Consider the following 57,671-nt stretch of genomic DNA (forward strand, 5'->3'; position numbering starts at 1 on the left):
TCGTCTTTTCCTTCAGCAGCATCACCCGTTACACTAGCTTGACTTGGTGTGTAACCAGTAATTTTGGGAGAATTAATAACTGGGTTAGCGTTATCGGCTGGCTTCCAGTCACCCCAAGTAATTGAACCAGTTTTTTCGTTCTTAGTCCCCGTTCTAGTAAATGGAACGGTAACAACTTGATCCTTTGCCATGGTCTTCCCATTAGCATCAACATAGTGAACGGTCACGGTCCCTTTACCACTATTATCAGTTACTGTTGTTAGGGTGTCACTGTAGATAACGGTATGAACATCATCTTTACCTTCAGTGGCATGACCAGTAACCGTTGGCTGATCAGGAGTCATATTAGGAACCTCTGGTGAAGTGATTACTTGATTAGCATTGCCAACTGGTTCCCAGTCGCCCCAAGTGATGTTACCAGTCTCATTATCTCTAGTACCAGTTCTAGTAAATGGAACGCTGACTTGCTTATCTGGTGAAACAGTGTTGCCGTTAGCATCCTTGTAGTGAACGGTAATGGTACCTTGACCACTATTATCAGTCACTTGACTGGTAGCGGGGCCATAAGGGACCTTAGTGTCTGAACCGGGATCCGTAATTGGGTATGGATAGGTCCCATCTGGACCTGGTTTTAATGGTTGACTTGGATCATGGGGGTCCATTGGAATCATGCCAGGAATATTGGGTAATTGAGGTTGTTGTGCTTTAGTAGGATCGTCTGGTTGCGTTTCGTATGGAACATCATGGGATCCGTTGTCAATTGGATTGCCATTGGAATCAACTGGAACTAATTTTCCCAGTTGAGCAACTTGATAATCGATCTTACGAGTTTGTGGAACATAAATTGGGGTAAGAACCACAACTCCATATCCAGGAATATCCCATGAATACTGTTTAGTTGTTGGGTCATAGTTATAACTAGCATCAATATGGTAGGTCGTCTGACCATCACTACCAGGAACGAGGTTTCCGTCTTTATCCGTTAATTGAACACTCATTCCACCATGATCATCAGTTTCAGTATAGGTTACCTCGTAACCTTGTTTCAGATGTGAAACCCACTTAGTCCCAACTACACCAAAACTTGAAATGGTTCCTGTAGCATTTGATGGCTCGGTAGAAATGTAATAAGTGGTGGGAATTTCTGGTGGCATGCCGGTAATATCATATGACTGACCCGCCATTCCAGTGAACTGATGGGTAGCCATGACTTCGCCAGTGTCCTTATTTGTCCACGTAACTGTCGAAGTAACTTTATCTGGAGTATAGGAATTCATAGCTCCAAGATTGGCATCCACTCCGGCTGGGTTATTATAGAACCAGTTTTTTCTGAAAACATACTGTTCAGGATTATCGCCTTCAAATCCCATCGAACTATAGTTATTGCTCCATCTTTTATACTGTATTCCATTAATATAATCGGAGTTATCTACTTCGCCGTCTTGATTAAGAACATAGGTTTTAAGAAGGTTCCCGTCAGCATCAATTTCATTTACATAGACAACTCCGTCACCAGTACGATCAGTTGACCAAACAATCCACTTTACTTTGTTAGTATTGGCAGCATTTTTCACAGTGACAAAACCATACGTAAAGTGATCGGAGTTTGGATCAACCCAAGGAACACCATAAGACTTGTAGTCTGGATCACTAACAGTGATCTTAAATGGTTCAGCAGCAAGATCAGTAGTGGCATTCTTTAGCTGATTCTGGGGATCATTGGTGGCTAAGGCTGCCGCAGTTTGCTTCATGGCTGCTGCTTGATCATCAGTCTTTTGGTTGGCAGCTACCACAGCGTCTTGCTTATTTGCTGTGTTATCACTTGTAGCTGCCTCCTGGTCAGACTTTTGATCAGCTGATGGGTCTTTTAAGGCATCAGCTTCCTTGTTTGCCACATCATCATTTTTAGTGGCATCAGCTTTTTTATCAGAAGACTGGTCCTGTGATACATCATTCTTCTGACTTGAAGCATCGTCACTCTTATTGGCGTCTTGGTCAGTTGCTTGGTCTTTTGCTGAATCGGCCTTTTGATTGGTAGTGTTGTCATTTTTAGTGGCATCAGCATCAGCGTCAGCTTGCTTATCTGATGTGGTGTCATTGTTTTTTGTTATGTTTTGATCAGAGTTTGTTGAATCGGTTTTTTGACTGGTTGCGTCATCACTTTTAGTGGTGCTTTGATCGGTTGTCTGATTTTGTGATGAATCGGTTTGCTTAGCTGAAGTGTCATCATTCTTAGTTGTGTCTTGAGCAGCAGTAACATTTTGGTTACTTGCTGTGTCATCACTCTTGGTGACGTTCTGTTCAGCTGCCGGATCATTGGTAGTCTGATTTTGCGGTACTGTTACTTGCTTATCAGACGAATCACTATTTTGTGAATTCATCTGAGCGTTGCTAGTAACGTCCGCTTTCACATTATGTTGGTTAGACATAAGGATTCCGCCTGAAATCCCAGCTGAAAACATCGTGACTGTAATTGCACTGAACAGCCATCGTTTACCAGCTTTATACATCTTATAATGTGTTTTGCTATCACGATTGAACATATAAGTAAAAACCTGCCCTTCTAATTTCAAATTAATCTATACTTACCGGCTAACTAAGCCTGAAGCAATTATTGCACAAATCGAAATTGAATTGAACACAATTGTATTTTATACAATGTGTGTAAAATACTGTCATAATAAGCTTTTATTTAGTTTAAAGTCATGTGTCTGGTCCCAAATAATACTCATTATGTGTAAATAATCACCAAAAAATGTAATATTTTTGTAACATTAATACTATATATTTAAAAGCAGTAGCAAAACTCACTTTCAATCTAAGAAGTAAGTTAAAAAGTACATAAGTACTTTTGTTTCATGGAAATCACAACTAGCACCCACGTAACTAGTAGATCAGCTAATCAAATTAATTCCATTAGAACAAGTATGTGAAACCTTTAAAAAAATTTAATTTGTTATGTACGATCGAGTCCAAAAATAAGAATACTTCTTGTGATGTACATAAAAACTGATTTATAAAGTTTACATCGGTACTCATGCAGGAAACTATAAAGGATATCATATTATAATTGCTATAATACAATTCACATTCAATGGTCGCTTAATGTGTAAAAAGCCTTAATTATCCAAAAGAGTTAAAACAACTCTCGCTAGTGAGTAACTCTCTTAGAATGATTTATATCAAAATTCTGGAGAAAAATATGGCAACCAATGTAACCAAGGACTTAATCGCAAACGAATTTCTAATTCAAGCTAGTCACAAAAGCATCTTTGATATCAACGTGAAATCACTAACAGACTCGGCTGGCGTATCAAGAAAGTCCTTTTATAATAATTTCGAAAGCATTGATGATTTAATCACTTACATTCAAACCACATTATGCAATCAAATTGACGAAGAATTTAATAAGGAAAGTGATCCAGACGACACCTACGTCAATAATTTGATTAATTGCCTACCGGAGCTTGTGTATAAGTATCGCGATCAGATTCGTGTCCTACTCAAACCAAGCCTCAAGGGGATTTTCATGGCTTTTTTACTGAAAAAGTATAAAAGTAACATTATGAACAACTCACCCAACTTTCACGTTAAACAAAAGATTCCCAAAAATATGATTATGAATCTGCAGGCTCAGGCCTTTTTCTTTATTTTGGAGATGTGGATTACCAGTCCAGTCCCAGAGGCACCCCAATCTTTTGAAAAGAAACTTCGCGAGTATTTTCAAGACAACTGATATTATCAACTCACGACACAAAAATACCGTGTCGTTATTAGATTAATAACGACACGGTATTTTATTTTGAACTATTTAATTAATTTACCGGACACAATCAACCGTTTGGTTTCACCCGGATTCCCAGAAGCACACGTGACTAGCGTGATTTCTTTTTGGTTGCCATTATCATTAATCACCGAGATGTCATCTTCAGAGACAATCTTCTTGCTGGTAATCTTGTAGGTATACTTCTTACTAGGATTGGAAAGGTAGATTTTCTGTCCGACCTTTGCTTTTGATAGCGGCGAAAACAACACGTTTGGGTCCTTCATGTGATGACCCGCCAGGACGTAGTTTTTCTCCCCCATCTTTTCGTCCATCTTCATCGTTCCGGCTCCAATCGTTAGATCATCGTCGTTTAGCCCCTTAAAGATGGGTAAATCAATGTTTAAGTCTGGAATCTTGATGCGGCCAATTGCGGGCGACTGCTTGGCCTTTTGACTCTTCATAATGGCGTTCTCGTCGACCGCCTTCACGTTACTAAAATCATAATCGCCCTTACGTTGATTACCACGCTTAGCCTCCTGCTTGGTGATACTGTTAGCCTTCTGTCCGCCTTGGTATCCAACCCACCATGAAGTAATCTGAGAATTAAAGACCAGACCAAGCCCGACAACGACCAGGACCACAATTAGAAGGTTCAAAAAAAATTTTTTCATTTTCCTACCGCCATTTCGTAAACGTACTCCACTACTACATACGCTTATTCTACCTTATTTCTATTTAAAATCTAAAGTTTCGAACTGGCTTTGATAATTCTTATAATATTCTCGGTGGTACGTTCGATGTTTTCGGGTCCCTTTTTAAGGGCCTCTTCCATTGACGTCACTCCGCCTAAGATGTCAATCACCGACGACACTCCAGCATCGTACAGGTCACTAATTCCTTCACCGATGTGACCCGTCTCAACGAAGACCGGTTTATGGTATTTCTTGGCTAATTTGGCGACCCCAAAGGGTACCTTACCGAACTTGGTCTGGGCGTCAATGCTGCCCTCACCAGTGATAACACAGTCGGCGTGCTTAATCTTTTCTTCTAGTCCGACCGTCTGTTCCACAATCTCAATGCCAGGTCGCAATTTGGCTTTTAAAAAGACCATCAGTCCGGCACCAACACCACCAGCGGCACCGCTGCCAGGAACGCTGGTAACGTCCATCCCTAATTTATCGTTAATCACGTGCGCATAACTTCTTAAATTATTGTCCAGTTGCACGACCTGACTGGAATTGGCACCTTTTTGGGGACCGAACACCGGCGCCGCACCGTTCTTTCCAACCAGTGGGTTAGTTACGTCTGATGCCACCACAAACTCGGTCTCGGCGATCCGATGATCGAGTCCCGCCACCGAAATGTCGGAGATGCGACCGATTGAGGATCCGTTTGGAATAATGACCTTTCCGTTTTCGTCCATGAACTTAACTCCAAGGGCCGTTGCCATCCCGGCTCCACCGTCAACAGTCGCACTGCCACCGATTCCGATGATGATTTTTTGGGCGCCAAAATCCAAGGCGGCTCTAATCAACTCACCAGTCCCAAGCGTGGTCGTGACCATCGGATTACGACGGTTTTCAGGAATTAACTCCAGTCCACTGGCCTTCGCCATCTCGATGACCGCGGTCTTGCCGTCACCGAGCATTCCAAAGAATGAATCCACCTTCTGACCAGGAATCGGACCATCAACCGTGACGTCAATCTTCCTTCCGTGAGTGGCATCAACCAGCGTGTCAACGGTCCCTTCGCCACCATCAGCCATTGGAACTTTATCGATGTGGGCCGACGGATCAACGTTGATAATGCCCGCCGCCATCGCGCCTGCCACTTGTTTGGCTGACATACTGTCCTTAAATGAATCTGGCGCTAAAACAAACCGTAAACTCATGCTCTTCCTCCTTTCGAACTTGTTCATCCATTAAACCGATTATAACGCACAAAAAAAGCACTTCATATACAATGAAGCGCTTTTCTGAGCTCATAATTTACTTGGTAGCTGGGACCACCGGTGCCTGGTAGATCGGATATTTCTTAATTTCCACGTAACGAGCACAAACCGGTGTGTTGTACAAGTTCACGCCGTCCTTTTGAAACATCTCGAGTTTGGCGATGCGGGCCATGGCATTCTTGACCACTTCTTCACCCAGAGTACTTGAAGCGTAACTCAACTTAATGGTCTTGACCTTGTTTTGATCTGATTTAAAAACTAATTCTAAATTCCTCATGTTCATCCTCCTAATTATTCAGCATCCAAAGTATCAGTGGAACTCAACGTTGCCTTTTTAAATGAGTCACCGGATAATTCCGCTAAAATCACACCGAACTGCTTGATTTGGTCCTCTGAAACGTTTTGCACCAGGTTGTTAAAGGTGTGTTTGGCGTCAGCGTGACCCTCTCCTGCAAGTGTGTATGTTGCACTAGTCTTCATCCAATTTCTTTTCATTTTTTTCATCCTCTTCAGTTTATTTTGTTAAGGCAGTTGGCCAACCCCTTACACCTACTAGAAACGAATCAACTAGTCAATGTGTTACCTAGATTGACTTTTTTGATAATGTGCCTGCGCCACTGGTAGAGGGTCTTCCGTGAAACGTGAAGTTCTTTCGCAATTGCCGTCATCGACTGGCCGCGATACCGTCGTATCACCAGCTGGCGCTCCCTTTCGTTCAATCGGTTCAGGACTTCTTCAAACATGATGCGCGTTTCGACATCTTCGCCGCCATCGGAAATAACATCCAGGTCGGTACTATTTTCAACGTCAATTCTGGAGCTCTGCCTAGTTTCCTTCTTTAATAAATCCAAGATGTGCCAGTAAACTCCCTGATAGATAAAGTTTAACCGACTTTTTTCGTCGGTCGGATCACCCGGATAGCGCTGATACGCACTCACAAATGCCAGTCGTCCTTCTGACACCAAGTCTTGATATTGGTCGTGAAATGGTCTGATTCCTAAACGCTTCAGTACGCCAAAAATCACAACCTCGTGGTCGCCTGCCATTAAGAAACGAAACGCTGCTTGCTCGTTATTCATAAAATTGAATCTCCCTATAGTAGTTTGATCCAAAGGCCTTTGTATCAGGAACTAGCATAAGGTGGGATGAGAATCAGCGCCATCCCGGCAAATGGCGGAATTTTGCCGTCAAAAAAGACGCTAGCTAGGCTAACGTCAAGACATCAAATTTAAAGGTGGAATCCATTTTCCAACTCATAGAGATTAATTTAAAAAAGAGCCATTAATAACTGGCAGAACGCTGCCAAAATCAGCGCTAGTAAAATCGCAAAACTACTCTTGACGGAAAGAATGAACGTCCGTTTTTTGTCCTGAACATGGACAAACTTACGCACATGCTGATAAATTACAGGAATCGTGAACAATACCAGTAACGTACTAACCGGAAGTAGCCGCAACCAGACGGTTACAATCACCATGACATAGGTCACAACATAATTACCAGTAAAAACCACTAACGACCACTTTTTCCCGATGAAAGATGCTAGGGTATGACGGTTTAACTGGATGTCTTCTTTTACGTCACAGAGGTTATTGGCAAGCATGATACTAGCAAGCGGAAACAGAGCGAGTGTGGACACCAAAAGGCCATTTAAAAACAGTTGCCAACTAAATTGTGATACCGGCACGTTTACCATGATGACGGTGTAAGTAATCCCCACTCCCATCGTTAGCGAACATGCCATTTCACCAAAGGGCGTGTGAGAGATGGGCAGTGGTCCGCTAGCATACAAATAACTAATAATAAAGCCAATTACACCAATCACTAGTAACCACATCGTAGTCGCAATGAGCAAATAAATGCCCAAGATGGCCGTTAGAAACGCAAAGAGCATGGTCGTAATCACTGCCGCCTTAAATGAAATCTTGTTGACCCCTAGTGAATTAGTCTGCTCCCGAAACTTCTTGGCTGCTTTTTTCGAAGTCTTAAAGGCGGAGTGATAATCAGCCAGATTATCCAACGAGTTGGCCATCAACTGGATTAAAAGACACGCTAGTAACAAAATAATAGAATTAAAAACGTCGACTTCCCCGTAATCATAGCTGACAAACATTAATCCCAATAAAAAGGGAATCACGGTTGACACAAGTGAACTCGGTTCCGTTAGGGCAATTAATTTATGAATATTCATTTTAACCTCCGGCTGGATTCGTTAAAGAATCCCGCAAAAATTAATTGATTAAGAAAAGATGTAACATAGTGAATTTAGTAACAAATATTAACTATTTAATAAAAATAGCTTTTGCTTTGCCAAATCATCTTTTCTAATAAATACTATTATAATAGCACTTTGTAACCATATTTACATAAAACATTTCAGCTCCACTTCATGTTAATTTATAAACAATATGTTAGACTTTCACGGTCTAATCCTGCTATATTGAGTGGCACAGAAAGGAGGAATACCATGAAGCTAAACGAGCTAAGAGACGCCCAGTACGTGATCGATCTCGTCTTGATGTATCAGGATGCCTATATCAAGAAACAACAAAAAGAAAGCCTGTACTCATCGCTACCAGTATGCGAACTTAACGATCATGAAATCATCCGCTTAAATCCATACAACGTCACCCCAAACTTTAAAGACAAACGCTCAATTTGGGACTTTGTGCCAAATCACAGTCAACTAAACAAAACTGATGATAACTTCCAGGTCCAAACCGACCAAGTCAAAGACCGTGATGAGGCCAACCGACTAGGATTTATCCGCAACCAATTCTTCAAACAGAAGTGTTACAACGGGGTCAACACCATCGGTGACGAATTCTCAGGAAACATTACCACTGTCTCAGACGACGAGAGCCAGTTCCACGACCTAATCGACAACCCAATCATGTTAGTAGAGTATGCGCTCAGTTTTATCTCCGCGCTTAATCTTTCCAAACTTGAAAACGCCATTGACGACAACGTTGCCTATCACGTCGAACACTACGATTTAGGTCAGGTCTTTAACTTTGAGATTTTTGCCGATGACGACGATTTTAAAATCATTAGTTTTCAATAATTTAATTTTGTAATCACAATTTAATTTCCAGAGACTAGCGCCTACAGACGGGCACTAGTCTTTTTCTTACGGTTCATAGTACCTCATTATGAACTAAAAGTACGTTTAATTTTCTTTTAAAATAATGTATTATTTTTACATATGATCTCAATTAATAATTGGTTCCTGTTAGTATCTTAGATGAATAAATTATTGCGGAGTCTGGTAACTTTTAACAACGGGAGTTCGATTCTTCCCTCTGCACTTAACTACTTATTATGTTTAAATTTTAAAAGTTTAATTACGATCTTTAATATATATGATTTGTACATTCCTCTGGCGGGGCTTTTATAAATAGAAATCATACATAGGTAGTTAATTCCAAAGAGAACTAATCGGAAAGGGACCTTTGATTAATACTTACTTATTAATCAAACCAATTTTCTTATTTTTTCTCTTACCTTAGTCATGGTAGGTCAGCGATGGCTTCGATAATCTGGGTTCGATTCCCAGACTGACCATATTTAACAAAACAATTATCTTAAAAGGAGTATACTTAGAATGTTCTAAAAATTTAGGAGTAGGACCTTGCGCGTTAAGTGTCGGCGGAACGGAATGTGAACGCTGAACGAAAAACTAACAGTTTGCGGTGCTTGGTCCGCATTCGCCACTTTAATTTATGCCAATTTTGGTGGCAGCTCCACTAAGGAGATGTCAGTATGAAGAAAGAATTAGAACATTGGGGGATGCTCCCCCTAAGCACCAAGGGATTAACCTATCTAGCGGTTTTGATGGCCATCAAGATTGTACTAGGTAAGATTCAGTTTCAGACTAGTTATCTGGAGATTGGATTTGGCTTTATTGCCGCTGTATTTATCGCATGGTGGTTTGGCCCGTTCTGGGCCTCCATCTCGGCAGTGATTTTAGATATTCTGCAATCATTTATTAATGGGTACGGCTTTTTCATTGGTTACACTTTTACCGCCGTGTTAGCCGCCCTGATATATAGTTTTGCTTTTTATCACCACCAAAAAATTGGTTGGGTGCGCTTGACGATCACGATGGTAATTATCACGTTAGTGATTAACGTCTTTTTCAACACCCTTTGGATCTCAATCATGTCCAACACCTCGTTTTTCTATTACCTGCCAATCCGGATTGTCAAAAACATCATCGCAACCCCGATTCAGATCGTAATCCTGTACGTGTTAATGAATAATAGAGTCATTCAGCATATGAAACCAAACGTTTTTAAAAGTAAATAATTAATTGGTTAATAAGGACCCTCAAAGTTAAAAATTTTGGGAGTCCTTTTTAGATTCTAAAAAAGCCACTATCAAATGATAGTGGCTTAAAATTTATCTATTTTTATTTAACGCGGTGTTTTAAATCACGAAGAGCCAAAGCTAAAGCAGAACCAATGAAGCCTAGTCCAATGAGTTCTAAGAAAGTAGAAGTCTTTTGTCCGGTTTGTGGCAAAACGTGCTTGTTTTTCTTAACGATCTTTTGGTTGGATTGATTAGTTGCTTGAGAAGCTTGCTCACCTTGGGGCTTCATAGTCATTTGATGACCAGCATTAGTACTTGAAGTCTGGTTCTGATGACTTGTTGAAGTAGAAGTGGTGGATTGCTTGCCACTGTTATTAGGTTCATTAGTGTTATTCATTGGTTGATTAGGAGCAGTCGGTCGCTGACCTTCGTTGCCAGGAACTGATGGGGTTTGATCCGAAGGCTTTGAAACGTTGTCATCATGATTGTCTGGAGTTACTGATGATCCACCGTTATCTGACGGTTGATTTGGAGTAACTTGACTACCACCGTTCTCATTTCCACCTTGGTTGTCTGGTGTACTTGGGTTTTCACCATTGCCACTGTTGTTTCCACCATTATTATCAGGATTTTCTGGATTAGATGGTTGGTTACCACTACCGTTGTCTCCGGGTTGGTCAGGGTTGGTAGCGTTCTTAGCCAAAACCGTTACAGGTACGTAGAACGTCTTGCCGTTTGAGGCAGAAATCGCTACTTGATACTGACCTGGCACTTGGTTATTAACTTTCGAAGTATCAATCTTAGTAATTGTTGCCGGGGTTCCATCTTCATTCGTGGCAGTGGCACCATAAGCTGCGGCGTCGGTTGGAACGTTGTCACCAGCATAGATGGTAATTCCATGAGCGGTAATGTTGGCCTGGTTAGCTAAAACCGTCACTGGAACAAAGAAAGTTTTGCCATTGGAAGCACTGATGGCAACCTGATATTGTCCAGGAACCTGATTGTTAACTTTCGAAGTATCAATCTTGGTAATCTTTGCGGATGTACCGTCTTCGTTAGTTGCACTGGCACCATAAGCAGCTGGGTCGGTTGGGACGTTATCGCCAGCATAGATGGAAATACCGTGGGCAGTGATGTTAGCTTGATTTACTAAAACCGTTACGGGAACAAAGAAGGTTTTGCCGTTAGATGCAGAAATTGCAACTTGATACTGTCCGGGCACTTGATTATTAACTTTGGAAGTATCGATTTTAGTAATGGTAGCTTTGGTGCCATCTTCATTGGTGGCGCTTGCACCATAAGCAGCTGGGTCGGTTGGGACGTTATCGCCAGCATAGATGGAAATACCATGGGCAGTGATGTTAGCTTGATTTGCTAAAACAGTGACCGGAACAAAGAATGTCTTGCCGTTTGAAGCAGAAATCGCTACTTGATATTGACCTGGTACTTGGTTATTAACTTTCGAAGTATTAATCTTAGTAATCGTTGCCTTTGTCCCATCTTCGTTAGTTGCACTGGCACCATAAGCCGCTGCATCGGTTGGAACGTCGTCACCGGCATAAATTGAAATTCCATGAGCAATGATGTTAGCTTGGTTTGCTAAGACAGTGACCGTAACCGTCATGCTTTGACCATTGGAGGCCGTGATGGTTACTGGGTATTTCCCAGGAACTTGATTATTAACTTTGGAAGTATCGATTTTAGTAATCGTTGCCTTAGTGCCGTCTTCATTGGTAGCACCAGCGTTATAAGCCGCAGCATCAGTTGGAACAGCGTCACCAGCGTAAATCGTAGTTCCTTGAGCATGAATTGAAGATTCATCTTTAACTGAATTACCCCAAATCCATGTTCCGGGATGAGCTTCACCGTTGGTTAATTCATCTGATGACAAGGCGTTCTGACCGGGAATTACGTGGCCATTGGCGTCGACTTGAACCCAACCAGCGTATTGACTAGGAACAGCTGGCAAATGGGAATCCAACAAACCAGTTTCATCGCCCAACTTGAGCTCACTTAAACTTTTATCGTTTGCCAGCATGTCAGTCGTGTTAGTGGTCTGGGTATCAAAGTTAGAAAGGTCCAAACTTTTAAGGTTAGAGCAGTTGGCAAACATGTTACTCATCGATGTCACGTTACTAGTGTCCCAATTGTGAAGGTCTAATTGGGTTAGAGCATCATCATACTGAAACATAAAGTCCATGTTTTTCACGTTACTGGTATCCCACTTGGTAATTCCACTTAGGTCCGTGATGCTTTGATCACCGTTAAACATGTAACTCATGTCAGTTGCTTTACTAGTATTTAAGTTTGAAAGACCTTTAATGTTGAAGCCGTCAGTTAAAACACCGGTTCCGCAGAACATATAGGACATGTTAGTAACATTTTGCGTATTAAAATTACTTACATCCAAATTTTCTAGTCGATAATTTGATTGGAACATACTCTGCATATTTTGAGCACTACTGGTATTTAACTTGTCTAGACCAACAATCTCAATTAATGATTGGTCATTATTAAACATGTTCATAAAATTCGTAACGTGTGAAGTATCAATACCACCAAGATTGACGTACTGAAGTTGACTACCATATAGATTGTCTGTATGTGCATCAGTAAAGAGAAGTGCTCCAATGTTGGTCACCTTACTGGTATCTAGTCCAGTTAAATCAATTGATTTCAAAGAGTGATTGTCCAAAAACATGTTACTCATATTCGTACAATTCGACATATCAAGATTAAAGAGATTTTTATAATCTTGAACACTACTCCATCTGGCAAAGAGACCGTTGGTATCATCAACAATTACCTTGGAATTAAAGACAACGTGTTGAACGTTATAGTAGTTATTACTCAACCAATTATCATAGGAAAATTCATTACCTAAGTCTCCACCGTCATTAAATGAGAGTGTTCTAGTTTGGGCATCATAAACATACTTAGCAGAACCCCAGGTTCCCTGTTGCGTCTGGTCAGCTAATTGAACGTTTTTGACTGGTTGAGCGTTAAATTGAACAGCTTGGTTATTTTGAACGTTGTTAGCAACTGAATTAGCTTGATCATCAATCTTTTCAACTGGTTTTGGTTCTGGATTCGTTGGAGCAACTGCCGCTTTATTTTGGTCCACCTGTGGTTGGTCGGACTTTACCGGGTTAGTTTGCTTCTTCACACCCTGGTTATCAGCGTTTTGATTGGTAGCTTTTTGACCAGTTACTTGTGATTTGTCAGGCTGAGCGTTTGAAGCATCAGTCGTTTGATTATTAATTTGGGCCTGGTTCTGTTTAGCAGGCTGAACAGTTGATTGACCATCATTTTGCTGGTCATTTGGTTGAGCGACTGCTGATTGATCGTTACCATTTTGGTCTTGCACTGATGGAGTAACGGTGTCATTTTGAGTCGTTTGTGATTCTGCTTGCGCATTAGTTGCTGCAGGTTGACTTGATTGGTCATCTGGCTGCTGCTCGTTAGCAGTCGGTGCTTTATCAACCTGAGTTTGATTATTAGTTGTCGTTGGGTCAGCTTTAGTAGCATTTACAGGAACTGCGCTACCTGCTGCTTGTGCATCGGTTTTCACATTATTTGTAGCCGGTTGAGCGGTGGTATCAGCACTTACTCCGACGGCTAAACCAGACACGGTAGCAAAGGTCACCAGCCCAGCGACCATCCACCGCTTTCCAGCTTTATACATTTTGAAATGTTTCTTTGGATTACTTAACATAAAAACTCCTCCCACTCCATTTAAAAACACGCTTTGTGAAGTAATAATAATTACAATCACGGCCGTTAAGGTCCATTGCCAATCAAGTAATTAATTAATACTTCACAAGAATAACGTGGTTTGAACAAAATTCACGAAGTATTTTATGAACAATTTATTAAAAATTAAAATAATAGACGGAACAATTCGTAGAGTGGCAATAATTTGAGTACATTATCACAATTTAGATGGTTTTAAAATATATGTTACATAATATAATATTTGTAACTTTTAGTGTTGCTTGTAGGTAATTTGTGAAAAATAATTATGTGATTTCTATAATAATTTAATAATCATTATTCGATTATAATCGCCGTCTGGTGTGCAATTTCTCTGATTATAATTTTTATTCCATGATAAAAATTGATGTATCACAACATTATTAGCAATTCAAATATGAGAACAAAAACAAAAAGAGTTCACTATCATTTTTGGTAGTGAACCCTTTTGAAGTTGTTATAAACGATCCTAAGGACTGGTAAAATAAATATATACTATGTGATGGGTGATGTGAACGTGACTAAACCAATTATCAGAAATACCTACGATGCAATGATTATCTTGTTAGCAATAATTTCCATTGTGCTGACCGTTCTTCAGTTCTTAAATAAGCTTAATCTTGACGCTGAACCATACGTGGCTATTGACGATGCCATCTGGCTGATTTTCACCGTCGACTACTTCGGTGGTCTCTTGCTTGCCAAACCAAAATGGCGGTACATAAAAACTCATCTGTTTGATTTACTCGCAATCATTCCGTTTGGGTACGGCTTATCCTTCTTCAAAATCTCTCGGGTAACCCGATTAACCCGCATCTTCCGACTTTTCAGAGTCGCGGGTGTCCTTGGCAAATTCAAAGAACGAATCGAACGGTTTCTTAAAACCAACGGCTTTATTTATCTATTACTCATATGTACGATTATTATCTTGCTGTCAGCCAGCTTCTACTCCATCGTCGAAAACACGTCGCTCACTAACTCGATCTGGTGGGCAATTGCGACCACCACGACCGTTGGTTACGGTGATATTAGTCCTAAGACCGAGATTGGGAAGGGAATTGCCGTGGTTTTGATGTTAGTGGGCATTAGTTTTGTAGGGATGCTGACGAGTACCCTCACTACCTTCTTTTCCAAGGAAACAGACCACGGACCCGTTTCAGAAGCAGACGAGATTCGCAAATTCAAAAAGTTAATGGACGATGACATTATTACTAGAGAAGAGTTTGAACGGAAAAAACGAGAATTGTTGAGAAGGTAGCACATTTTTATCATCAAAAATAAATTAATTTATCATTATATACAATGAAATAGAAAAAGTGTTTTAAATACTTCCATACTAGTGTATTGTAATAAATGTAGTAAGGAGGTGATGACTATGGCCTCTAAAAACAACAAAAGACTTAGATTAACGGCATTTGAAATCAGCTTCAAATTGCTTTCTCTAAGTCTCACATTTGTTTTTAAATGGTAATTCATTTAGGGAGCGATTTGCGCTCGCTCCTTACTACATTTTTAGTATAACACACTATCATCAATTACATATGGGAGGTATGACATGAAAACGAGAGAATGGAAAATTGGAAAGCACATAACCATCACGATGACACCACATCGGCCAACGTATAAAGACTGGCTTGGATTAGTCTTAATCGCCTTCATCATCGCTTTGATTATTTGGTGGCTCGTTTAACTTCAACCTGAATATGATTAAACCAGCGCTTTACGCGCTGGTTTTTATTTATTGAAATAAAATCAACTCACGTAATTATCATTTTTTACTTAAAACAATTGTATTATAAAAGTCCTTATAGTATTATCAATTATGTAAAATAATTTATAAGCAGAAAGGACTTATTTTATGAGTAAATTTATTAAACATGATAATTGTAAGGTATCAAAAGATGATAGTCATCAGTCGCACGTGAATCCAGTAAGGCTACATAAACGTTGGCTAAGGATTACTACTAGAAGCGCTTTGGTAGCGTCGGGAGTGTTTGCAGTGGGAGTATTCAACAATGCTGCTAGTGCAAACGTCCAGACGCAACCCACTAGTCAACAACAAAATGGCACGTCTAATGCCGTCTCAACTGATCAAAACCAAGTCAACCATGACCAGACGACAGTAACCACTGACCAAAAGAACGTCGACTCCGACTCTCAAGCCATAAGTAATCAACAGGGGGTGGTGAATAAAGACCAAGCTGCCGTTGATCAGGCCCAAAAAGAAGCGGCCGATGCCACTCCCGAAAACATCAAAAAGACTCAGGACCAAATTAATCAGACCGATAACGACATTAAAAAGGACCAAAGTCAAGTTGATAACGATCAAAAAGCCGAAAATGACGCCCAGGCAACCGTGGAAAAAGATGAGAAGAACGCTGATAATACTCAGCAGGATCAAAACCAAGCCCAAAATGACGTTAACAACGACCAGAACCAGTTAAACCACGATACTGACGCACAAAATCAGGCGCAAAGTGCCGTTGACAACAACGAACATAGCACCAAGGACGCCCAACAAAAACAAGATCAGGCTAAGCAACAAAAAGCGGATACCCAGACCACGCTTGACAACCTAGACAAGTGGCAAGCCGCCACCAAGAAAAAGCATGACGAGGCCGAAAACAACGTTAAACACGACCAAGATGCCGTCAACAAAACGAACCAAGCAATTAGTAATGCGCAAGACGACATTAGTTCGTGGAACTCGACCCTTAGTGACGCGCAAAGTACCTTAAACGACGAGAAACAGTCCGAGAGTGCCTTTGAGCAAAGCATTCACATTCCCGCTGGCATGACCTTACAGGGTTTTCAGCAGTGGAAACAACAACATCCAAACGAAAACGCCTCCGACTGGTTCAACAAGTTTGATAATGCGACAATGGCTGCCAACCACTATCAACCGAGTGACATTGCGAAGCAGGATTATGTCCAGGTCGAGTCTAACAGTAACGGTCAGGAAACCCCGCAATTCACCAATAATCAAAAACTCGAAATGGCAGAATACGTCCAATGGCTCATTAATCAAATCCACAAACAGTTTGGTACCACGGACATTGAAATCGGTGGTTATAGTATGGACTACTTTATTGACAACTTGATGAACGCTTATAACCAAGATGATTGGAACATTAGTAACAAAAATGGTTATGACGTCAACGCCATCAACAACTTGGCAGCCAAGTATGGCCTAAAAACTTATCCCGGAGCGGACGGTTATGAAATCGTTACCCCTGGTTACATGACCTTTGACAACTACACCACCATGGATACCATCTACTCCAAACTTTACAGTATAATTATGAACTTGCTGTTTAATGACAGTCAGGAATCGGATGCCCATGAGATGAGTCTTTTAGGTCTCGACCCGCATACCGGAAACGTCAATAACGACAAGTACCTTGGCATCGGTGTTGATAACTACGGTCAAGTTCACTTGGTTTTGATTAGCCCAAGTCAAATTCAAGATCCGACTAAGTTTAGTGTAAATGATACGGGTATCGTGACCCCCGAAACACTGGAACGCCAAATCGATGACACGGACGAATTAATCTCGGACTGTAAAGGAGCAATAAAACGTAATCAACAAATTCTAGAAAACTTACAAAACAAATTGGGACGTCTGACCAATCAATTAGGTAACGATGAAAAGCAAGTTACTCAGTATGATCCAGATAAATGGTCCGCCAACATTCACAAGGCCAAGGCCGAAATCAACGACTTAAACAAGCAGATTGCTCAAAAGCAACAGACCATCGACCACAACAACGCTGCCCTTCCTGGCCTCCAGAACAAGTTGGCTCAGGCTAAACAACGGGTCGCAAACGACACCAACCAACTTAATAACGATCAAAACAAGTTACAAAAGGCAACGGCCGCAAACAAACAGGCTCAAAGCAATTTAGACAAGGCTACCCAAGACCTCATCAATAAACAAAAGGCTCTTGAACAAGCAGAAAAGCAACTGCAAGATGACCAAGCTAAGCTAGCTTCTTTACAAAAACAACTGATTAATTACCAAAATGAAGCCAATAACTTAGCGAACGCCAAGGCCAAACTAGCCAACGATAAGGCGAAGTTGGCCGACCTTGAAAAACAAGAGGCCGCCGACCAAGCCGCTTTGGACAAGGCAAAGAGTGATTTAGCAAAAGACCAAGTCGCACTGGCTCATGACGAGCAGGCTGCTAACCAAACTAGTGGTCAAAACACGACCAAAAAGGCGCACGCTCAAATCATCAACCACGCCATTGACTACGCGCAACAGACCACGAAACCACGGGCAGCTTACATCAACCACACGGAAACGGTTCGTCCTGAAAGCGTCCACACCAATGCGTCTGGCGTAACCCCGTTAACCGAAGTTAAGTACCGCATCAGTAATCAAGCTGGTTCTCGTTTAACCACCTTACCGCTTGTCTATCGTCAATCTGTCAAGATTGATAAGTTGACGAGTAAGAAGCAGGAAAATTCAAACGTGACCCTTCCACAAACCGGACAATCAAGTACCAGTTGGTTGTCAATCGTTGGACTTCTCACCGCTCTGATGGGCATCTTTGGATTTGCTGACAAGCGCCGTAAATACCTCAAATAATCTTTCACACATTGAAATACTAATAAACCCTAGTGATGATCACTAGGGTTTATTTTTTAATCGTGCTAATAGGATTTTATTTTAAATAATCGAAATTCATGAAAAATTTCTCCTTAAAGTCCGTATCTAATAATGAATGAACAAAAAAGGAGAAATATTATGGAACTAAATGAATTACCACTGAATCTATCTGAACCACTTAAGCGAAAGATGCGCAACGAATTTGCGGTCGACATCAACTCGATTTTACCGTCACAGGTGAACCGGAAACTGACCACCTACTCCATTAACTGGGACTCGGTTCTGTTGCTCATCAATTTAAAGGACGCTCACAACCAATTTGATTCTCTCGTCGTCGACCGTGTCTCAGGTTTTACCCTGGTGAAGCAAACCACTAACGTCTTAATGAAGGAGTTGTGGCAAAAGAACCACCTGTCCCTTGCGAAAATCAAAACGCTGGCGAGTCACTGTCAGATTAACAAGAATATCCCGTACGTCCGAAATGACGTCCAACTCCTGCGCTTAAAGTCCATTGACCACTGCAAGCGCAACACGTCGTGGATCGCCTATCACAACCTTAATCATGTGATTCGCAAGGGCGACGACCGCCTGGAACTGTACTTCAACGACATCGTCACTCCGATCTATCTGGACGGCTCTTTTCCTTTTATCAAGAAACAGGAGGAGTATTCATACAAAATCAGAAGTCTGGAGGAAAAAATATCCAGACTGGTAAATAACTTGTTTGGCTGTCAAGATAGTGGAAATTCTAACCATCACGGTCCGACTTCAGGTGGATGCGGATGGGAAGACTTAAGTAATCTATTGAAATAATTTAGTAGTCTTTAACGTATCGAAACTCACAATGATACTTGCGACCAGCTAACTTCTGTGCTAGTTGCTTATTGCGATAGAAATGACCACCCTCGTTCATGTTAACGATTGGGTTCACCCCGTTGTTCACGTACGTCAGCATGTCAACGTGGTAATCGTCGACTTTTTGCCGCCGTTCCTGAAGGTAAATCCCATCACCAGTTGATTGCGTCCAACCGTACAGATTAACGGTGGCCGCTCTTCCCTTTGGACCTGACTGCCAGGGAATGTAACTCATGTTGCGTAATAACGACCAATTTTCGGTCTTTTTGATGTAACTGTTACTTAGTTTAGTGCGATTGCCAATTTCCTTAAAATGGGGCTTATACTTGGTTTGATGGATCGTGACACGATATGTATCAGGTTTGGAGTTGACTCCATAAATAGTCGCTGAACTCGTCTTTTTCGTGTTGCGAATAATGCTGTATTGATTAGTTTTAGTTGAATACGAGTACCAGGTTCCGCGGAACTTCGCTGGAAAACTGGCCATGCTCATTCCTTTGCTAGTCTGCTTCTTGTGAGGATGATGCAAAGCAACAAAACTCGCACCAGCTAAGACAACCACTAACAGTACTAATGCTCCAGTAATGATGAAATACCTTTTCTTTTTCATGGACCCCTCCTGATTAAAGTAATGTTAATGAATAATCATTATAGTTTAAACATAGCGTACTGCGTGTGGAAGTGCCAGGTAAAATCACAAACTATAATAATGTTAACGACACATACTTTTAGAATCCTCCAAAAAAATCACATCACAGTGATTAGAACCCTCCTTAAATTTAGTTTTAACCATAAAAAAGCATCTCATAATTATTAGATTTTAATGTCTAACAATTGTGAGATGTTTTAAATTTATGGAATCATTTTCTGTCAACATCGTTTTTTAGAAGTGCTTCACGTAAATTATCATCTACAGCATAAATATATAGCCCATGAACCCCTCTAGTCATCAAAATGTTTAATGCATTTTTTAACATTTCTTCTGAAATATCTATCTTTTCAGAATGACCATCTGCGAATATATCTGTTCTCTGTTGAACTGCATTTCTATCTTTACTTTCCTTAGGATCAAAAATCACTTTACCATTTCTGTATTTTACAGATGGACCAATAATAACGCCAACGTAATTTAGATCAAATCCCTGAATAGTAAAAGTAGATCCAACTTCATACATACTTTCAGGAATTTCAAACCAAGGTTTTTGTTTCTCTTCTTTATTTTTTATTTTATTTGACTTCTTTTGTTTAGTAGTAAGTTGAAGATTCCACGGCATCGAAAAATTACCACCGTTATATGGAAAATGAACTCTCCAATAATCAGAATCAACTGGCGATTTTCCCTGTACAAATCTCCAATCAAAAGTAGCTACCATTCTCGATAAACCATTGTTTTTATGTTTATTTTTATCAACAATTTCTTTATACATTTTATCAGGATCATCAAATATCTTAAGATCATAATTTGAATCTTTAGGAACCTTATTAACTTTTTGTTTATAAATAAGATCATTGATCCAAGATAAAGTTTTAGGACTAGCTTTCATCCTCATTTGTTTAGAAAGATGGATATAATTTTTGTCCTTCTTTGCACTCTCTATCATCGAATCTATTTGATTAGAATTAACATAGCTTTGCCTTCTAATCATTTGGTCTTTATCAAAAACTAAGACAGTTACTTTTGAACGCTTCATGATATCTTTTAACTGATTACTTCCACTGTATCCCTGAGTTCCTTGAGTCCAAAGCAAATGACCTTCATCCACTAATGATACATCAACTTCTTCATCAGAAGTAGTTTTTCTAATATAAGAAGATGGATTTAGAACCTTAACCCTTCCTTCTTTATCCATCATTAATTTATGTGAAATTGCTTCATAAACTTTAAGTTGTTGAGGATTATTAACAAGCATAACTTCGCTTATACCATTAGTTTCATGATTATAAAATCGTTCATCCAACTGACTTACTAAATAAAAAATAGTACTTAATAGAACTGTCTTCCCAGCACCTGGATCTCCATCAACAAGAATTAATTTGTGCTCAGATGTTGGATTAATAAGATTGTCCTTAATTTTATCCATAATTAAATCTTTACATTCGTTTTGTTCATCATTCAATTTATGAAATGGAGATGATTTAAAAATAGCTGTCTTTTCAATTTCATCTTTTGTTGGAAATAAGTATGAATCCTTACTTCTTAATTCACTCCAAATTTCATCAAAAATCTTTGGCATTTCATCAGAAGTAAAATATTTACTCTGAGGATTTTCTCTACGATTATTAATAGTAGAAACAGCAGAAGAGCCAGTTAAATAAAGCATCATTTGATTTTCAATATCCATAGTCAACGATTTATTAAAATGCTTATGACCAATTACAAACATTTCTGATGTTTTGGAATTTGTTAATTCTTTAAAATCATTCCTATCCTCATTTAGGTGTTCTTTAGTACGTCTCTTAATATCATTTGTTTCTCCAACATACACTTTAAATTTAGGAGAATCAAAACTAAAATCACTATCTTTCAAGATATATACAGTTGGATAATCTAATATTAACTTGCGATTAAGCTTTTTATATCGTTTAGCTAGTTTATCTAATCCAGACTCATTATACAAAACATTTTCTATTAGTGGATGCTCTGTGATATGAACACTTCCTTGCTTTTATAGATTAATTTTAATTTATTAGAAATTTTTTTAATATTTTACGTATATAAATCAATTAATTCTAACATTAATTAGTTAACAGATTAACAAAAAATAAAGTCCATTCTTAAAAATTAAGAATGGACTTTATTAATATAAATAACTATCTTTTTAGCCTATATACTTCACTACCGTACGTTCTCATTTCATTACCAACATCATCAGTGTAATCTCTAATCAACTTTTTCGTGTCTTTTAGTTTATCATAATTGAAATAAACTTAAGGATTATTGCATCCAAGAGCTTGATACTAACTTCAAGGAATATATTATTTTACGGTTAAGTCAATAATCTATGCTAGTGAACAATATCAAATTTCTATCAACAAAGAAATTAAAGCATTATAAATAAAGCTTTATTATAATTATTTTAATGACTAATCAAGATCTATATAAAAATCAGAAAATGAATTATCCAATTTATCTTTATTAAGATGATCTTTAAAACTAAAATTTGTCAATTCATTTTCATTCATGTAAAAACTAACAACATTTTTGTAATTATTATCCAATACAATATTATACATAAAATATATTTTGGAAAAAAAGGATAATCAAACGATTTTATGGCTCTAATCACGCATAAAATAACATCAAAAACTTCTTGTTCATTTTTTTACGATCAATAAATAACTGTATAGTTGCATAGTTGTTATTTTTATTATTACTTTTTTCCTTCCAAACTTTAATTTGTAAATCAACATATTTAAAATTAAACTTATTAAAAAAGTCGTCTATCCACTCAGTTAACATTTCTTTTGAAAAATCTAATTGAGTGATTTCTTTAATTTTAAATTCTAATACTGAACTCTTATTAATTTCAAAATATTGATCTTTGTTTTTTATTAAATCAAGATACGTTTGTCCTAAATATTTGTCATCTGATAATATTCCTACTAAATATATTTCTTCATTTTCATTTAATTTTTTTATCCGACTTTCATTCTTAATAACTGGAAATCTATATGTTGGAAATACTTTATTTTGTAAATGCATTATGCTCCAAAATAAAAATATTTCACTAAATAATAATTCTACGGCGTCAATAAAAGTAGATAAATTTTTAATGCTATTCATACAAAATGCGAGTGGAAGAGTCCCAATAAATAGAATAATTACCATGATTGTAATTTTTATCCTAGTAGATTTTCTGGACTTCTCAGTATAAAAAGTGATTTTATTTGAATATCCTTTGGGCTTAAAAATCGAAGTTTCAAATTTCATTGAATCTCGGTTTTGCTTAAAATGTCGTAATAAACCGCTTCCAAATAACAATACTAGTACAGGAACAAAAACATTGACTACCCCAATAACTATATTCATTAAACTATTAATATCTTTCATATTAATCTCCAAAATAATCAATTATTAAGATTTAAAAAATCTATGTTTTTCTTTTATTTCATTCTATACACTTTACTCTCATACGCCCTCAACTTCTTACTAACATCATCAGCGTAATTTCCAATCAATTCTTCCGCACCATCAGGCACGTCATAATCACGTTCTACCTCATGGTCAGTGAAATTACTGATAACCAATAAAGTTTCACCTTGATAATGACGCTTGTAGGCAAAGACTTCCTCATCGTCTGGGTCTAAGAGTTCAAAATCACCTTCAATGATAATCGGATTAGTCTTTCGTAGTTCAATTAACTTCTGATAATAGGCAAAGACCGAATTTGGATCATCAACCTCATCTTTAGCATTAATTTCTTTATAATTTTTGTTCACCGCAAACCAAGGTGTTCCAGTAGTAAAGCCAGCGTTCTTAGAATTATCCCACTGCATTGGCGTTCTCGCATTATCCCGCGACATATGAGCCAGATAACTCATCATTTTAGTTGGAGAAACAATCTTCTCTTTTTTGACAAATTGGTCATAGGCATTAATTGTTTCGATGTCCTCGTACTGACTCAAATCCTCTTTATGAGCGTTCGTCATCCCTAGCTCTTCACCCTCAAAGATGTACGGAGTTCCTTGCATCATATGCAAAGTCGTTCCTAACATTTTTGCAGCCAATACACGATACTTAGAATCATCAGTCGCAAACCGACTCACTGCACGTGGTTGGTCATGATTACTCCAGTAAAGTGAATTCCAACCCTTACCATTTAGCTTCGTTTGCCAGTTATTAAAGACTTGTTTTAATTCGGTTAACTTAATTGGCTGGTCGTTCCACTTTCCAAGTCTTGGATCTGGGTTGGGCGACAATTCAACGTGCTGAAATTGGAAAACCATGTTCAACTCGTGCGCGTTAAAGCCAGTGTATTCAATGGCTTGTTCTGGGTTAGTCCCTGACATTTCTCCAACTGTCATGATGTCATACTTAGACAAGACGTCGGTATTCAACTCTCGTAGGAATTCGCTTAAGCGTGGTCCATTCAACACCCCAGCACCCGGTGCCGAATATTTAGCATTGGCAGCTTTCGGCATGTTTGGCAATCCTTTTGGCTTTGAAATTAGGTTAATGGCGTCCATTCGAAAACCATCAACCCCCTTATCCAACCAAAACTTCATCAGACTTTTAACTTCTTCTCTAACTTTGGGGTTCTCCCAGTTCAAATCGGGTTGACCGTCCGCAAAGAGATGGAGGTAGTACTGACCCGTTTGTTCATCATATTTCCACGTTGAACCGTTGAAAAAGGAACCCCAGTCATTTGGGGCGTGACCGTCAACTGGATCACGCCAGTAGTAGTAATCACGGTACGGATTGTCTTTTGATTTCCGACTTTCCTTAAACCATTTATGCTGATCGGATGTGTGATTAACAACTAAGTCCATCACAATTTTAATGCTCAGTTCATGAGCCCGGTCTAATAACTGCTGAAACGAATTCATGTCGCCGTATTTCGGGTTAATTTGGCGATAATCTGAGATGTCGTACCCATTGTCTTCTTCTGGTGATTCATAAATCGGATTAAGCCAAATGACGTTGGCACCTAATTTTTTAATGTACGGTAGCCGTTCTCTAATACCATTTAAATCACCGACTCCATCACCATTACTGTCTTGAAAACTCTGTGGATAGACCTGATATACCACTGCATTTTTCCACCATTGTTTGTCTTTCATCATTTCCACCTCTCAAATCAATTTTCACCAAGAATAGGCTCATCAAGGTATGGTTTGATGAGCCCATTTTTATTTACTTAAATAAATTCTTGTTTCATAAGTGCGCAACTCACTTTCGATATCATTATAATTCTGACGGATTTCTTTTGCATTTTCCACCATTGATAGTTTTTCATAACAAACTCCTAAATTAAATCTTATTTTGAAGTTACAATTGGTTTCACGTGAATAGCACTAACGGCTAATACTCCAATCAGCATCATAATTCCAGCTACCAAAATCATCCCCGGCATTGATTTACCAATTAATGGTAAAATCACAAAACTGGCCAACGATGCGATGATCTGTGGCATACAGATACTAATATTAAAGAGTCCTAAGTAAGCACCTTCGTCCTCACCGTTTAAAGCCCCAGTAACGATTGACAAAGACTCAGATTGCATTGCCAAAAAGGAAATTCCGATTAAAACAAAGGCTACCACTGAAAGAGCTTGGGAATGAATAAATGACAACCAAACAAATCCAACCCCACCGGCAAACAATCCAATTCGATACCACATTTTACGTGAATTTGGTTTAGTTCGTGATAGAACCAAGAAACCAAAGATAGCAGCAGCCAGTCCCTCAATTCCTGACAAAATTCCAAACCAGTTCCCGGCTGCTTGGTATGCAGCAGAAGTTGGATCAGTAACGTGCCAAATAGTCTTAGCAATTGAACCAGTTCCATAGGTCCATAAGTATTGAAAAGCAAACCAACTAAAGAATTGGACGAACGAAACTTCCCAAAACGGGCGAGGAGCAGTTCTTAACAATTTAATTAAACTACTCTTAGTTTTTTGACTGTTAACGTCAATCCCATGGTATTTAGCGTAGACCGTTGGACTGTATTCGTGAACCGATAATACCGTATACAATGACATGATTAAAAGAACTGCAGCAGCGATGTAAAAAGACATCTTAACCGATAACGGAACCACACCTTTTGGGGCAACGTTAGAAATTCCAATTGCCGTTAAAATAAATGGCAATAACGTCGCAAATACTCCACCTAGATTGGCATAGGACTGCTGCCATGACCAGGTCAAATCCTTTTGATCTTCATTTACCATGTCACCAACAATCATCTTGGAAGGTTGCATACATGCATTTGACGAAACATCCATCACAGCAATTGTGATAGCACCAAAAAGTAAAGCGGCAAACGATCCGTAACCAAATCCAAAGGATCCAGCGTTTGGCAATAATACCAACACGATGGCAGCGATTGGAACTCCCACTAGCAAGTATGGCATTCTTCTACCAAACCGATTCCAAGTGACATCTGAATATTTCCCAATTAAGGGCTGTACAATCATTCCAGCCAACGGTGGTAATAGGAAAAAGAATCCTAATTTAGTTGGATCGGCACCAATGGTCTGAAAGATCCGTCCCATCTGTGAACTTTGAAGCGAAAATGCCATACTGACTCCAAAGAAGCCAAACGTCATCGCAAAAATTGTATACAAACTTAACCGCGGAAGGGTGTCCTTCTTAGGTTTTGATTTTGATTTATCCATAACCATCCTCCTATTGCTTAAATTGTTGCTTTTTAACAAATTTAATGTGATCACAATTTCAGTATAACGAATTGTTTGACTATGTAAAGCGCTTACATACGCAACAAATTAACGATTTGGGCCATTCACACAATTTATTTTATAAGATAAAAAATCTTGACTTACCATATGAAAACGCTTACTCTCAAAATAGAAATCACTACAAATGAAATGATTTCTAAGGAGATGTTTTAAATGACCGAGAAAGTAACTTCAACTAACAAAATTATTAGTAATTTAAAGGATAAATTTCAAGACTTGTATTCACAGGAACCGACCAAGGCGTACTTTGCGCCCGGCCGAATCAACCTGATCGGTGAACACACCGATTACAACGGCGGTCACGTCTTCCCTTGTGCCATTAGCCTCGGAACGTACGCCGTGGTGACTCCGAGTAACGACAAACAAGTCAACATCTATTCGGAAAACTTTCCCGATACGGGCGTCAACTCTTTTCAAATCGACGACCTAACAATTAACCACGATGATGGCTGGATTAACTATCCCAAGGGCATGTTTAAGGCCTTTGCCGACAAAGGTCACAAGCTGGATCATGGTTTCAACATTCTAATTTACGGCACTTTACCGGATGAGTCAGGACTATCATCATCTGCTTCCATTGAGATGTTGTTTGGGAAGATTTTAAACGACCAGTTTAACGACGTCTTCTCGGGACCAGAATTAGCCAAACTCGGACAACACGTGGAAAACACCGATATCGGAGTGAATTCCGGCATCATGGACCAGTACGCCGTTGAGATGGGCAAAAAAGACACGGCCATTCTGCTCGACACCAACACGATGAAAAGCGAGTTCGTCCCGATCAAACTCGGAAACGACAAAATCGTCATTATGAACACCAACAAGAAACGGGGTCTTAAAGATTCCAAGTACAACGAGCGCCGCCAACAGTGTGAGGACGCCTTAAAACTCGTCAACAAGGTGGCCGACTTCTCCTCGTTTGGTGCCATGTCAAATGATGAATTCGACGAGTACACCTACACCATTAATGACGCAACGTTGTTGAAACGAGCCCGTCATGCCGTTTCTGAAAATCAACGAACCTTGAGAGCCGTGAAGGCTTTACGTAACAACGCTATTGCTGAATTTGGTCGACTAGTGAACGCTTCTCACATTTCACTAGAATACGACTACGAAGTCACTGGTCCGAACTTGGATACGCTAGTTCACGAAGCTTGGAAGAACGGTGCCGTTGGATCACGAATGATCGGTGCTGGCTTCGGTGGTTGTGCGATTGCGATTGTTCCATCCGACCAAGTCGCAAGCTTCACCAAGAACGTTGGTGACACCTACAACTACCGCTTCGGCTACGACGCTGACTTCTACATCGCCAACATCTCGGATGGCCCGAAAGAAATCCAGATTTAGGTGAGGTGAACAACATGGAAAATCTAGTTGAACACTACGCAGGTCAGGTCATTGATACCGGACAAACATACCGACCAACGGACCGCACATATCTCATAAATTATCTTTACCATCTGGTTGGTGAAAAGAACATGTCCAATCCGAACTTATCTGACCAATTATTGGCAACGGTCGACCAGCTAATTGACGTGGCCGTTAAGAACGGTCAAATTGACGATACCCTCAAAAGCCGTGAACTGTTAGAGGCGGAACTGACTAATCTCTACACCCCGCTTCCAAGCGTCGTCAACGACAAGTTCTGGAACCTGTATCAGCAAGCTCCCAACCGGGCCACAAACTATTTTTACAATTTAAGTCAACAAAATAACTACATTAAAACCGCTCGTATCAAGAAGAACCTGCTCTGGGACATTGACACTAAGTTTGGGGATCTGGAAATCACGATTAACCTGTCGAAACCGGAGAAGGACCCCAAAGACATTGCCAAGGCCGGTCAAAACACCCACTTTGGTTATCCAGAGTGTAACCTGTGCGCTCAAACCGAGGGTTACTATGGTAATTCGCAAATTCCGGTGCGGGTTAATCACCGCATCATTGATGTTTTAGTCGGCGGGAAACCGTGGGGCTTTCAGTATTCACCGTACTCCTACTTTGATCAGCACTGCATCTTTTTGGATGATGTTCACGAGCCGATGAAAATTAGTGCACAGACGTTTTTCAATCTAACTGAAATTGTTTCGATGTTCCCTGCGTACTTTATGGGGAGTAATGCGGACTTACCAATCGTGGGAGGTTCAATTCTGAGTCACGAACACTACCAGGGCGGCTATCACACCTTTCCAATGATGAAAGCACAGACCCGGTTCACCTTTGATCTGGACCAGTATCCAGACGTTAAGGCCGAGGTCTTAAACTGGCCGATGTCGACGATTCGGCTGACCGGGACCGATAAACAGGAACTGATTGATTTTGCGACCCACATCTTAAATGAATGGCGCAAGTATTCGGATCCGTCCGTCGACGTGCGTGCCGAAACAAACGGTACACCGCATCACACGGTCACTCCGATTGTCTGCATGAACGAACAGGGGCAGTTTGAGGTTTACGTGGTTCTGCGTGATAACCAGACGTCCAAGAAGTATCCCGATGGCATTTTTCATCCCCACGCCGAATACCAACACATCAAAAAGGAAAACATTGGCCTGATTGAGGTGATGGGACGTGCCATCTTGCCCGCTCGTCTGAAATCCGAACTGGCCGAGGTCAAGAAGTATCTACTTGGTCAGCCTAACGACATCGCGGATTATCACGTTGCCTGGGCCAACCAGATCAAACAAAGTTACCAACTCAATCCCGACAACGTCCAGGACGTGATTGACAAAGAAGTCGGGATTACCTTTATGCACGTCTTGGAAAACGCCGGGGTCTTCAAGCTTGATGACCAGGGGACCGCAGCGTTTCAAAAATTCATTCACACACTTTAGGAGGTTATTATTATGAATTGGCTAGCGATATTAATTGGTTTAGGACCAATGGTCGGTTGGGGACTTTTCCCCACGATTGCTTCGAAGGTTGGTGGAAAACCCGCCAACCAAATCTTAGGTGCCACCCTTGGAACCTTAGTCTTTGCGGTCGTTCTGTTTTTCATTGAAGGATTAGCCCTTCCCGGCTGGATCAGTACCACTTTTGGAATTATTTCTGGACTTGGCTGGGGCTTTGGTCAGATCATGCAGTTCAAGGGTTTTAAATTAGTTGGATCATCACGAGTAATGCCGATTACCACGGCCTTTCAGCTGATTCTGACGTCACTTTGGGGAGTCTTTGTTCTAGGCGACTGGACTGGCATTATCGGAAAAGTCTTAGGATTTACTGCCCTAGTTATCGTAATCCTTGGTGCGACTCTCACCGCTTGGGTCCAAAACCCAGAATCCACCAATAAGGGTGCTTTAAAGAAGGCTACGATCTTTCAACTGATTGGTGCCCTGGGATACTTAGTTTACTCAGCCGCTCCACAGGTGGTCATCATGCCATCAATGAAGGCTTTATTGCCAAACATGCAAGCCATGGACGGAAACCACGCGTTTCTTCCCCAAGCCATCGGAATGGTACTATGTGCCGTGATTTACGATTTATGGAACCTAAAAGACGAAAATGTCTTCATTCAATCCGTTTCATACAAAAACATTCTTGCTGGATTATCGCAAGGCTTTGGTATGTTAATGTACTTAATCTCAGCTCAACCTGACATGAACGGTCTGGCAACCGCCAACGTTCTGGGTCAACTAGCCGTCTTGGTTTCCACTCTGACCGGGATTTACTTCCTGCACCAGAAGAAGACGCCAAAGGAAATGACTCTGACCTACCTCGGATTAGTTCTCATTGTCTTTGCTTCCGCCATTACGGCATTTATTTAATTAAATTGAAATGGTATCATAGAAGTAACGAGGCTCCCTGCGTTAGTGGGAATGGCACCATCTTGTCAATGTCTCCACATTAGCGAGACCTATAGTACCAAAAAGGCTGGAACCAATTTAGGTTTCAGCCTTTTTATGTGAATTAATTGATGGATAAAAAAAAGAGTTCATCAGCGATAAACTGACAAACTCTTGACCATCAATCCTACTAAAAATCGATGATCCCATGAACTATTTACATCTATTATTATAACTTAATTTAATCATTCGATTAATAGATATGTTATTTGACCGTTTAAACAGACACAATAATAAAAAAGAGCTCATCAGCGACAAACCGATAAGCTCTCGATCATCAATTCTACCGAAAATAGGTGACCATGTATTACTTGTTATAAGTATATTATAACTTAATTAAACAGTAATTCAATTATACGGTATAACAATTAAAAAAGAGTTCATCAACTTTTAGCTGATAAACTCAGTCCCACCACCCTATTAAATCGATGAGTAGATTGCATAATCTTCATTTGTTATTATACAGCATAATTATGTTAAATTAACTATTATTTCAAATAATTCGTTTTTCCATTTTTCAATTGCTTCTTCGAATGTTCCAAGAACTTCAAATTCTCACCATTTCCTAAGACAAACAGATTCTCGATCATGTTATCATATTTCTTTTTTGAAACAAGCACCGCCGAATCACCATTCTCACAATGAATGGTAACTTCTTCATAATCCTTCATAACCTGATCCATGTATGTTTCAAAGTTCACTTTGAAATTATTACAATTAACCACTTTCATGTAGTATCATCTCTCTTCATACGTAAAAATGAAATTTTTTATAGTGATGATTATACCATATAGAATAAAAAGTAAAACTAAAAAGAGTGCCTTTTGATGTGAATCCTTAAATTGAATTTTTTGTCCAACTTAAGGAAGTCATATCACTCATTTTTTTATATGTTATATTTCTCCAGAAAAAGTTTTTTATATTTATCCCAGCAAAGTATATTGAAAGTAAAAAAAGTATAAGAAAACAAATAAGATCCCACTTAAAATAACTTACAATATAAATTAAACTAATCCTTGTTCCAATAATAATTATTAATCCTATGATTAATAATGAAAATATTAATTTACTAAAATTATATAAGTATTTTAGATATTGTTCTGCACTTAATTGTTCTATACATTTATTGTCTGGTTTTTGATCTAATGTTCCCTTATATCCATTTTTAGCTCTATGAACATTAATAAAAAATGAAATTCCGATTACTAAGTAAAATATTAAAATTATTACTGTCACTAAAAGTAATGTAGTATTAATAATTAAATTATTCGAATTCATAAATTTTAAAATACTTATTTTAATTTGGAAAAATGGATTTATTTTTTTAGATATTGTAATAAAACCATTAAAGCCAAAAGTAACTAATAAAACAATCAACAAAAAAACATTTGATATTGTTGAGTTAAGTCCATCCAAAGTCTTTTTTATCTCACTAGACATATTATTCAACATTACTGATCTCCTTATATTAATATTATGATATTTTATAAATATCTAATTATTAAATTTTAGTAGAATGTAAATTAACTTAAATAAGTCAATAACCATCACAAATTTTATTAAGCATATTCTTGATAAAAAAAGCGCGGTATTTTTAATGTAAACTACTATATCGATATTGAAATTATTAACAAGAGTAACATCTCCTCTATAATTAGAAATTTTTAAACTACCATTAATAATATAGATCTAATCATCATTGATAATGTAGTGTCCTGTCGTACTTCATATTGATATTACTCAAGTGAATTATTGGATTCTAATGAGGCGTTACAACAATCCATTGATGAAGTTTTAGCTACGTCAATCAGTCAAACGCTTAACTATGAATTAGTTTATGTTATGTTACATAACCTTAGTAATCAATTTTCGAGGTGGGTTCGTCCTTTAATTCATTATGATCAAGACTTTCATTATCACACTTATGACTATAGTAGATGGATTAAGTGTCACCACTACCAACAAAGTACGTAACATAAAAATTTTCACGATAATTCTCTCATTAAAAGTTATTCCCATTTCTTAAACCGATAATGTTTGAAACGAATTTCGGATAATAAAAAGACTCACATCAATTAAATACCGATATGAATCCTTGAAATTGTATAAATTTATATAAAGTGTCTAACTTTTATATAGCACTTCAGACTCCTCAACAACTATTTCATTTCCGCTTTCTTATCCTTTTTCTCCATTCTCATCTTTTCTCTATGCGTCTTCTTATGCTTCATCTGGAGATGTGAAGTGATTTCTCGATGATGCAACATATCCAACTGGTTGTTTGATGAACAGTAGAACGCAATGAAGAAGATTAGGGTTGCAAGCAGCGCGTACACAGCTTTTCTAAAGTATTTCAGAAAAACGGTCTGATCCCAGCTGTATCCCTTACCTAAAGCAGCCATAAAGTAACGAACCAAGTAGTAAACAAACAGGACAAAGGCAATCACGAAACCAGCAACCGACAAAATGTTTCTGGTGGCGACAGCAAAAGTTACAACAGCAACCAGCATACATACAACAAAGAAGCAGTACGTCCAGCTCTTGATATAACTTTTATCGTCAGCTCGACCGCGATTCGTCCAATACAAATAACAGGCAATGATTAAGGCAATCACTGCGATAATCAATAAAATTGGTTTAAACATCTAATTCCTCCTTTAAATTTTATCTCCCAGGACACAATTTAAACTGTGAATCAGCATTCCGATCACCATCATATACATTGAGACCATACTGAAACCCATGGCTAACACCACGAAAGTCACGATCCAAAAAACAACTAAAAACCAATTAACAAATCCTTTAAAACTCATTATATTTCATCTCCGATATCCTCTTGTGATTACTTTCATCATACCATTAAATCGCCGTGAGCTGAGGAATTTGCTCAAGTATTTACATCCTCTATTTGCCCACAAAAAAGAGCTCTCATTGAGAGCTCTTTTTCATACTTATTAAAGTTGAACATCGTATTTGTCGAAGAAGTCTTTAAGTGGTAACAAGCCTTCGCCACCGTATTCTGCGAAGAATTCTGGTAATGTGTAAGTCTTGTTGTCATTCTTGTCCTTCTTGTAGTTTGGACTGATGGTTTCAACGATTTGACCATTTTCAATCTTAACGATCAAATCTTCAACTGGAAGTCCACGGTCTTGGTTAATCTTTGCGTCAATCAAGAATGGGTGACCAGCTTTGGTAACCTTAACGGCTTTGTCAAAAGCAGCTGGAAGTTCAGAAACGTTGTGAACAGTCGTAGCGTCAATTCCCATTCCCTTAGCGATCAATTCAAAGCTTTGACCTTGAAGTTGAAGGCCGAAGAATTGCATTGGTAAGTCTTCTTGTTCACCTTCGATGAAGCCTAAGTCTTCGTTTGAAGTAACCACGTTAATAACTGGAAGTTGATACTTCGTCAAAGTTACTAAGTCTTGGATAACCATTGAAAGGGCACCGTCACCGGCAATGTTAAAGACTTGACGATCTGGGTAAGCTTTCTTAGCAGCAATGGCACCAGGAAGTCCGGAACCCATCGTTGCAAACAATGCGGAAATGACCCACTTGTTAGTTGGTTGAATGTCCAAATATCTGAAACTGTTGATGATGTTGTCACCAACGTCGATTGAGAAGACGGCATCTTTGTCGGCTACTCGATTAATTTGTTTGTAGATTGGGGCAACTGGCATGGTTGAGTTAGCGTTAGTCATGGTGTCCTTCAAGTGTTTACCAAAGTCCTTGAATTCTTCCATGAAGCTACCATTACTCTCATCGGTTTCGTCACTACCAATGTTTAACATCTTGTGAATGTACTCCATCCAGTTAGCTTGGTCAGCAACGGCGGCCTTGTAGAATGGACTTGGAGCAACTTTTTCACTTTGAGCCAATGCCTTGTCAACAAATGAACCAGCGTCAGACCAAATTGGGAGGTCAACTTCGTGGTGACGACCAAGTTGGATTTGAGAGTCATCAACTTGGATGTAAGCGAATTTGTGACTTGCATAAACTGATTTAGCGAATGGGAAGTCACCACCAATGGCGATAACTAGGTCAGCGGTACTCAAGATTTCGTCAGCGGCCTTTGATGCGGCACGGTTGGCGGTTCCTAGGTTAGCTTCGTAGTTAGCGTCAACGTAGCCTAAAGCTAATCCGTCCATAATCACTGGAATCTGGAGTTTCTTTGAAAGTTCGATTAACTTGTCGCCATTTCCCTTGATTCCACGACCAACGTGAAGCACTGGACGTTTAGCGTTCTTAATCATCTTAAGGGCTTGACTTACTTCGTCATCGGTTGCAACTGGTTCTGGAGCTGGCTTGTCGTAAGTCTTTGATGCAGAACTGTACGGAACATCTGGGATTTCGTCAAAGCCAAAGTCATTGGGAATAACAACTACGGCAACACCCTTCTTTGCGTATGCTTCGTGAATCGCACGGTCAACAACGTGTGGCAAACTTTCAGGAGTCATTACGATACGGTCATAAACCGAAACATCAGAGAACATTGGGGTCTCTGGAAATTCTTGGAAGTAATTGTAGTTCATGTTGTCATGACCAACTTGGCCAACGATGGCAAGGACTGGAGCGTGGTCTTCTTTGGCGTCATACAAACCGTTTAGTAAGTTAACCGCACCAGGACCAGCGGACCCAAAGGCCACCCCGATTTTACCAGTGAGTTTAGCGTGAGCAGCGGCCGTTAATGCCCCAACCTGTTCGTGTCGAATTTGTACGTAATTAATGTTATCTTTTTCTTGATCGAGCGCAGCAAGCGTTGAGTTAATGGAACCACCAGGGTATCCATAAACATCCTTAACGCCATATGATTCAATAACTTTAAGCATTGCTACTGCTGCAGGAATTTTCTTTACATCTGTCATAATTTCTTCCTCCCAAAAGTACTTAATTCTTTTGTTGACCCTAATATACTCCCATATGAAAACGGTTGCAATAAAAACGCTTGCTTAATTTATTAAGTCTTTTTAATGTAAATCATGAAATTAACAAAAGGCAATAAATTCCCAATTTAACGGCAATTTGAGCGTGTTATTAGTTATCTTTTGGCGCGTCATATGTAATAATACTAGTGAGGAGGTGAAAAACATGAACTTTTCTGGATTAGTTGAAACTGGCGACGGTCGTTTGATTAACGTGAACAACGTGAACTCAATCCATCCCCGCGAATCAGAAGGTAACATCATTTCATACCAAGTTACTTTCAACAACAATACTACTGAAGAAATCGATATCGATGCTTTTGAAGCACTTAAGAACATCGCTTTGAACAAAGATAATAAGTAGGATTGGCAATACTTAGTAAAAAACAGGTCAACTGTAAGGTTGACCTGTTTTTGTGTGGAATAAGTTTCACGTGAAACAAAAAAATCCTCCAAAAAAACTCGTATAATCATTTTTATTATAACAAATGAAAATGATTAGATATAAATTTTTCACTAGATACTATTTAATATATCCTTTTTATTACTAAAATACTCATCAATCATCTTTTTTAATCTTTTTTTATAAATCGTTTTTGTATTGCAACACTCTAATACCTCATTTAATCCTTCTGTCAAAAAAAGTAGTGCTGCCTCTTTTGGAAAATTCAAATTTCCTCTATCATTAAACTCCACTTTATTATCAACAATACAATAAACTTCATGTATTCCTGATGCATGAAGCTGTTTTGATAATTGATGGTTTAAAATTAAATATTCTTCTTTGCATCCAACATAATCTGCCACATCACTTAAATTATTTAAATAACACTTTTTCCCATTCTTATATTCATATAGTATTTTATAAAATTGTTTTAAATTTATATTTTCATTATGAGTTTCATCAAGAAGTTTGTTTATTTCTTCATCATTTTCATTTTGCATATTATCTAATTTTTCTTCGTCCAAATTCATTCTATGCATAAATCTTATTGCGGCATTTCTTTGATTAGAACTCGCACGACCACGATCAAAATTTTCTGAACCATAAACTTCATTTTTTAGTTTTTTTATATTATTTTTTTTAATCATAAGTTTGTATGATCTTTTTAAATTTTCATATTCCCCATTAGAATTGTCTTCTTTAATAAACAACTTTATATAATACCTTACCTCCATCATTGATCTCAGAATAGAAACCGGTATTGGAGAATTTTTATCTATACTTAGAATTGCTGAATATGCGTCTGATAAGTACGAAAGAAAAAACATTAATATATTATACTTATCTCCTTTCTTCTTTTCTGATAAACGTTTAGGTAATTCAATTTTGATCATATCATTAAACTCTTTACTTACTTTGCTTGAAAATATATATTCATATAACATTATATTCCCTCCTTCTTTGTTATTTTACCAAATAAAGATATATAAAATTTATAATGCATAATGAAGTTTTTAACAGTATAACTTTACTAAAAAATCCTCCAAACATTTGGAGGATTTCATCGTATTTTTAGACACAGTGTTCAATTATTTCTCAGGAATTTCCCACTCGTGGTCCTGATTATGTTTCTTCATGTAATTCATAAACTGCTTGGAGTTGTAAGCTTTCTTGACGTCCTGCGCCCACTTGGTGTGCTCATTCTTCTTGTTTACAACCGCTAGCAACATATACTGACTCTGAGGATTTTCACGCAGAAGCATTGAACTTGCTGGAATCTTAGCCCCGTAAGTATCAGAACCAGGGATAATAGCGTAGTCCACGCTATTTCTGGAACGTGGTTCGTTGGCCGAATCCATTTCATCGAACTTCAGGTCGTACTTGTTGTCGATGATGTCGTTCTTAGTGGCTTTGATGGGGTTAACACCCTTCTTCAACTTAATCCAACCCGCTTTTTCCATTACCAAGAAAGCTCGTGACATATTGGATGGATCGTTTGGAATGGCAACCGTGTCACCCTTCTTAACGTCCTTTAAGCTGTGCTTTTTGGCGGGGTAAATCCCGGTTGGAATGGTTGGCACCTTGGTCAAGGCAACCAAATCACCATGATTTTCCTTGTTAAAGTTGTTCATGTAAGCACCGTGTTGTTCAACGTTTAAGTCAACCTGACCCTGGTTTAAGGCCATATCAGCATTCAGCAAGACGGAGAATGACTTATTTTTCACCTTGTAACCGTCTTTTTCAAGAATGGGTTTGATGCCCTTCATAAATAGGTCACTGTATGGACCAGGCGAACTTGCTAAAGTGATCGTCTTCTTGTTTGACTGTGGTGCATGGGCCTTCTGATACGGCCGATACACAAACGTATATCCAAATAAAATCACGATAATTGCGACTAATGCGGTAATCCAATATCTTTTCTTCATCCTATTTCTCCCCTTCAACTAAGTAATCCTGTTTCTGCCAAAATCCCATTAAACGAAACAATTAAAAAAATCAGTTAGACTATCCATTAAGTTAGCCTAACTGATCCTTTTTCTCCACGTAAATAGAGTAGATTAGTATATTCGATTGAGTTGGAATTCACCAATCTCAGTTAGACTAACAAAATGTTGTATCTAACTGAGCACAAAAATTACTACACTTAGATACAGGCGTTTGATCAACACCCGCATCTAAAACTACGAACGCTGACCTACATGTAACAAATACAGCAACAGTAAGTATTTTGATAGTTCATAGTAATCGTTGTCATTGGTTTCATCCCTTTCTTATTTTGCATTAATTTAACCACAGAAATCGCGAGTTGTAAAGGATAAAGTTCACAAATCACTTAATCCTGTTTCACTTTCTTCAACTTGCGATGTTTCAGATACAGCATCACCGCAATGGTCACGGGAATGGTCAGAACCACTCCAATGGCGGAAATCAACGTCATGATTAACTCCGACGCAAAAATCTTGTCGTTCATGACCATGCCGATACTGTAGTGCAAACGCGCAAACCAGATGAACAAGCCAACTAACTCCCCGTAGAAACTAAAAAACAGGGTGTTAAAGGCCGTTCCAACAATTTCTTTTCCAATCGAAACTCCGATATAACTGAAGTCCTTATCAGAAATCTTGATGTTATGGTCCTGAATCTCGACTAAACCAGTGGCCATGGCAACGGCCGCTTCGGCCACTGCTCCCAGACAACTCAGAATCGTCATCGCACACGAAACGTTTAGGAATTTCACGCCGATTAAGAGTGACATCCCTTCTAAATCCTCGGTATTCTCGGGTCCAAAGCCTTGCACCTGCGCCCAATGTTCCACCGGAATGATCAACGCAATTACGATTGCCACCACGATTAATGAGGTCACAAACGCCACGTCGGCGTTCCGACCTTGTTCATTACCGAAGTAAATTGTAATGACGAGGATAATGACGGCGTTAACCAGTGTGACCCAGAGGTATGGAATGCCAAACGCAATCAAAACGACGGACATGAAGACCAAACCAAAGTTACACAAAAGACCAATAAAGGCCACGAAACCCTTGGAACCACCCGCCAGTAGCATTGCGAAAAAGAGAATTATTAATAAGACGGTCATGGTACTCATTTAATCACCTTCATTTCACAAAGCGCACTCGCAATCAGGCTGGTAATCGGCACCGTCAGCGTGATTCCAATCGCACTAATCAGACTTTGAATGATTCCAAGTGACATAATCATTGAGAACGAGTAGCCCCAGCTATTGCCGTTTCTTAAAAACAGCACCATCATTGGAAAAGTCCCAGCAACGAAGATAAGGAACAAGACGTTAATCAACGGTCCCATGATTGACCGCCCGATGTTTTGACCATTCTTTAAGAGTTTCAAGAACGAAAGACTGTGGTCTTCCTCGTAAACCGCAAACAGGCTGGACGTGATATCGGCTGAGAGGTCCATGATGGCCCCCAACGACCCAATCATACAACCGACGAAGTAGATTGGCAGTCGTTTTTGGGTCACGTAGTCCATCATCTCAAAGTTCATGCCCCGCTCGTGCGTGACCGACAGGACAATGAACGCTATCAGAATCGCGACCGCGGTTCCTAGAATCGTGGACGAAATCGTCACGACCGTCTCCTTTGACACGCCAAAAATCAAAATGGCGGTGACAATCGTGAAAATTACCGACAAGATGGCAAACAAGATGAACGGATTAAAGCTCGTCCCCACGTCAATTGAGACCGCCAAAAAGAACAGGACCGCGTTGATGATGATACTTAAAAGCGCCATGGAGCCACTGAACTTCAAAATCACCAGCAACAGCATCACCGTTAGCCAGATTAAGAAGACGACCGCGGTGTCCCGCTTAAAGCCATTGATCAAAATCGACGAGGGCTTTAAGTTCTTGTTAGCGACGTGGATAAAGACCTGTTGGCCAGCATGATACTTCATGTCGGTCGCCCCGGCACCAGAATACTGGTTGTTAGCGGTAATCGTCTTGCCCTTGTATTCTCCGTTTAAGACCTTGAGGGTCAGTTTCTGATTTTCTTGGTAGTCATGATTCTTAAATTCATCAGTTTGTGAAGTGCGACCGTAGTTGTGCACGTTTACGACTCGAGCCACCGTCTGTTTGTACATTGGTGCGTCGAAATGGGTAAAGGTTACGGCGACGATCCCCGAGATTAGCACCAAGACGATGGCGAGCCAACGAATCTTTAGCTTTGGATGGATTCGTTTCAAATTCTCATCCCCTAATTATTTACGTTCAGTGTATCATACTAAAATTAAGTTTCGCTAAACTTACGTATTTATAACTAGACAACAAAAAACACCTCTGAATTAAATCAGAAGTGTCATGAATTTTATTTAATAATTACCAAACGAATAATCCAACGATTCCAGCCGAGAGTAATGATACCAAGATTCCGGATAAGATTAAGTATCCAACATTTCTGGAAATAACGTCGTTCTTTTCCCGACTGACTAAGCCTTTCAGACATCCGATAACCATGCCAACGGTACTGAAGTTGGCAAAGGAAGTTAAAAAGACACAGAGTTGGGCTTGGTAGTGAGCTGGGAAAATGTGTAAGTTGTTGATATGGGGAGCAATGGCACCCATGACCACGAATTCGTTGGTCACTAACTTGGTTCCCATGTATTGAGCAAACTGGAAGGCGTGGTTAACGTCCATCCCCATCAGCCATGCAAATGGGAACATTACGATTCCAAGTAAGTGTTGAAGTGACAACCAAGGATTAATGAGTCCCAGTAACTTACTAATTAAGTTAGCAAGGGCCACGAAGGCAATGACGTTAGCAGCGATGATTAATACCAGTTTACCGGCACCTAAGATTGAGTCACCCAAAAATGAGAAGAACGGTTCTTTCTTGGGTTTTTCCGGCTTATCAGCAACCGTCTCTTCAGCCACTTGTTCTGAGGGTTCCGTCATCGTCGCAATTGTGTCTTCTTCAGGAGTAACGTGAACGGGGTTCAGTAGTGAGGTCACGATGATGGCGTTCAAGATGTTAAGCGGAATCGCGGTTAAAACGTATTGCCCAGGAATCATCTGGGTGTAAGAACCAACGATCGCAGCGGTGATACAAGACATCGACATCATGGCAACTGTCAAGAGTCGTTCACTGGATAATTTCTTGAGTTGCAGACTAGAAACAGCTAGGGCTTCCGTGTTTCCCAGAAACATCATTTCAACGGCGTAAAATGATTCGAACTTTGGTTGTCCCGTGACCTTTGATAACGCAATTCCGATCCATTTAATGATAAATGGTAAGATCCCAAAGTATGTAAGGATATCAAACAACGGAACAATCATTAGGATTGGAAGCAGTGCTGAAGTAACAAAGTTCATCTGTTTGACGTGCACCCAGTTAGGAAGCGCGAAGGCAATCCCAGTGTAGGCAACCTGCACGATCCAGTTGAATCCTTCAGCGGCCCCCTTGACAGCGTCTCGACCCAAACTAAAGCGAGTAAGGAGAAACGCGATGACTAGGTTTAAGACTAAAACGACGATAACCGATCGCCAGTTGACGTGCTTGTGATCCTTAGAAAACAAAAAGGCAATTCCGAGGAACACGGCGACCCCAATGATGTTAATGATTAGATAGTAATTCATCGAACTTTCTCCTCCATTTTATATGCAATGTTCGGATATTGTCAGATAACAAAATTCGAACAACCTGTTTTTTATAATAATAGTATTAAACATTAACAATTTCAACCTTCATCGCGGAAATGGTTCACGGATTGGTTAATTTTCCCGTAAAAAAAGACTAATTATCGGTTAAAACCAACAACTAGTCTAATTAATTTATTTCTTTTCTCGTTGTTTATCAATGCGTTCGTCGTACCACGTAAAAATCAGGAGCAGCCCAATCATAATCAGATTGACAATCGACTGCAGGACTTGATCTGGAACTAGTCCATACATTAAAACGGTAATCAAAAACAGCACCAGGTACTTAGCCGAACGCAAATACTCCTGGGTGTAGACGTAGCGCGCAAACTGCATGATTGACAGGATGGCGATGATTAAAAACGAACCATCCCGTAGAACGTGCTTTGACACATCTAGTTTCATATGCGTTAACCCTAAACCTGATCGGTTGGTCGAATCACGATTTCGTTGACCGAGGCATCCTTGGGCATGTCAATGGCGTACAGGATGGATTGCGCAATCCGTTTGGGACTAAGCGGCGTCAAATCGTATGACTCAAACTGCTTCTTGATGTCTGGATCGGTAATGTGATTGGGCAATTCGGTGGCTACCGCGCCGGGTGAAATCATAGTCACCCGAATACCAGACTTAGCCTTAGCCTCTTCCTCTCGGAGTGAATCACTAATCATCTTCACGGCCGCCTTTGTGGCACTGTACACCCCACTGTTAATTCCAGAAGTATGGGCCGCCACCGAAGCGGTGTTGATGTACTGACCGCTACCTTGACCACGCATCGTATCAAGGGAAGCGGTAATGCCATACAAAACACCCCTGATATTGACGTCAATCATGAGATTCCAACCCTTGACGTCACCCTTAATCAGTGGTGATTGGGGCATCACACCAGCATTGTTCATCCAAACGTCGATGCGACCAAACTGGTCAACCGCAGCGGACGCCAGGTTTCTGACCTCATCGAGTTTGGTGACATCGGTCTTCTGAATGGCAGCCACGCCACCGTCAGCTTCGATATCTTCCTGAATCGCACGTAAGCGATCCTCTCTTCTAGCGCCCAGCACGACCTTGGCGCCGTTTTTTGCCAATAACTTGGCGGTTGCTTCACCAATTCCACTAGAAGCTCCCGTAATTACAACTACTTTATCTTTAACAGCCATCTTAATTCTCCCTAACTATTTTAAATTGTTAAGTGCGGTTTCGATACTCATGTCACCACTGTGCATGATGATTACCTTGTCAAAGGCATGTTGGTTATTTAAAACGTCAAACAAGACCTGTGAAACGTCGTTGATTGAGTTCGAACCAGGCTTGTCATCATTAAAGGTTACTTCGCCGGTTCCAGGGGTCTCAAGCAAGGAACCCGGTTGTAAAATAGTGTAATTCAAGTCAGTATCATGAATTAACCAGTGGTCGGCCATGAACTTAGCAGCCTGGTAATCCTGCAACTTGGCGTAGTGTTTCTTTCCTTCCCATTGGTCTGGTTGAAGCGCAAAGGCTGAACTGAGCATGATGTAACGTTTGACGCCAGCTTTTTCGGCGGCCTGCATGGTCTTGATGGCTCCGTAACTGTCAACTAGGACCACGTTGTGTCCACCAGATCCAGCGGTGAAGTAGATGGCATCAAAGCCCTTCATTGCGTCGGCCATTGCGTTAACACTCATGTCGACGATGCTAAACTTCATGGTGTTAATTTTGGGACGTTCCTCAACGGTGTCCACAAACTTGACTTCTTCGGGATGACGAGCCGCAATGGTAACCGAATCGTCAGTGTTTTTTTGAAATTGTTTTACTAGGTCAGAACCGACTCTTCCGGTTCCACCAATAATCATAATCTTCATAATTGAAACCTCCTATATACGTCTAAAGCATAACAAATTCAACTAAACGTTAATAGCGATATGCATGTGAAGTTTATGTTAAAGCCGGCGTTAATTGTGCTACCATTCAATCACATAAAATAAATAAAGATAGACATTTTTATCATGTATGATATACTATGTTTGTACCGCGTAGGCGGTAGTTTTCAAACAAGATGCACTACTCCTTTCTATTTGATGGTTATGACCCACAAGTACCATGAAGTTCCCTTGCAACTATTTTTGATAGTTGCAAGGGAACTTTTTGTTTTAAAGACTAATCACGACATTGGATTACCTCTAACTAGATAAGAATAATCTTTGACATTTCGTTCTTAAATGCTAATATCAAATTGGAAAAATGGTTATAGTCCCGTTGAATCACTTAATAACAACTAAAAATCACCCAAAGACTAGTTCATAGTCATCGGGTGATTTCTTCAGTCGTTATTTTTTAATGACCGTTGCTCGACCATTTTCCTCAAAATCGGCAACGTTGTCTAATGACGTAATCACGGCTTCCTTGCCGGTGTTTTTCACAAACTGCATCGCCGCTTGAATCTTGGGTTCCATTGAACCCTTACCAAACTGACCTTGTTTTAGATACATGTCCAGTTCGTCAAGCGACACGTGTCCCAGTTCTCTTTGATTAGGCCGTCCGAAATTAATGGCCGCCTGGTCAATGCCCGTCAGGATAATTAACTGGTCGGCGTTCACCATTTGTCCGATTAGTGAAGCCGTAAAGTCTTTATCAATCACGGCTTCCACGCCTTCGACGTCCCCGTCATCGGTCATGACGACCGGAACGCCGCCACCACCACCAGCAATGACAGTGAACCCACTGTCAACCAGGGTGCTAATCTGCTTGGCTTCTAAAATGCTGATGGGATGAGGCGATGGAACAACCCGCCTGAATCCGCGACCGGCATCTTCGGCAAATTTCCAGTCCGGATGTTTCATTAAGACGGAATTAACGTCCGCGTAAAACGGACCGATGGGTTTGGTTGGATCCTTAAACGCTGGATCATTGGGATTGACTAATACCCGCGTGACAATGGTTGAACTAGTCATATCATTGTCTGAGAGGGCATCCCCAATCCACAGTCCTAACTCACCTTGAGTCATCGCTCCAACCACGTCAAGTGGCATTGGCGGATTTTCCTTCGTGCTACCGTTTAGTTCTTGGAGTAACAAGTTTCCAACCTGCGGGCCATTGCCGTGAGTAATCACTAACTGAAGGTTCTCAGTTGAATTACGCACGAACTTCACGATTTTTTTCGTGGTTTTTTTTAAAGCTTCTCTTTGCCCTTTTGCAGTTGGATCATCGGTTAAAATCGCATTGCCACCTAGAGCTATCACGATTCTCTTCATTTACGACACTCCTATCTTTCCCATAAATAGAGCAATTACCGCCCCAATGGCAGCAATCGTTATCAATGCCATCATGATCCATTCAAAGGTTGTAATTTTGCGTCCTTGATTCTTGATCGCTTTGATGTAGAAACCAAAGCCTAGAACGTATGCAATTGAGCATAACCACAAGAATTGTAGTCCCGCCACTGCGATTCCGACAACTTCAAACAATAGAGCTAGGATTCCTGGCATCATTTTCTTGACCGAATGAGCCTGCAGTCCAGCCTTAATTTGATCGGCACCAACCAGCGCGTAACAAATCACAATCGCTGCCGTACACAACGAGATTGCCAGGTTGTACGCCTGATCGGTAAATAGTAACGAAATCAAAACAATTTGTACCAAAATCTGAGTTAACCACAATGAGTGTGAAGGTGAATTGTGCTTGTTTAAGTAACCGAACCACCGGGGTAGTAGCTTCTGATCAGCTAGTTGTGACGTCGCTTCAACCGGAAGCATGGTCCATGACAGGAGGGCACCGACCATGGTGATTATAAGTGAGATACTGACAAAAGCCGCACCTATTGGTCCAATCATATCTTTAACAACGTAGGTCAGGGCCGGGTTGCTCAACTTAGCTAGTTTGGCTTGGGGTAAGTAACCATATGGTAGCATCGCAATCACGATGTTGATGATCAAGAGTGAGATGGTGCCAATAATGGTCGCCTTGGCCGCATCAGAACGCTTCTTAGCGCGTCCTGCCATCATCGTGGCACCTTCAATCCCGATGAAGATCCACATGGTGGTGATGATACAGCCTTTGACTTGATCAAATACCCCCATTGTCGTCGCCGGACTATACGTGAAGTTAGTACTAAAATTAGCCCAGAAGTGGGCGGTGAAAACGTTAGCTTTGAATAAGACAATTCCTAAGATTGCGAAAGCAACCAAGGGAATTATTTTTATTACGGTGATAATGGTATTGATGAAAGCCGCGTTCTCAATCCCCATCGTTACTAACCACGTGAGTAGCCACGTGAATACCGACGCAATGATTACCGCTTGAATTGAGTTGCCTGATCGAAAAACCGGAAAGAAATAACCGATCGCTGACATCATCATGGTGGCAAACGCAATATTACCAAGCCATGCCGATAGCCAGTATCCCCAGCCCGATAGAAATCCAGCAAAGTCACCAAATCCATCTCTGGCAAAATCGGAAATTCCAGTCAGTTCTGGTTTATCCTCACTTAGAGACTTCAAACTCATTGCTAGTGCAAAAATTCCGACTCCAGTAATAATCCACGCAACGAGCGCGGGTCCCGGAGTGGCCGCTGCCGCAATCTGTTCACTGGCATTATAAATTCCAGCGCCAATCGCGGAACTAATGACCAGCATGATTAATCCAAATAATGAAACTCCCTTTTTATTTCCCATATAATTTACGCAATCCTCTCAAATCCTAATTTAGGACATGATTGTCTCATTGATAATCCTATTTATGCTTTAGTAAAATTTAATTTTCGTTGTACATACTTAAGTCGCCTAAAGTGGCGGCCATAATTGCCATGATCGAGTGCTTACGGTTACCGGCCTCAACGAACTGGCGCCCGTAAGGACTTCTAAAGACCTCGTCGGTTACTTCCATTTCGGGACTGTTTAGGCCCTTGTATTTTTTAACTGCCTCTTTAGCAGTGGTGGTGTTGCCGTCATGAAAGGCTGGCAGACAGTGCATGAAAATCAATTCATCGTCAGGGGTGCCCGTCTTCTTCATTAAGTCCATGTTGACTTGGTATGGTAGTAGTTGGTCAATTCGTTGTTGCCAGTTGTTTTCACCCATTGACACCCAGACATCGGTGTAGATGATGTTAGAGTCCTTGACCCCCTTGTCAATGTCAGAGGTAATCATGAAGTGTGCTCCTGATTCCTTGGCGTACTTTTCGGCCAAATCGACGACTGCTTTTTCGGGGTGCAGTTCGTCGGGAGCCACGATGTGAACGTTCACACCTAGCATCGAACCAGTCACTAGTAAAGAATTGGCCACGTTATTTCGCCCGTCACCAACAAAGGTCAACGTGAGCCCCTTTAAGTGACCGAAGTTTTCCTTCACGGTCATGAAGTCAGCAATCATTTGAGTGGGATGCCACTCGTTTGAAAGACCGTTCCAAACGGGGACTCCCGAGTACTTGGCCATGATTTCCATGTCGGATTGTTCAAAGCCCCGGTACTCAATTCCGTCAGCCAGTTCGCCAAAGACTCGCGCGGAGTCTTCCACCGATTCCTTTTTGCCGAACTGACTTGAGGTTGGATCAATGTAGGCCGTGTTTCCGCCTAAGTCGTCACCACCAAGTTCAAACGAGAGTCTGGTTCTGGTCGAAGTCTTTTGAAACAAGAGCACCAGGTCCTTGTCGTGTAAATACTTGGTCACCTTGCCGTACTTCTTGTGTTCATTTTTCAAGTTAATGGCAAAATCAATCAAAGCTTCAATCTGGGCTGGTGTAAAATCAGACTCCTTTAAAAAAGAACGTCCCTGCATTGATTTTAATTCCTCTAGTAATGTACTCATTTAATTTGCTCCCCCTCTAATTATTTTTATCAAGTGGTTCACGAATGATTGGTTGTGACATACAACGAGCTCCACCACGGCCACGCGATAGTTCTGAAGACAAAATCTCGTAAACGGTAATACCGTGTTTCCGCATTACATCAATCGTGATTGTGTTGCGATCGTATGTGACCACTTCCCCAGGGGCAATTGCCAAGTTATTTGACCCATCGTTCCACTGTTCACGTGGAGCGGCAACTGGGTCACCATCGCCGGTCTCCATCATGTCAATCTCAGATAATCCAAGAACTTCTTTGAGTGTATCCGGCAGACTTTCACGATGTTCCATGTTGATGGTATTGTTTTTTCCGGGATGAAGGATGTTAATATTCATCTTACCACCGTTCATGATCCCTGGATATACGGTAAATTGGTCGTAGTTGACCATGGTGAAGACCGTATCTAGATGCATCATGGCATGGTTATGCGGAATTTGAACCGCCACGATTGTGTCAAAATGTGACTTGGGATCTTCAAAAAGTTTGTGAGCCAGTTTTTCAATCGAACGAGTTGAGGTTCGTTGTGAGCAACCAATTGCCATGACGTGATCGTTTAAAACGAGTTCGTCACCACCCTCAATCCGAGCATCATTATAGCGGTCCAGCCAAACGTCAACTTTTCCGGCAAACCGTGGATGATACTTCATCACGTACTCCGTGATGAGTGACTCCGGACGCCGCGCCTCAAAAGTCATGTGGTTAATCGTTAAACCAGATCCCATCGAAGCTTGCGGATCCCTGGTAAAGTACGCATTTGGTAGTGGATCCAGTAGGAAAGGATCAAAAGCGTTCGTCCCGGCCACGTCGTGCAAACTTGGGTGAGTAAAATGAATTTTATCTCGTCTTAGGCCGGCATAAATCGTACTGACCAAGTCGTGAATCGAGAGACTCTCAAAGTAGCGTTTGATGTCCTCTGCCGAACTACCCGTGTAGTAGTGTTCACTTAGGTAAGTTGACTCAAAATCATCCCTTACGTCATCCTTTTTTAAGATGTCTTCCAACAAATCCTCGATGTACACAACCTCCACTCCATGATCACGGAGTAGATTGGTAAAATAATCGTGCTCTTTGTCAGCGATTTTTTGATACGGGATGTCATCAAACAACATCTGCTTCATGGTATCCGGAATGACATTTTCAATCTCTTTTCCGGGCCTGTGCATTAAGACAGACTTCAGCTGCCCAATTTCAGAGTTCACTTCAATTGCAGATTTCATAATAATCCTCCTTAAGAATTGTTATTCATGCTTATGGTTAAACGATTTAACCACCCATATCGTACGGGGTTTCGCAATTTATAACAAGCATTTTAACCGACTAGAAAAAGTTTCCTAGTCGTACGTCAATAATGATAACTGTTTCACAAATTTTGTCAAATCGTTCAAAGACCGATAATTTGTAAAAGTGGATATGTGTTGATACACTGGGAAACTTAAACATTTTTATCAAATTTTAACTAACTTTTTAATAGTTACATGTTTAACAATCGTCGCACCAGAAAAATCCTCGAACGTAATATAACTTGGCTCTTAATTAATTAACTTTGTTGAATGTACTGATTAATGATAATCCATTATTAGTTGATACTTAGACCGTTTAAATCAGCCTTAATCGCCAGTACTTGTCAACCATCTAAAATAATTAAAAATAATCTCGCTTTTGTTTTAACGCAATGGTATAATTAGTTCGGTAATGAGAAGTACCAATCAATCTCTTTTGCCATTTTAAAAACATACCTGTGCACCAAATCTATTGAGAGACCTCCACGTCTACTCGGATTTGGTGTTTTTAGTAAAACAGAAAGGGGGTTACTTGAATTGACAGTCTTTAAGGAACTACTTGAACTAGTGATTTTGGTGTTACTGATGGTCTTAACCTTTTTTCATCCCAATCCTTGGGTGGGAATTGGCCTAAACGTCCTTTTAATCTTAATCTTGTGGCTCTTCCCCGAGGGAAGTAATAAGATTAACAAACTCTTCAAGTACATAATCACAGCGGTCTTTTTGATCTCGATTATCCTGATCGTCCTGCAGATGATTTTTCAATAAAAAAAAGGAGCACTTCAAAAAAATGAAGTGCTCCTTTTGCGTATTTACTTATAAACCTAATTACCTAAAAGCTTGGTGTAAGAAGCAATGTCACTTACGGCATCCTTTAACTGTTTGGAATAGTATTCTTCTGATGGCGCATTACTTACAAAATTGCCATCCTTTTCAAAGTTGTCGTCAATGTGACCAATCATGGTCATGTGTGGCAACATTACCATTCCCAACATGGATAAAGTGGGAAGAATGCCTAAAGCCGAAGCTTGACCAGACAAGGCACTGCTAGAATACGAAACAATTCGGGCAGGCTTGTCAGCCGTTTCAAAGCCGATATAATCAAGGGCGTTCTTAAACGCACCAGAAAGACCGTTGTCATAGACTGGTTCAATAAATAGATAACCGTCTCCAGCCTTGATGTTATCAATCCACTTCTTGGGGGCCCCCGTTAGCTTCCGGTCAGGATTACCCATTGGTGGAAGTGGTTCATTGAAGATTGGTAAGTCTAAATCACCAATATCAATAAAGTTCAACTTGACCTCGTTGTCAGACTCAAGTTCTTCTGCGTTCTTCTTTAAAAAGTTAAAAATTCCGGCACCACTAGAATTGGATCTGGCACTACCTAAAATTACGTCAACTGTTTTCATTTAATCTCTCTCCCTTTACTCACAAAAAGTAAGTTAATATGTACTTTAATTCTATTTAATTTCCGAAATAAAAGCAAGCAAAAGGTCCGCTTCGTAGTTGGCCTATCACAATTCTTTATAAAATAGTTAACTTTCATTACAATCAAAACTCACTATACTATAATAAGGTGAGAAGTAGATGAGGGGGAAGTAACATGAAGAATTGGCTTAATAAGATTCTCAAATCAGTCCATGGCGATTCTGACAAGAAGTCATCGGATCATGCCGAGAATGAAAATCAAAACACTCCAAATGAAGCAAAAAACAGTGATAGTAAGCAAACCACTGAACAAAACCAAGATCCAAAGCAAATCAAAAACGATAAATTACTTGGAACAAGCAACGCCATTGATAAGTGATTCTTAAGCAAGATGATTGTGATTGATTCAGTTGAACACTATACTTTAGTTAGTAGATAATTTGTAGGAGGTACTAAAATGACGAAAAAAATGGAAGTCCAAGTTTGGTCCGATATTGCATGTCCGTTCTGTTACATCGGACGGGCCCACTTCAAGTCCGCACTAAGTGATTTTGACCATAAGGACGACGTTGAGGTTCATTACAATAGTTTTGAACTTGATCCCAACGCATCTGGTGAACCAGAAACCATGGCTGACCATATGAGTAAGGAAAAGGGAATGTCAAAGGAAAAAGTTTCCGAGTTTCTATCAACCATCACCGAACTGGCAAACGAAGCTGGTTTAAAGATGGATACCGGAAAGATTAAAGTAGTGAACACCTTAAAAGCTCACCGTTTACTTCACTTTGCGGGAACCAAGGGCAAAGAATCCGAACTGATGGATAAGTTGTTTGAAGCTTACTTTGCCGACGGTTTAAACGTTGACGACAACTCCGTTTTAGTTGACCTCGCCATGAGTGTTGGTCTAAATCAGGACGAAGTCAAATCTGTCATAGACAGTGATAAATTCAAGGACGACGTCAGAGCTGACGAAGCCGCCGCTCAACAAGTTGGAATTAACGGGGTTCCGTTTTACATCTTTAACAAGAAGTACGCCGTTTCTGGTGCTCAACCGGTGAAGGTCTTCAAGTCCGCTTTATACAAGGCTTGGGCTAGCTTTCAACCAATTGAAATGGTTGGTGGCGATGACAACCAACAAAAAGGTGCTAACTGCGAAGGCGGCAGTTGCAGTATTGACCCAAATGATAATAAAAATTAATTAAACTAAACGGTCCGTTGGAATAATCCAGCGGACCGTTTTTTATTTAATCAGATGGAGGTGTCTTCCCCAGAGTTCCACAAAAGGACCCGAACACAACGAGATGATGACCGTCATAATTCCAATTGGACCAGAGACGAAGAACGCCAAAAACATGAAAAGCACATCCTGAATCACCCGCACTGACCAGTACGGCATGTGCAGTCTTTGAGAGAAAATGGGAGCAATCGCGTCATACGAGGACACCCCGAACTTGGCCGACATGTAAACGGCAATTCCGACCGTGAATATCAGGAATCCAAGGACAGCGAACAACAATTTCAACCAGAAGTTATCGAACACCAAGTAGGCACCGAACCAGAGCGTGAAATACTGAACCCCGTAACCCACCAGCATGTTAATCAAAGTCCCAAAGCCAATCTGATGGTAATCCAAAATCAGCACGATGACTAACAGAATCATGTAGTCAATGAACTGGATGTTACCCAAGCCAAGCGGTAAATGGTGCGATAATCCGACACTTAACGCTGTAAAGGCGTCCATTCCGAGATTTTCTTTTCGCATCAGGGTCATTCCCAAAGCGATAATCGCCGTTCCAATAGCGGTAATTAGAACTTGAACCAGAAAACGCAGCATCCGATGCGAATTTAAAATTTTCATTATTAATAACATCCTTTCGGCGTGTACGTGTAATTGAAGCAAATATCCATATTTTACAAATAAAATAATAAAAAAAGCTAATCATAACTGATTAGCTTCACCACAGTAACCGCACCTAACTTGCGAACATGGAAGAGATGATACCAGCATCTCTTCCCTTTTAAATCCATAATTATTATAATCTTAGTTTCTAATCAAAGTCAATCAGCCTATTTATGGTACGGACTGCCGCTATTAATCATGAAAGCCCGATAGATTTGTTCGGTCAACACCAAGCGCATCAGCTGGTGCGGTAGCGTAAAACGACCAAATGACAGTTCAAAGTTAGCCCGCTTCAAGACCTTACGAGCAAGTCCCAACGACCCACCAATCACAAAGGTAATGTCCGAGTGACCGTACGTTGCGAGATCCTTGATTTTCTTCGCAAAGGCTTTAGAGGTCAGTTCATCGCCTTGAATTGCCAAAGCAATCACATACTCGCGGTCTTTAATTTTAGCCAAAATTCGGGCTCCTTCTTGCTCCATCACCTCGTCCATTTCCGCTTGACTAAGGTTCTCAGGCGCCTTTTCGTCGGGAACCTGAACAATCTTAAACTTGCAAAAACGAGAAAGTCGTTTGACGTACTCATTAATTCCATCTTTGAAGTATTTTTCCTTCAATTTTCCAACTACCACCAATTTAATGTTCATAAGTCGACTCCTTTAAACAGACTATCCACAAAGTTATCCACAGGCACCTTCACAAACTATCACGTTTCTGGAGAATTTAAAGACCTGTTAATATTTCGATTTTGTCAACAACATTTTTATTTATCCACAGAAATAAACAAGACATATGTTCGTTAACGCAATTTTCGTTGTTGTGATATCAACGTTTATCGCGTTCTTTTTTTAATAAAATTTTGTTACATAAACTTATGCACACTGCCTGTGGATAACTTCTTGATACTTTTCCACTATCATTTAAAGCCTAAATTACAGCTTTTGTGTTTTCACAATGAGTTTATCCCCAAAGTTATGCACAGACTTTTACCACTTGACATTTCCAACCACGTATTTTCTGATTATTAATTTTTTTTAAACCAATTTTGTTCGGAGTTTACCGTCAATCCCTCTATCACGGAACCTATAAGTATCGTTACAATCATCACAACTAAAATTCAGGCTTTAAACGGACAATTGATTCAATTATCGCATTAAGCTATCCGAATGTCAGTTCACTCTTTTCAAACAAAAAATGTTCGCCGCATTTACTCTACGACGAACATTTTTTAAATTACTGCTGTTTTGCTTGCTGATCTAGCGTAATCTCAGCCGTTTTCATTTGCCCATTATGATAATAGGTAACGGAAATCTTGTCGCCAACGTTATGCTCATACAGGATGTCACGTAACTTACCCTGATTGGTAATGTCTTTTCCAGCCAACTTGGTAATCACGTCATTTTTCTTGAGACCCGCATTAGCGGCTGGTGATCCACCCCTAACGTCCATCACCACAACTCCATTGGTAACGTTTGAAGGGAGCTTTAAAATCGATTTCTGCTGCTTAACCGAGATGTTAGCTAGGTCCACGTACTTAATGCCTAGTTCGGGACGAATTACCTTTCCGTTCTTAATGAGCTGGTTGATAATCCGTACGACCTCGTTACTTGGAATAGCAAACCCCATCCCTTCAACACTGGTACCGGAACTATCCTTCGACAGTTTCATGGAGTTAATTCCAACGACCTGTCCGGCACTATTTAGGAGTGGTCCACCCGAGTTTCCGGGATTAATGGCGGCATCGGTCTGAATAACCGTTGCGTCACCGGCACTGGCATTCTGCTGACCGTTCTCGGTGCTAGCCTGCGGCACTTCTCGCTTCTTTGCGGAAATGATTCCCTCAGTCAGAGACGAAGCGTACTCAGAACCAAGTGGTGATCCAATCGCAAGGGCGGTTTGACCCACCTTGATGTCGTCAGAATTACCGAAGTTAGCCACCTTATTGACACCATCACCGTTAATCTTAAGAACGGCAAGGTCGGTTACAGCATCATGGCCAATTAGCTTAGCTTCCTTTTTCTGGCCGTTACTCAAGATGACTTCCAGGTTGGACGAACCAGACACCACGTGATTGTTGGTCACAATGTACGCTGAGCCGTTATCCTTATTGTAGACAACTCCAGAACCCTCACTAATCTGTTGCTGATCCTTTTGGTCTTGACCGCCATTGTCTCCACCATTTCCTCCGAACACGCCACCAAACATGCCCTGAAGTGGATCAGAGTCACTGGACTTGGTCTTCTCGGTGTTAATCACCGAAACAACGGTATCCTTGTTGTCCTTAAAGACTTTTTCCGCCTGAGTAGAGGCATTTACCCTTACATTCTCAACTTTTGCGGTTCCGCCACGATTGGAACCCGCAGGGACGGATTGAGTTCCTAGAGACATTCCGCCGTTATACCACGAAATCCCACCATAGGCAATTCCACCGCCCAATAGACCGGCTACTAGTGCCACGATGGCAACTGTTAGTAGCGGATGTGTTCTCTTCATATTTACACCCCATTTAATATTATTCTATCAAATAGTTTTTAAAAAAGTATCAATTATTCTCAAAGAGTTATTAAATCGGATGGTTTTTCGACGTCGGTGTCAAACAAATTGAAGTCATGACCAACCCCAAAGTCTTCGTTTTCAAGCATGGAAGCGACGGTGAGATGAGCCAAAGACTTCATGTTGTTATGATGACTGCGGTGCCCGATGAAGATGTTCTTAGTGTCACGTCCGATGATTTTCATCATGGCGTCCGCGCCGTCTTCGTTTGACAAATGGCCCTCATCACTCATGATGCGTTGCTTAGTTGGCCACGAATAGTCGCCGTTTCTCAGCATTTCCACGTCATGATTACACTCTAAAACGTACGCGTTGGCGTCTCTTATGACCCCTTCAATGTGATCAGAGACGTAGCCCGTATCAGTCAACACCACAAAACTCTTATCACCGTCGTGAAAATTGTAGAACTGAGCGTCGGCAGCATCGTGGGACACACTGAAACTTTCAACGTCCAAGTCCCCAAATGACTTAGTGGTATCAGGATCAAAAATAAACTTTTGTTCCTCAGGAAATTTTCCGATCTTGTTACCCATCGCGTTCCAGGTCTTCTCGTTCGCGTAGACCTGCATGTCATACTTACGCGCCAAGATTCCCACTGATTTGGCATGATCGGTATGTTCGTGGGTCACAAATAACTTATCAACGTCGGTCAAACTTCGTCCAATTGAATTCATGAGGTTCTCAATCTTTTTGCCCGACAGTCCGGCATCAAGTAAGACCTTGTGCTGGTTCGTCTCAATATAAGTAACGTTGCCGCCACTTCCACTCGACAATACACTGATTTTCATCGGATCTTTGCTCAACTTATTCCCAGCTTTCTAATTATCTTCTGTCCCACTTGTGATTTTATTTTTAAAGTTCTCCTGAACGTTTTCAGTCTTTAAGACCGACCCAGTGAAGGCGTTAATCCGCCTTACGGAAACGTCCTTGGAGTTGCGGGTCTGGATGGCAATGACCCAAGTAGGGATGTAGACCCCATTATTATTAATGTTTAACAGTTTAGTGTACGATCTTCTGGTCCAAAGCACCCTGGAGTTATTGGGAATTTCATTGTACTGGTAGAGCCAGATCAGTGCCCGTTCTTCCGAAATGGTCTCAGAACTTTCGTGTAAAATCTTGATGTTATTAAGCGCCGTTTGCGTATAACTCTTAATATTACCGTCGTCATCTAAATAGAAGATGATTCTGGCATTATTGTCCATCAAATTACTCGTCAAAGCCTTCTGAATGTAGACAATCTTACTTGAATTGGACTGGTTTTGGTCGTACTCATAATCCTCACCGTTAATCACAAAACTCTTTTTCTTCATGAGCGGGTCCAGCGTGTTCTGTGGGTTCCGATTATCAATGTCAATTGGCGTCCGCAACGTACTTACGACCGCGCCGTTTTCAAAGCGCGCGTCCTGATTTTTCAAGTCACCCATCTCATTTGCGAGATTACCATCATTAGAAGCGGAAATGTAGTAACCGTTAGAGCGCTTATTAGAGAGCTTGCCAACTGAAATTTCATCCCTGCGCATTTCTTTGATAATGGTGGAGTTCGCACTGTTTTGACTCGTGTTCTCGGACTGCATGTTTTGGTTTTGAACAATCATTAGGACCAAGAAAACGTCTAAAATAATGAAAGCCAGCAAGAAGATCTCTTGAATTCGCTTAAAATTCATTAGAAGCTCTCCTTTCCGGTTCCATTGCCAATTAACTGGGAGTTAATCCAAGTGCCGTCGTAATTAACGAACCATGATGGCTGTAAGGTGATTAACTGCTTGTTGTTCTTTTCGGGAACAACTTGATAACCAAGGGTGATGGATCTAACCTTCTTCATGTCAATTCCCTGAGCGGATAGTTGGTTTAAGATTGTTCCAGTACTTGGAAGGGTGGTACTTTCGGCGTTCGTTGGAATTGGGATTTGGAAACTTAAAAGTGAAAATTCATAACGATTGGCTCCACCATTCCCCATCTTAAACGAACACGTTCCCAGTCGCTTCTGATTGAAGACGGGATAACCCTCCACAAACGTCCGGTAAGTGACGGTGTTTTTGACCGGATTATAGCTGTCAAAACGAGCATTATCCAGTGGAATCCCTAGTTTATTAGCGTAACGATAAGCTGAATTTAAAACATCCTCATAGCTGTGGCCCCGCTTACTTTGCTGGTAGTCCTGATAAATAACGTTGTCCTCATTGTCAAAGTTTAATGACTGGTCCCGACTACTGTAGGTCGTACTCTTCTTTCGGTGCTTAACGCTGGTATCCGTCGTATTACCCAATACCCGATTAATGTAAGCCGTCTGGGACTGTTCTGCGAGTAAATACCCGTAATTACGCATCTTGACCTGGCTTGGGTAGAAGAGAAACGGGCGATCGTTTAACGTCCGCATCTGAACGTCCACACTTTGAACTTTCGTAGTAAGAATGTTCTGTAACTTGGCTAAATTCCGCTTTTTAGTGGTGACCTGGTACACGTGGTAACCGTCATCGCCCAACAGGTAAAAGTGGGTACTGTCATTTAGTGGAATGACCATGCGATCAACGTTGAAATCATTCTTTTTCACCTTGTGATTAAAAATCTTACTTAACAAATTAACTGGAACTTCGCCACCATAATTCAGCATCAGCGAATTTTCAGAGTTAAGGGTATCGATATACCGCTTTTGATTATCCTTTGAGACCTCTTTGATTGACTTGACCTGATAGGTCTTAATGTTTTTGACGATTTCACCGGTCAAACTCGTGGTCTCACTTGTGAGCGACTTCTGTTTCCCACTCCTAGTGGTAGTAATAACCTCGGTGGGAGAATAGATATCATAACGATTCTTAGAAGAAACTTCGCTTTTAAGCGTAGCTGATTTATCCTGATGCATTCGACTCCCAAAGCGAGCTGGATTGACCAGTAGTGCCACGATGAGCACCAAACTGACTAGTACGGCAATGCACAATGAAACCGGTAAAATATAAGGTTTAAGCTTCTCCTTCATCCCAAAGATCCTCCTCGACTGGTTCGTTTGGTAGTGAGATATAGAACGTTGAACCCTTTCCTTCAATACTATCGACCCAAATATGGCCGCCAAAAGCTTCCACAATTTCCTTAGAGATTGCGAGCCCAAGTCCACTTCCACCTTGAGCCCGTGAACGAGCTTTATCGACTCGATAGAAACGATCGAAAA

51 protein-coding genes and 1 riboswitch (1 of these 52 running past the window's edge) are annotated in these 57,671 nt (G+C 40.4%); of the genes, 14 read left to right on the forward strand and 37 right to left on the reverse strand.

The window, feature by feature from the left end; translation table 11 throughout:
• A partial coding sequence (locus AC6UDF_RS05930) for a mucin-binding protein (RefSeq protein WP_500694585.1) occupies positions 1–2,510 on the reverse strand: 2,510 nt, incomplete at its 3' end.
• Positions 2,511–3,202: 692 nt separating this feature from the next.
• On the opposite strand from AC6UDF_RS05930, the gene AC6UDF_RS05935 reads away from it, so the two are divergent.
• Complete coding sequence (locus AC6UDF_RS05935; protein WP_500694586.1) at positions 3,203–3,736, forward strand: hypothetical protein; 534 nt, start codon at positions 3,203–3,205, stop codon at positions 3,734–3,736.
• A 71-nt stretch (positions 3,737–3,807) separates the two neighbouring features.
• Here AC6UDF_RS05935 and AC6UDF_RS05940 read toward each other — a convergent pair whose 3' ends face one another.
• The 6 genes from AC6UDF_RS05940 to AC6UDF_RS05965 all read right to left on the reverse strand — a co-directional run bounded on the left by AC6UDF_RS05940 (position 3,808) and on the right by AC6UDF_RS05965 (position 7,908).
• Positions 3,808–4,437, reverse strand: a complete 630-nt coding sequence (locus AC6UDF_RS05940; protein WP_500724028.1) for a class A sortase — start codon at positions 4,435–4,437, stop codon at positions 3,808–3,810.
• Positions 4,438–4,508: 71 nt separating this feature from the next.
• On the reverse strand, positions 4,509–5,657 hold the full coding sequence (locus tag AC6UDF_RS05945) for a glycerate kinase (RefSeq protein ID WP_500724030.1): 1,149 nt from the start codon (positions 5,655–5,657) through the stop codon (positions 4,509–4,511).
• A 97-nt stretch (positions 5,658–5,754) separates the two neighbouring features.
• Positions 5,755–5,994 (reverse strand): DUF2922 domain-containing protein, encoded by a 240-nt coding sequence (locus AC6UDF_RS05950; protein ID WP_500724032.1) that lies wholly within the window; start codon positions 5,992–5,994, stop codon positions 5,755–5,757.
• Positions 5,995–6,008: 14 nt separating this feature from the next.
• On the reverse strand, positions 6,009–6,212 hold the full coding sequence (locus AC6UDF_RS05955; protein ID WP_500694590.1) for a DUF1659 domain-containing protein: 204 nt from the start codon (positions 6,210–6,212) through the stop codon (positions 6,009–6,011).
• A gap of 68 nt (positions 6,213–6,280) precedes the next feature.
• The gene (locus AC6UDF_RS05960; protein ID WP_500694591.1) at positions 6,281–6,796 is read right to left on the reverse strand and encodes a sigma-70 family RNA polymerase sigma factor; all 516 of its coding nucleotides are present in this window, start codon (positions 6,794–6,796) and stop codon (positions 6,281–6,283) included.
• A gap of 188 nt (positions 6,797–6,984) precedes the next feature.
• Positions 6,985–7,908 carry a prenyltransferase gene (locus tag AC6UDF_RS05965; RefSeq protein WP_500724034.1) on the reverse strand — a complete coding sequence of 308 codons (924 nt, stop codon included), beginning with the start codon at positions 7,906–7,908 and terminating at the stop codon, positions 6,985–6,987.
• Between the two features lie 276 nt (positions 7,909–8,184).
• Here AC6UDF_RS05965 and AC6UDF_RS05970 point away from each other — a divergent pair, with 276 nt between their 5' ends.
• Positions 8,185–8,781: a hypothetical protein gene (locus tag AC6UDF_RS05970; protein ID WP_500694593.1), complete on the forward strand. Its 597-nt coding sequence runs from the start codon at positions 8,185–8,187 to the stop codon at positions 8,779–8,781.
• A 553-nt stretch (positions 8,782–9,334) separates the two neighbouring features.
• A riboswitch (THF riboswitch) is annotated at positions 9,335–9,432 on the forward strand.
• A 47-nt stretch (positions 9,433–9,479) separates the two neighbouring features.
• On the forward strand, positions 9,480–10,025 hold the full coding sequence (locus AC6UDF_RS05975; RefSeq protein ID WP_500694594.1) for a folate family ECF transporter S component: 546 nt from the start codon (positions 9,480–9,482) through the stop codon (positions 10,023–10,025).
• 103 nt (positions 10,026–10,128) lie between these two features.
• Here AC6UDF_RS05975 and AC6UDF_RS05980 read toward each other — a convergent pair whose 3' ends face one another.
• The gene (locus tag AC6UDF_RS05980; RefSeq protein ID WP_500724036.1) at positions 10,129–13,743 is read right to left on the reverse strand and encodes a BspA family leucine-rich repeat surface protein; all 3,615 of its coding nucleotides are present in this window, start codon (positions 13,741–13,743) and stop codon (positions 10,129–10,131) included.
• 555 nt (positions 13,744–14,298) lie between these two features.
• Here AC6UDF_RS05980 and AC6UDF_RS05985 point away from each other — a divergent pair.
• From AC6UDF_RS05985 to AC6UDF_RS06000, 4 genes are all read left to right on the forward strand, one after another.
• The gene (locus tag AC6UDF_RS05985; RefSeq protein ID WP_500724038.1) at positions 14,299–15,039 is read left to right on the forward strand and encodes an ion channel; all 741 of its coding nucleotides are present in this window, start codon (positions 14,299–14,301) and stop codon (positions 15,037–15,039) included.
• A 297-nt stretch (positions 15,040–15,336) separates the two neighbouring features.
• On the forward strand, positions 15,337–15,471 hold the full coding sequence (locus tag AC6UDF_RS05990) for a hypothetical protein (protein ID WP_500724040.1): 135 nt from the start codon (positions 15,337–15,339) through the stop codon (positions 15,469–15,471).
• A gap of 168 nt (positions 15,472–15,639) precedes the next feature.
• On the forward strand, positions 15,640–18,372 hold the full coding sequence (locus tag AC6UDF_RS05995) for an LPXTG cell wall anchor domain-containing protein (RefSeq protein ID WP_500724043.1): 2,733 nt from the start codon (positions 15,640–15,642) through the stop codon (positions 18,370–18,372).
• Positions 18,373–18,531: 159 nt separating this feature from the next.
• Positions 18,532–19,206 carry a hypothetical protein gene (locus AC6UDF_RS06000; protein ID WP_500724045.1) on the forward strand — a complete coding sequence of 225 codons (675 nt, stop codon included), beginning with the start codon at positions 18,532–18,534 and terminating at the stop codon, positions 19,204–19,206.
• Position 19,207: 1 nt separating this feature from the next.
• Here the strand turns inward: AC6UDF_RS06000 and AC6UDF_RS06005 are convergent, their stop codons facing one another.
• The 5 genes from AC6UDF_RS06005 to AC6UDF_RS06025 all read right to left on the reverse strand — a co-directional run bounded on the left by AC6UDF_RS06005 (position 19,208) and on the right by AC6UDF_RS06025 (position 26,585).
• Positions 19,208–19,858: a hypothetical protein gene (locus AC6UDF_RS06005; protein ID WP_500724047.1), complete on the reverse strand. Its 651-nt coding sequence runs from the start codon at positions 19,856–19,858 to the stop codon at positions 19,208–19,210.
• Between the two features lie 250 nt (positions 19,859–20,108).
• On the reverse strand, positions 20,109–21,866 hold the full coding sequence (locus tag AC6UDF_RS06010) for a DUF2075 domain-containing protein (protein ID WP_500724049.1): 1,758 nt from the start codon (positions 21,864–21,866) through the stop codon (positions 20,109–20,111).
• A gap of 665 nt (positions 21,867–22,531) precedes the next feature.
• Positions 22,532–23,299, reverse strand: coding sequence for a hypothetical protein (locus AC6UDF_RS06015; RefSeq protein ID WP_500724051.1), 768 nt, complete (start codon positions 23,297–23,299; stop codon positions 22,532–22,534).
• A gap of 53 nt (positions 23,300–23,352) precedes the next feature.
• On the reverse strand, positions 23,353–25,029 hold the full coding sequence (locus tag AC6UDF_RS06020; RefSeq protein WP_500724053.1) for a glycoside hydrolase family 13 protein: 1,677 nt from the start codon (positions 25,027–25,029) through the stop codon (positions 23,353–23,355).
• Positions 25,030–25,226: 197 nt separating this feature from the next.
• Positions 25,227–26,585, reverse strand: a complete 1,359-nt coding sequence (locus tag AC6UDF_RS06025; RefSeq protein WP_500724055.1) for an SLC45 family MFS transporter — start codon at positions 26,583–26,585, stop codon at positions 25,227–25,229.
• 234 nt (positions 26,586–26,819) lie between these two features.
• Between AC6UDF_RS06025 and AC6UDF_RS06030 the strand changes: the two genes are divergently transcribed.
• The 3 genes from AC6UDF_RS06030 to rbsU are packed head-to-tail and all read left to right on the forward strand — an operon-like array spanning position 26,820 to position 30,427.
• Positions 26,820–28,013 carry a galactokinase gene (locus AC6UDF_RS06030; RefSeq protein WP_500724057.1) on the forward strand — a complete coding sequence of 398 codons (1,194 nt, stop codon included), beginning with the start codon at positions 26,820–26,822 and terminating at the stop codon, positions 28,011–28,013.
• A 14-nt stretch (positions 28,014–28,027) separates the two neighbouring features.
• Positions 28,028–29,497: a UDP-glucose--hexose-1-phosphate uridylyltransferase gene (gene galT, locus AC6UDF_RS06035; protein ID WP_500724059.1), complete on the forward strand. Its 1,470-nt coding sequence runs from the start codon at positions 28,028–28,030 to the stop codon at positions 29,495–29,497.
• A gap of 12 nt (positions 29,498–29,509) precedes the next feature.
• Positions 29,510–30,427, forward strand: a complete 918-nt coding sequence (gene rbsU / locus AC6UDF_RS06040) for a ribose/proton symporter RbsU (RefSeq protein WP_500695984.1) — start codon at positions 29,510–29,512, stop codon at positions 30,425–30,427.
• 566 nt (positions 30,428–30,993) lie between these two features.
• On the opposite strand, the gene AC6UDF_RS06045 is transcribed toward rbsU, so the two are convergent.
• From AC6UDF_RS06045 to AC6UDF_RS06060, 4 genes are all read right to left on the reverse strand, one after another.
• Positions 30,994–31,236 carry a type II toxin-antitoxin system Phd/YefM family antitoxin gene (locus AC6UDF_RS06045; RefSeq protein WP_500724061.1) on the reverse strand — a complete coding sequence of 81 codons (243 nt, stop codon included), beginning with the start codon at positions 31,234–31,236 and terminating at the stop codon, positions 30,994–30,996.
• A gap of 106 nt (positions 31,237–31,342) precedes the next feature.
• Entirely contained in the window at positions 31,343–31,957 is a 615-nt protein-coding gene (locus AC6UDF_RS06050; protein ID WP_500724063.1) for a hypothetical protein, read from the reverse strand.
• Between the two features lie 707 nt (positions 31,958–32,664).
• Positions 32,665–33,150, reverse strand: coding sequence for a hypothetical protein (locus tag AC6UDF_RS06055; protein WP_500724065.1), 486 nt, complete (start codon positions 33,148–33,150; stop codon positions 32,665–32,667).
• A 309-nt stretch (positions 33,151–33,459) separates the two neighbouring features.
• A complete protein-coding gene (locus tag AC6UDF_RS06060; protein WP_500724067.1) occupies positions 33,460–35,367 on the reverse strand; it encodes a thiamine pyrophosphate-dependent enzyme in 1,908 nt (635 codons plus the stop codon).
• Between the two features lie 223 nt (positions 35,368–35,590).
• On the opposite strand from AC6UDF_RS06060, the gene AC6UDF_RS06065 reads away from it, so the two are divergent.
• Positions 35,591–35,788, forward strand: coding sequence for a hypothetical protein (locus tag AC6UDF_RS06065; RefSeq protein ID WP_500694170.1), 198 nt, complete (start codon positions 35,591–35,593; stop codon positions 35,786–35,788).
• 152 nt (positions 35,789–35,940) lie between these two features.
• Here the strand turns inward: AC6UDF_RS06065 and AC6UDF_RS06070 are convergent, their stop codons facing one another.
• The 12 genes from AC6UDF_RS06070 to AC6UDF_RS06125 form a co-directional block, all read right to left on the reverse strand.
• Entirely contained in the window at positions 35,941–36,813 is an 873-nt protein-coding gene (locus AC6UDF_RS06070; protein WP_500724069.1) for a hypothetical protein, read from the reverse strand.
• Positions 36,814–36,957: 144 nt separating this feature from the next.
• Positions 36,958–37,794 (reverse strand): MetQ/NlpA family ABC transporter substrate-binding protein, encoded by an 837-nt coding sequence (locus AC6UDF_RS06075; RefSeq protein WP_500724072.1) that lies wholly within the window; start codon positions 37,792–37,794, stop codon positions 36,958–36,960.
• A gap of 407 nt (positions 37,795–38,201) precedes the next feature.
• Complete coding sequence (locus AC6UDF_RS06080; protein WP_500694172.1) at positions 38,202–38,972, reverse strand: YibE/F family protein; 771 nt, start codon at positions 38,970–38,972, stop codon at positions 38,202–38,204.
• A complete protein-coding gene (locus AC6UDF_RS06085) occupies positions 38,969–40,084 on the reverse strand; it encodes a YibE/F family protein (RefSeq protein ID WP_500694173.1) in 1,116 nt (371 codons plus the stop codon). The genes AC6UDF_RS06080 and AC6UDF_RS06085 overlap by 4 nt, the downstream gene beginning before the upstream one ends.
• Before the next feature lie 133 nt (positions 40,085–40,217).
• Positions 40,218–41,474 (reverse strand): NupC/NupG family nucleoside CNT transporter, encoded by a 1,257-nt coding sequence (locus tag AC6UDF_RS06090; RefSeq protein WP_500694174.1) that lies wholly within the window; start codon positions 41,472–41,474, stop codon positions 40,218–40,220.
• Between the two features lie 195 nt (positions 41,475–41,669).
• Positions 41,670–41,939: a hypothetical protein gene (locus tag AC6UDF_RS06095; RefSeq protein ID WP_500694175.1), complete on the reverse strand. Its 270-nt coding sequence runs from the start codon at positions 41,937–41,939 to the stop codon at positions 41,670–41,672.
• An 11-nt stretch (positions 41,940–41,950) separates the two neighbouring features.
• Positions 41,951–42,691 (reverse strand): SDR family oxidoreductase, encoded by a 741-nt coding sequence (locus AC6UDF_RS06100; protein WP_500694176.1) that lies wholly within the window; start codon positions 42,689–42,691, stop codon positions 41,951–41,953.
• Between the two features lie 15 nt (positions 42,692–42,706).
• On the reverse strand, positions 42,707–43,372 hold the full coding sequence (locus tag AC6UDF_RS06105; protein ID WP_500694177.1) for an SDR family oxidoreductase: 666 nt from the start codon (positions 43,370–43,372) through the stop codon (positions 42,707–42,709).
• A gap of 465 nt (positions 43,373–43,837) precedes the next feature.
• On the reverse strand, positions 43,838–44,761 hold the full coding sequence (gene arcC, locus AC6UDF_RS06110) for a carbamate kinase (protein ID WP_500694178.1): 924 nt from the start codon (positions 44,759–44,761) through the stop codon (positions 43,838–43,840).
• The gene (locus AC6UDF_RS06115; RefSeq protein WP_500694179.1) at positions 44,762–46,180 is read right to left on the reverse strand and encodes a basic amino acid/polyamine antiporter; all 1,419 of its coding nucleotides are present in this window, start codon (positions 46,178–46,180) and stop codon (positions 44,762–44,764) included. It abuts the gene before it with no gap.
• Between the two features lie 79 nt (positions 46,181–46,259).
• The gene (gene argF / locus AC6UDF_RS06120; protein WP_500694180.1) at positions 46,260–47,309 is read right to left on the reverse strand and encodes an ornithine carbamoyltransferase; all 1,050 of its coding nucleotides are present in this window, start codon (positions 47,307–47,309) and stop codon (positions 46,260–46,262) included.
• Between the two features lie 16 nt (positions 47,310–47,325).
• Positions 47,326–48,564, reverse strand: coding sequence for an arginine deiminase (locus AC6UDF_RS06125; protein ID WP_500694181.1), 1,239 nt, complete (start codon positions 48,562–48,564; stop codon positions 47,326–47,328).
• Positions 48,565–49,164: 600 nt separating this feature from the next.
• Here AC6UDF_RS06125 and AC6UDF_RS06130 point away from each other — a divergent pair.
• A complete protein-coding gene (locus tag AC6UDF_RS06130) occupies positions 49,165–49,395 on the forward strand; it encodes a hypothetical protein (RefSeq protein ID WP_500694182.1) in 231 nt (76 codons plus the stop codon).
• A 56-nt stretch (positions 49,396–49,451) separates the two neighbouring features.
• Here the strand turns inward: AC6UDF_RS06130 and AC6UDF_RS06135 are convergent, their stop codons facing one another.
• Entirely contained in the window at positions 49,452–50,036 is a 585-nt protein-coding gene (locus tag AC6UDF_RS06135; RefSeq protein ID WP_500724074.1) for an NADPH-dependent FMN reductase, read from the reverse strand.
• Positions 50,037–50,230: 194 nt separating this feature from the next.
• On the opposite strand from AC6UDF_RS06135, the gene AC6UDF_RS06140 reads away from it, so the two are divergent.
• Positions 50,231–50,434 (forward strand): hypothetical protein, encoded by a 204-nt coding sequence (locus AC6UDF_RS06140; RefSeq protein ID WP_500695963.1) that lies wholly within the window; start codon positions 50,231–50,233, stop codon positions 50,432–50,434.
• Between the two features lie 78 nt (positions 50,435–50,512).
• Positions 50,513–51,253, forward strand: coding sequence for a DsbA family oxidoreductase (locus tag AC6UDF_RS06145; protein ID WP_500694185.1), 741 nt, complete (start codon positions 50,513–50,515; stop codon positions 51,251–51,253).
• A 42-nt stretch (positions 51,254–51,295) separates the two neighbouring features.
• On the opposite strand, the gene AC6UDF_RS06150 is transcribed toward AC6UDF_RS06145, so the two are convergent.
• The 7 genes from AC6UDF_RS06150 to walK form a co-directional block, all read right to left on the reverse strand.
• Complete coding sequence (locus AC6UDF_RS06150) at positions 51,296–51,913, reverse strand: YczE/YyaS/YitT family protein (RefSeq protein WP_500724076.1); 618 nt, start codon at positions 51,911–51,913, stop codon at positions 51,296–51,298.
• 209 nt (positions 51,914–52,122) lie between these two features.
• Positions 52,123–52,602 (reverse strand): 23S rRNA (pseudouridine(1915)-N(3))-methyltransferase RlmH, encoded by a 480-nt coding sequence (rlmH, locus tag AC6UDF_RS06155; protein ID WP_500724079.1) that lies wholly within the window; start codon positions 52,600–52,602, stop codon positions 52,123–52,125.
• A 586-nt stretch (positions 52,603–53,188) separates the two neighbouring features.
• Complete coding sequence (locus AC6UDF_RS06160) at positions 53,189–54,448, reverse strand: S1C family serine protease (protein ID WP_500724081.1); 1,260 nt, start codon at positions 54,446–54,448, stop codon at positions 53,189–53,191.
• Between the two features lie 59 nt (positions 54,449–54,507).
• A complete protein-coding gene (locus tag AC6UDF_RS06165; RefSeq protein ID WP_500701423.1) occupies positions 54,508–55,296 on the reverse strand; it encodes an MBL fold metallo-hydrolase in 789 nt (262 codons plus the stop codon).
• Between the two features lie 30 nt (positions 55,297–55,326).
• Complete coding sequence (locus tag AC6UDF_RS06170; RefSeq protein WP_500724083.1) at positions 55,327–56,172, reverse strand: two-component system regulatory protein YycI; 846 nt, start codon at positions 56,170–56,172, stop codon at positions 55,327–55,329.
• Complete coding sequence (locus tag AC6UDF_RS06175) at positions 56,172–57,482, reverse strand: YycH family regulatory protein (RefSeq protein WP_500695956.1); 1,311 nt, start codon at positions 57,480–57,482, stop codon at positions 56,172–56,174. The genes AC6UDF_RS06170 and AC6UDF_RS06175 overlap by 1 nt, the downstream gene beginning before the upstream one ends.
• On the reverse strand, positions 57,466–57,671 hold the end of the coding sequence (gene walK / locus AC6UDF_RS06180) for a cell wall metabolism sensor histidine kinase WalK (RefSeq protein ID WP_500694192.1). The gene runs 1,654 nt beyond the window's last position; the window shows 206 of its 1,860 coding nt (coding positions 1,655–1,860); its start codon lies beyond the right edge, outside the window; the stop codon is at positions 57,466–57,468. Before walK ends, AC6UDF_RS06175 begins: the two co-directional genes overlap by 17 nt.

Source organism: Fructilactobacillus sp. X2R6C1, from assembly GCF_059901295.1.

Coding starts and splice junctions, on each gene's coding strand:
- arcC (WP_500694178.1), bottom strand. CDS start 44,761: ATGAAGAGAATCGTGATAGCTCTAGGTGGCAATGCGATTTTAACCGAT.
- AC6UDF_RS06005 (WP_500724047.1), bottom strand. CDS start 19,858: ATGAAAAAGAAAAGGTATTTCATCATTACTGGAGCATTAGTACTGTTA.
- AC6UDF_RS05965 (WP_500724034.1), bottom strand. CDS start 7,908: ATGAATATTCATAAATTAATTGCCCTAACGGAACCGAGTTCACTTGTG.
- AC6UDF_RS06135 (WP_500724074.1), bottom strand. CDS start 50,036: ATGAAAACAGTTGACGTAATTTTAGGTAGTGCCAGATCCAATTCTAGT.
- rbsU (WP_500695984.1), top strand. CDS start 29,510: ATGAATTGGCTAGCGATATTAATTGGTTTAGGACCAATGGTCGGTTGG.
- AC6UDF_RS06095 (WP_500694175.1), bottom strand. CDS start 41,939: ATGAAACTAGATGTGTCAAAGCACGTTCTACGGGATGGTTCGTTTTTA.
- AC6UDF_RS05935 (WP_500694586.1), top strand. CDS start 3,203: ATGGCAACCAATGTAACCAAGGACTTAATCGCAAACGAATTTCTAATT.
- AC6UDF_RS06170 (WP_500724083.1), bottom strand. CDS start 56,172: ATGAATTTTAAGCGAATTCAAGAGATCTTCTTGCTGGCTTTCATTATT.
- AC6UDF_RS06060 (WP_500724067.1), bottom strand. CDS start 35,367: ATGACAGATGTAAAGAAAATTCCTGCAGCAGTAGCAATGCTTAAAGTT.
- argF (WP_500694180.1), bottom strand. CDS start 47,309: ATGAGTACATTACTAGAGGAATTAAAATCAATGCAGGGACGTTCTTTT.
- AC6UDF_RS06015 (WP_500724051.1), bottom strand. CDS start 23,299: ATGAAAGATATTAATAGTTTAATGAATATAGTTATTGGGGTAGTCAAT.
- AC6UDF_RS06145 (WP_500694185.1), top strand. CDS start 50,513: ATGACGAAAAAAATGGAAGTCCAAGTTTGGTCCGATATTGCATGTCCG.
- AC6UDF_RS06160 (WP_500724081.1), bottom strand. CDS start 54,448: ATGAAGAGAACACATCCGCTACTAACAGTTGCCATCGTGGCACTAGTA.
- AC6UDF_RS05995 (WP_500724043.1), top strand. CDS start 15,640: ATGAGTAAATTTATTAAACATGATAATTGTAAGGTATCAAAAGATGAT.
- galT (WP_500724059.1), top strand. CDS start 28,028: ATGGAAAATCTAGTTGAACACTACGCAGGTCAGGTCATTGATACCGGA.
- AC6UDF_RS06070 (WP_500724069.1), bottom strand. CDS start 36,813: ATGTTATATGAATATATATTTTCAAGCAAAGTAAGTAAAGAGTTTAAT.
- AC6UDF_RS05990 (WP_500724040.1), top strand. CDS start 15,337: ATGAAAACGAGAGAATGGAAAATTGGAAAGCACATAACCATCACGATG.
- AC6UDF_RS06045 (WP_500724061.1), bottom strand. CDS start 31,236: ATGAAAGTGGTTAATTGTAATAATTTCAAAGTGAACTTTGAAACATAC.
- AC6UDF_RS06105 (WP_500694177.1), bottom strand. CDS start 43,372: ATGAAGATTATGATTATTGGTGGAACCGGAAGAGTCGGTTCTGACCTA.
- AC6UDF_RS06100 (WP_500694176.1), bottom strand. CDS start 42,691: ATGGCTGTTAAAGATAAAGTAGTTGTAATTACGGGAGCTTCTAGTGGA.
- AC6UDF_RS06140 (WP_500695963.1), top strand. CDS start 50,231: ATGAAGAATTGGCTTAATAAGATTCTCAAATCAGTCCATGGCGATTCT.
- AC6UDF_RS05955 (WP_500694590.1), bottom strand. CDS start 6,212: ATGAAAAGAAATTGGATGAAGACTAGTGCAACATACACACTTGCAGGA.
- AC6UDF_RS05960 (WP_500694591.1), bottom strand. CDS start 6,796: ATGAATAACGAGCAAGCAGCGTTTCGTTTCTTAATGGCAGGCGACCAC.
- AC6UDF_RS06090 (WP_500694174.1), bottom strand. CDS start 41,474: ATGAATTACTATCTAATCATTAACATCATTGGGGTCGCCGTGTTCCTC.
- AC6UDF_RS06080 (WP_500694172.1), bottom strand. CDS start 38,972: ATGAGTACCATGACCGTCTTATTAATAATTCTCTTTTTCGCAATGCTA.
- AC6UDF_RS05945 (WP_500724030.1), bottom strand. CDS start 5,657: ATGAGTTTACGGTTTGTTTTAGCGCCAGATTCATTTAAGGACAGTATG.
- AC6UDF_RS06025 (WP_500724055.1), bottom strand. CDS start 26,585: ATGGATAAATCAAAATCAAAACCTAAGAAGGACACCCTTCCGCGGTTA.
- AC6UDF_RS06165 (WP_500701423.1), bottom strand. CDS start 55,296: ATGAAAATCAGTGTATTGTCGAGTGGAAGTGGCGGCAACGTTACTTAT.
- AC6UDF_RS06125 (WP_500694181.1), bottom strand. CDS start 48,564: ATGAAATCTGCAATTGAAGTGAACTCTGAAATTGGGCAGCTGAAGTCT.
- AC6UDF_RS05975 (WP_500694594.1), top strand. CDS start 9,480: ATGAAGAAAGAATTAGAACATTGGGGGATGCTCCCCCTAAGCACCAAG.
- AC6UDF_RS06030 (WP_500724057.1), top strand. CDS start 26,820: ATGACCGAGAAAGTAACTTCAACTAACAAAATTATTAGTAATTTAAAG.
- AC6UDF_RS06050 (WP_500724063.1), bottom strand. CDS start 31,957: ATGTTGAATAATATGTCTAGTGAGATAAAAAAGACTTTGGATGGACTT.
- AC6UDF_RS06150 (WP_500724076.1), bottom strand. CDS start 51,913: ATGAAAATTTTAAATTCGCATCGGATGCTGCGTTTTCTGGTTCAAGTT.
- AC6UDF_RS05980 (WP_500724036.1), bottom strand. CDS start 13,743: ATGTTAAGTAATCCAAAGAAACATTTCAAAATGTATAAAGCTGGAAAG.
- AC6UDF_RS06000 (WP_500724045.1), top strand. CDS start 18,532: ATGGAACTAAATGAATTACCACTGAATCTATCTGAACCACTTAAGCGA.
- AC6UDF_RS06055 (WP_500724065.1), bottom strand. CDS start 33,150: ATGTTTAAACCAATTTTATTGATTATCGCAGTGATTGCCTTAATCATT.
- AC6UDF_RS05950 (WP_500724032.1), bottom strand. CDS start 5,994: ATGAGGAATTTAGAATTAGTTTTTAAATCAGATCAAAACAAGGTCAAG.
- AC6UDF_RS06020 (WP_500724053.1), bottom strand. CDS start 25,029: ATGAAAGACAAACAATGGTGGAAAAATGCAGTGGTATATCAGGTCTAT.
- rlmH (WP_500724079.1), bottom strand. CDS start 52,602: ATGAACATTAAATTGGTGGTAGTTGGAAAATTGAAGGAAAAATACTTC.
- AC6UDF_RS06115 (WP_500694179.1), bottom strand. CDS start 46,180: ATGGGAAATAAAAAGGGAGTTTCATTATTTGGATTAATCATGCTGGTC.
- AC6UDF_RS06065 (WP_500694170.1), top strand. CDS start 35,591: ATGAACTTTTCTGGATTAGTTGAAACTGGCGACGGTCGTTTGATTAAC.
- AC6UDF_RS05970 (WP_500694593.1), top strand. CDS start 8,185: ATGAAGCTAAACGAGCTAAGAGACGCCCAGTACGTGATCGATCTCGTC.
- AC6UDF_RS06175 (WP_500695956.1), bottom strand. CDS start 57,482: ATGAAGGAGAAGCTTAAACCTTATATTTTACCGGTTTCATTGTGCATT.
- AC6UDF_RS05940 (WP_500724028.1), bottom strand. CDS start 4,437: ATGAAAAAATTTTTTTTGAACCTTCTAATTGTGGTCCTGGTCGTTGTC.
- AC6UDF_RS06075 (WP_500724072.1), bottom strand. CDS start 37,794: ATGAAGAAAAGATATTGGATTACCGCATTAGTCGCAATTATCGTGATT.